Origin of the sequence: Pseudomonas sp. LLC-1, assembly GCF_002992185.1 — a bacterium.
Lineage (GTDB): Bacteria > Pseudomonadota > Gammaproteobacteria > Pseudomonadales > Pseudomonadaceae > Aquipseudomonas > Aquipseudomonas monteilii.
On record NZ_LUVY01000022.1, the window covers coordinates 106,324 to 163,994 of the forward strand.

Below are 57,671 nucleotides of genomic sequence, written 5' to 3' on the forward strand. Positions count from 1 at the left end.
TGTACTGGCCCTATCGCCGGCAAGCCAGCTCTCACAGGACACCACAAGGCTCGAAAACTGTGGGGAGCTTGTGGGAGCTGGCTTGCCGGCGATAGGGCCGGTACAGGCTACCGGTTAATGATCAGGCCGGCACCATCGCAAACCCGACACCAAACCGGTTCCAGGCATTGATGGTGGCAATCGCCAAGGTCAGGTTGGCCACCTCGGCCGGCTCGAAATGTGCCTGCAAGGCTTCATATTCCCCCTGCGGTGCCCCACGCTCAGGCAAGCGGGTCAGGCTCTCGACCCAGGCCAGTGCCGCACGTTCACGCGGGGTGAAGTAGGCGGTCTCACGCCATACGCTCAACGTCTGCAAGCGCGCCTCGGTCTCGCCGGCCTTGCGCGCATCGTTGGCATGCAGGTTCACGCAGTAGGCGCAGCCGTTGATCTGCGATGCCCGCAGGCGCACCAGCTCCAGCAGGGAACTCTCCAGGCCGCTCTTGGCCAGGGCCTGTTCCAGGCCGACCATGGCTTTGTAGGCTTCGGGGGCGTGCTTGGCCCATTCGATACGGTTGTGCATGGCTGTCTCCAAAGGGTGTGGGGTGGGAATGGCACTACTGTAGCGCCGCCCTTTGGCCACCCCGATAGCCAATCCCGCGCATATGCAGGAGGCCAATCGACCATTCAGGTGGTCACTGACAGGCATCCAATCTCTTCATTTCTGCCAGGCTGGCCGAGCCGGGATAATGGCCGGGTCTTGCTACAAGAGAACTGATTCACAATGAGAGCTGCGTTGAACCTGTTGCTGGTGATTCTGCTGGCGCTGAACTTGCGGCCGATCCTGACCAGTATCGGCCCGTTACTCGAACCTATGCGTGCCAGCACTGGCCTGGGCTACCAGCAGGCCGCCTTGCTGACGGCGTTGCCGGTGCTGTGCATGGGGCTGGTACCGTTGCTGCAACCCTGGCTGCGGCGCTGGATCAGCGAGCATGGCGGCATGCTCGGTGGCCTGGCTGCGATTGCCCTGGCCTGCCTGTGGCGCCTGCAACTGGACAGCGTCTGGGCGTTGATTGCCAGTGCAGTGGTCGCGGGCCTGGGCGTGGCGGTGGTGCAAGGCATGATGCCAGGGTTGGTCAATCGATGGTTCCCCGGGCGGCTGGCCGGGGCGATGGGCCTGTATTCGGCGGCACTGATGACGGGCGGTGGCCTGGCGGCCGTGCTTGGGCCACATATCAGTGGCCACTTCGGCCACTGGCAGGCCGGCCTGGGCCTGTGGGCAGCCCCGGCAGTGCTGGCGGTGCTGGCTTGGGCCGTGCTGCGGCCACGTCAGGAAGCACCGAAGCTGGCGGGCGCTGCGGGTGGACACTGGTTCGGCACCCGCCGGGCGTGGTTGCTGGCCTTGTACTTCGGCCTGATCAATGGTGGTTACACCAGCATGGTGGCCTGGTTGCCGGCCTACCATATCGAGCACGGTGGCAGTGCCCAGGGCGGCGCCGACCTGGTGGGCCTGATGACCATTTTCCAGGTGGCCGGCGCGCTCGGCCTGCCACTGCTGCTGCGGCGCTGGGCAGACCGGCGCCCAGGCCTTTGGCTGGCGCTGGCGATTCAGCTGGCGGGCTTCCTCGGCCTGCTGCTGGCCCCCACGGTGGCTGCAGGACTGTGGGTCGCCATGATCGGCTTTGGTCTGGGCGCCTGTTTCAGCCAGAGCCTGACGCTGACCCTGGAACACCTCAAGACGCCTGCCGAGGCCGGCAGCCTGGCGGCATTCGTACAGGGGATCGGCTTTATCATCACCGGTATCGTGCCGTACATCACCGGCTGGTTGCGTGACGTGAGTGGCGACTTCCAGGCATCGTGGATGCTGCTGACCGTGACCGTGATGGCGATGCTGCTGGTAACCGCCTGTTTCAACCCGCGTGGCTATGCTGCGGCCATCGCGCGCGCGCCCGCGACGGGCAGGGCCGCGCCGGTCAGCTGAGGCGTTGCAGGGTATCGCGCACCCGGTCCAGTGCCGGGTCGACGTCCAGCAGCTCGATAGCGCCAAAGCCCAGCAACAGCCCCGGGCGTACCGGTGCTTCGCTGAAGAACGGCGCCAGCGAATACAGGCCCACCTCCACCTTGCGTGCGAGGTTGGCCAGCAACTCGACATCGACCCCGGGCTTTGCCAGCGCGCTGAGGTGGAAGCCCGCGCTGGCGGGGATGGCGCTGAACCACGGTGACAGGTCGCCGCCCAGGCGCGCCAGGATACGTTCGCGGCGGGCGCTGTAAACCTCGTGGCAGCGGCGGATGTGCTTGTTCAGGTGGCCTTCGCCCAAGAAGCGCGCCAGCGCCCACTGCAGCAAGGTCGGGCTGTGCCAGTCACTGAGGTGCTTGGCCACGCAGGCCGCCTGCAGCACGGCAGGCGGCAACACGGCATAGCCCAGCCGCAGCTCGGGCAGCAATGTCTTGGAAAAGGTCCCCACATAGGCCACCAGGCCATGGCGGTCGAGGCGCTGCAGTGCGTCCGCTGCCGGCCCGTGGTAACGGAACTCGCAATCGTAGTCGTCTTCGATGATCAACGCGCCCAGCTCAGCCGCCCGGGCCAGCAGGGCGTGCCGACGTGGCTCGCTCATGGGCATGCCCAGCGGGAACTGGTGCGACGGCGTTACATAGATCAACCGGGTGCCATCGGCGATGTGCTCGACGCGCAGGCCTTCATCATCCACCGGAACGGACTGCACGCGCGCGCCAAGGGCCAGGAACAGTTGCCGGGCAGGTGGGTAGCCGGGGTCTTCCATGGCCACTTGGCAACCGGGTTCCACCAATACCCGGGCGATCAGGTCCAGCGCTTGCTGGGCGCCGTTGCACACCAGCAGGTCAGCTGCGCTGCAGTGCACGCCGCGGGCGTAGGCGATGTGGTGGGCAATGGCCTCGCGCAGCTCCGGCAGGCCCTGGGCCGTAAACTGCCGCTCGGGGTGGCGCTGGCTGCGGCGCAGGGCGTAGTTCAGGCAGCTGCGCCACTGGTCGAAGGGGAACTGCGCCTTGCTTGAGGCACCACCGATAAAGTCATAACGGGAGGGCGCTTGAAGCTGGCGTTGGCCGAGCACGGTGGCGCGCTGCTGCCAGCGCTCGAGGGACGCGGCGCCGGCCAGGGGGATGGTGGTGGATTCATGGCTACGCAGCGGTTGGCGCGGCGTGATGAAGGTGCCACGGCCGACCACACCGCTGAGCAGGTTGTCGTACGTGAGCCGCGAATAGGCCTCGGCCACCGTCTTGCGCGACACGCCCAGTTGCTCGGCCAGCAGGCGGGTGGGTGGCAACTGGGTGCCGGCGGCCAGGTGGCCACTGTCGATACCGGCGCGCAGTTGCTGATAGAGCTGGTCGGCCAGGCCTTTGCGGCCCTCCAGGCGAATGTGCAGTTCCATGGGGCGGTCCGGAGCGGGGGAGTGCTCAGGATAGCGGATTGGCCAGACAAGGGCATGGGGCTGCGAAGCAGCCCCAAAAAGCTCAGAGCCGGGCCGTACTCACAGTGATATAGCCCTTGTCGGCTACTGCGATGCGTATCACAGTTTCATCCGCTGGCGCCTTGCGGTTGCGCTTGATGCGCACGCCATCGACTGCGGCCGCTTTCAGGTGTTCCGCAATGGCCCGCCCGTTTGGGTCGAAGAACACTTCGCTGGCCAGCAACTCGATACGCTCGATCAGTTGCCGGGAGTGTTCGTCGGTGGCGCAGAAGAACATCACCCCCGACAGGTGCGGATCCTCTTCGGGGTTGCGGATGTCATGGGCCAGCATTTCGCACAAGCTGCTGCGCAGTTCGGCAATGGAGCGGGCGTAAAGGTGCATACGGAGCCTCCTCTGGATCGCGACCTTGCGTTTTCCAGTGCCGATCTTGTTTTTTGCGTGCAGAGGCAGCAAGCAGGACGCTTCCGAAAACGTTGTGGGAAATTTCTGAAGACGCCGGAATGCCACCCCTGACTGGCCGGTGGCAGATGTTTGCTGCCGGCGCGACACAAGGCCGCGCCAGCAACACCGCGCAGCTTGGGCTAGCGTTGAACCTGCTGCTTGAACCGCAACCGCCAGCCATGCAGTAACGGCTCGGTATAGCCACTGGGCTGCTCGCGCCCCTTGAACACCAGCTCTCGGGCGGCGCGAAACGCATGCGATGCCTCGAAGTTGGCCGCCATTGGCCGGTACGCCGGGTCCCCGGCATTCTGTTGGTCTACCACCTTGGCCATGCGTTGCAGCGTCGCCTCGACCTGCTCGGCACCCACCACGCCATGGTGCAGCCAGTTGGCGATGTGCTGCGCTGAAATGCGCAGGGTGGCGCGGTCCTCCATCAGGCCCACATCGTGGATGTCCGGTACCTTGGAGCAGCCGACTCCTTGTTCGACCCAGCGCACCACGTAACCGAGGATGCCTTGGCAGTTGTTGTCCAGTTCAGCCTGGATATCGTCGGCACTCCAGGGCCGCTCGGGGCTGACCGGTACGCTGAGCAGGTCGTTCAGCAATGCGTCGCGCTGGGCGTTCAGGTCGACTGCTTCCAGCGCCTGCTGTACCCCTGCCACGTCTACCTGGTGGTAATGCAGCGCGTGCAGCGTTGCGGCCGTCGGCGAGGGCACCCAGGCGGTGTTGGCACCGGCCTTGGGCTGGGCAATCTTCTGTTCGAGCATGGCCGCCATCAGGTCGGGCATGGCCCACATGCCCTTACCGATCTGCGCCTTGCCGCGTAAGCCGCAGGCCAGCCCCACCAGCACGTTGCTGCGTTCGTAGGCCTGGATCCAGGCGCTGCCTTTCATGTCGCCCTTGCGCAGCATGGCACCGGCTTCCATGGCGCTGTGCATCTCGTCCCCGGTGCGGTCGAGGAAGCCGGTGTTGATGAACACCACCCGTGATGCCGCACTGGCGATGCAGGCTTTGAGGTTGACGCTGGTGCGCCGCTCTTCGTCCATGATGCCCATCTTCAGGGTATCCGCGGGCAGGCCCAACAGGGCTTCGACGCGACCGAACAGCTGGTCGGCAAAGGCCACTTCGGCCGGCCCGTGCATTTTCGGTTTGACGATGTACAGGCTGCCTTCGCGCGAGTTGCCACGGCGCTTGAGGTCGTGCAGGCCAATCAGGCTGGTGACCACGGCATCGAGGATGCCTTCCGGGATTTCCCGGCCATCGCGGTCGTGGATCGCCGGGTTGGTCATCAGGTGGCCGACGTTGCGAATGAACAGCAGCGAACGGCCCGGCAAGGTCAGTGGCTGGCCGTTTGCACCGTGATACTGGCGGTCGGCGGCCAAGGTGCGGCTGAAGGTTTTGCCGCCCTTGCTGACCTGTTCGCTGAGGTCGCCTTTCATCAGGCCCAGCCAGTTGCGATAGACATTGACCTTGTCGTCGGCATCGACGGCTGCCACTGAGTCTTCGCAGTCGATGATGGTGGTCAGTGCGGCTTCCAGCAGGATGTCCTTGACCCCGGCCAGGTCCTGCTGGCCGATGACGTTGGTCGGGTCGATCCGGATTTCGAAATGCAGTTGGTGGTGCTGCAGCAGGATCGCCGTTGGCGTGTTCGGCTCGCCTTGGTAGCCACGCATTTGTGCGGGGTTTTGCAAGCCAACCTGGCGGCCATCGGCCAGGGTGACCTGCAGTGCGCCCTGGTTGACCGCGTAGGCCTTGGCGTCGCTGTGTGAGGCGCCGGCAAGCGGGGCTGAGGTATCGAGGAATTGCCGGCCATAGGCAATCACCTTGGCGCCGCGCACCGGGTTGTAGCCTTGGCCGCGCTCGGCACCCGCGGTTTCGGCGATGGCATCGGTACCGTAGAGGGCATCGTACAGTGAGCCCCAGCGGGCGTTGGCGGCGTTGAGGGCGTAGCGGGCATTGCTCAGCGGCACGACCAGTTGCGGGCCGGCTTGTACGGCGATCTCGCGGTCGACGTTGTGGGTGCTGATTTGCACGTTTTCGGGGGCATCCACGAGGTAGCCGATGCCTTGCAGGAAGTGCCGGTAGGCGGCCATGTCGCGGATCGGGCCGGGGTGCTGGCGGTGCCAGCTGTCCAGTTCGGCCTGCAGGCGCTCGCGTTCGGCGAGCAGGGCACGGTTTTGCGGGGCCAGGTCGTGGACCAGGGTGCTGAAGCCTTGCCAGAAGGGGACGGCTTCGATGCCGGTGCCGGGGAGCACTTCGTTTTCGATGAAGCGCTGGAGGATGGGGGCTATCTGGAGTTCGTTTGGCATTGTCTATTCGCTCGATGTTCGATCTTCTGGAAACAGGTTGCCTGTGCCGGCTTCTTCGCGGGCATGCCCGCTCCCACAGGTACGTCGCTGGGTTCGAGACTTGCACTTTTCCTGTGGGAGCGGGCAAGCCCGCGAAGAGGCCGGTGCAGGATTTACAAGGCAGTCGCCCCTACTTTGGCCACCTGGGCATCCTGCTCGGACTTGACTCCGGACACGCCAATGGCCCCCACCACCTGGCCTTCCACCCGTAGGGGCACGCCACCCTCCAGGCTGGTCAGCAGCGGCACGGTGACAAATGCAGTACGGCCGCCATTGACCATCTCTTCGTAATCCCGTGTTTCCTTGCGCCCCAGCGCAGAGGTCCGGGCCTTTTCCACAGCAATGTAGGCACTGGCTGGCGCACAGCCGTCCATGCGCTCCAGGGCCAGCGGGTGACCACCGTCGTCAACCACGGCGATGGTGACGTTCCAGTGTTGGGCCAGGGCTTCCTGGCGGGCGGCGGCCAATACGCGGGCGACTTCGACCTGGCCGATCACGAACTTGCTATGCATGGGGGTTCTCCGGGTTCAAGGCTGCTTCGACAATTTCTATCCAGTGCCGTACCGGCGTACGCCCGGCCCCGTCGAGGTGGGCCTGGCAACCGATGTTGGCGGTGGCGATGACGTGCGGTTTGCCGCTTTCCAGTGCGTTGAGGCGGTTGTCACGCAGTTGCAGCGACAATTCGGGCTGGGTCAGCGAATAGGTACCCGCCGAGCCGCAGCATAGATGGCCGTCCGGCACCGCGGTGAGGGTAAAGCCCAGGCGCGTCAGCAGCGCTTCCACCGCGCCGCCCAGCTTCAGGGCATGTTGCAAGGTACAAGGGCAATGGAAGGCCAGGCGCTGTTCGGCGCACAGGCCCAGTCGCTCGACCGGTTCATCGCGCAGTACTTCTACCAGATCGCGGGACAGGGCGCTGACCCGCGCGGCCTTGGCGGCGTAACGGGGGTCGTTTTCCAGCAGGTGGCCGTAATCACGCACAAAAGCGCCGCAGCCGCTGGCGGTTTGCACAATGGCCTCGGCCCCCGCTTCGATGGCAGGCCACCACGCGTCGATATTGCGCCGCGCACGCTGCAGGCCTTGCTCTTGGGCATTGAGGTGGTAGTCCACCGCGCCACAGCAGCCGGCCTGGTGGATCGGCTGCACGCTAATGCCCAGGCGGTCCAGCAGGCGCGCGGCGGCGGCGTTGGTATTGGGCGACAAGGCCGGCTGCACGCAGCCTTCGAGCATCAACACCCGCCGTGCATGGCGTGGTGCCGGGCGCTGGCCGGGGGCGATCACCCGTGCCGGCAGTTTGCGTTTGAGTGTGGCCGGCAGCAGCGGGCGCAGGGCCTGGCCGCCACGGGTCAGGGCCTTGAACAGCGCCGGGCGTGGCACAACGGCTCGCAGGCCCTGGCGCAGCAGGCGCTGACCGAGCGGGCGCGGCACCTGTTGTTCGACCACGGCGCGGCCGATGTCGAGCAGGTCGTGGTACTTCACCCCTGAGGGGCAAGTGGTTTCGCAGTTGCGGCAGGTCAGGCAACGGTCCAGGTGCAGTTGCGTGCTGGCCGTGACCGGCTCGCCTTCGAGCAGTTGCTTGATCAGGTAGATGCGCCCGCGCGGGCCATCCAGTTCATCGCCAAGCAACTGGTAGGTCGGGCAGGTGGCGGTGCAGAAACCGCAGTGCACGCAGGACCGCAGGATGCTTTCTGCCTCGTCGGCGCGGGCCAGGCGTCGGGATGCTTCACTCAGGTTGGTTTGCATGGTCTGGCCTCACAGGTTCGGGTACAGGCGGCCAGGGTTGAACACGCCCTGGGGGTCGAGCTGTTGCTTCAGCGTCTGGTGGTAGCGCATCAGTGCCGCGGGCAGCGGCGGGCTACTGTCTGCGCCGGCGGCGTAGCAGGTGGCGTGGCCGCCCACGTCGGCGACCCGGTCGCGAATGGCCTGGGCCGGTGCGCTGGACGTGAGCCAGCGCTGCGCTCCACCCCAGTCGATCAGTTGCTGGCCGGGCAGGTCCAGCTCGCCGGTGGCGTTGGGCAGTGACAGGCGCCACAGCGGCGCAGAGTTGTTGAAGAATGCCAGGCGCTGCTCGCGCAGGTCGCTCCAGAACCGGCTGTCGAGGGTTGCGCCGCCCAGTCGCTGGCGTGCCGACTGAACCGAACCTTCACCGCCTTCCAGGCGCAGGTACAGTGCTTCGCCGTCATGGCAAGCCGCGCTGATCGGCAGCGGCTGCTGGCCCCATTCGGCCAACTCGGCCAGCGCTTCATGCCGGCCCATTGGCAGGCGCAGGCTCAGGCATTGGCGCGGCCGGGGCAGTACTTTCAACGAAACCTCGGTCAGCAACCCCAGGCAACCGAAGCTGCCCGCCATCAGCCGTGATACATCGTAACCGGCCACGTTCTTCATCACTTCGCCACCAAAGCGCAGCAACTTGCCGTGGCCGGTGATCACCCGCGTGCCGAGCACGTAGTCACGTACCGACCCGGCCCATGGCCGCCGGGGGCCAGACAAGCCGGCGGCGACCATGCCGCCCAAGGTGGCGTCCGGGCCCAGGTGTGGCGGTTCACAGGGAAGCATCTGGCCGGCTTCGTGCAGCGCCGCTTCGATCTCGCGCAGCGGTGTGCCGGCGCGGGCGGTGAGCACCAGTTCAGTCGGGTCGTAGCTGACGATGCCACGGTGGCTGCGGGTGTCGAGTACTTCGCCAGCGACAAGGTTGCCCAGCATGGCTTTGCTGTTACTGCCCTGGATACGCAGCGGTGTGCCTTGGTTCAGCGCCTGGCCGACCTGCTCCAGCAGGGCCTGGCTGTTGTCGCGGTCCATGCTCATCAGAAGCGCTCCAGCTCGGGGAAGGGCAGTTGCCCATGGTGCACATGCATGGCGCCGAACTCGGCGCAGCGGTGCAGGGTGGGAATGTTCTTGCCGGGGTTGAGCAGGCCCTGCGGGTCGAAGGCGGCCTTCACCGCGTGGAACAGGGTGATTTCGTCGCTGTTGAACTGCGCGCACATCTGGTTGATTTTTTCGCGGCCTACGCCGTGCTCGCCCGTGATGCTGCCGCCTACCGCCACGCACAGTTCGAGGATCTTGCCGCCGATGGCTTCGGCGCGCTCCAGCTCACCTGGCAGGTTGGCATCGAACAGGATCAGCGGGTGCATGTTGCCGTCGCCGGCATGGAACACGTTGGCCACGCGCAGGCCGTATTCCGCAGACAGGTCACTGATGCCCTTGAGTACCCGTGGCAGTTCGCGGCGCGGGATGGTGCCGTCCATGCAGTAGTAATCCGGCGAGATGCGCCCCACCGCCGGGAACGCGTTCTTGCGCCCGGCCCAGAAACGCACGCGCTCGGCTTCGTCGCGGGCCAGCCGTACCTCGCGGGCCCCGGCTTGCGCCAGCACGGCGGCCACCCGTTCACAATCGTCATGCACATCGGCCTCGACGCCATCCAGCTCGCACAACAGGATGGCCGCCGCGTCCACCGGGTAGCCGGCATGAATGAAGTCTTCGGCGGCGCGGATGGCCAGGTTGTCCATCATCTCCAGGCCGCCGGGAATGATACCGGCAGCGATGATTTCGGCGACTGCCCGGCCGGCGTCCTCGACACGGTCGAAACTGGCCAGCAGCACCCGCGCCACCTGGGGCTTGGGGAGCAGCTTGACGGTAACTTCCGTGACGATGCCGAGCATGCCTTCGGAGCCCGTGAACAGTGCCAGCAGGTCGAAGCCCGGGCTGTCCAGGGCATCGCTGCCGAGGGTCAGGCGTTCTCCTTCCACCGTGAGGATTTCCACCTTGAGCAGGTTGTGCACGGTCAGGCCGTATTTCAGGCAGTGCACGCCACCGGCGTTTTCGGCGACGTTGCCACCGATGGAACAGGCAATTTGCGAGGACGGGTCTGGTGCGTAGTACATACCGTGCGGTGCGGCCGCCTGGGAGATGGCCAGGTTGCGCACGCCGGGTTGCACACGGGCGTAACGGCCCTGTGGATTGACCTCCAGAATGCGGTTGAAGCGGGCCATTACCAGCAGTATCCCCTTAGCCAGCGGCAGGGCGCCGCCCGACAGGCCGGTGCCGGCACCACGGGCTACCACGGGTACGCCGCGCTGGTGGCAGAGCCTGAGCAAGGCCTGCACCTGCTCCAGGCGCTCGGGCAGCACCACCAGCAGCGGTACCGTGCGATAGGCCGAGAGGCCGTCGCATTCGTAGGGTTTGAGGTCTTCTTCGCGGTACAGGATATCGAGGTCTGGCAGGGCCTTGCGCAGCGCCTGCAACAGGTCCGCCTGGTCTACGGAGGGCAGCGCGCCATCGACGCGTTCGTCGTACAGGATATTCATCGGCTCACTCGGCAACGTTTTTGTTGTTGTTGGCAAAGCGGTCACCGGTGCAGCCTGCGCTTGCCAGCGGCCCGGGTCGAGTACGTCGTTCACTGGTCCTACCAGTTTTTCTGCAAAGGGCTGGTTATTGACGGCTTTGCCTGGCTAGATTGGAGCCATCGGCCGAAGTGGTCCTACCAGCGGGAGAGGGCGTGATGGGTGCTGAAGGCAAAGCCAAGGTCGCTGACCAGGTGGCCGAGCGGGTGGAGCGGCTGATCGTTGACGGCGTACTCAAGGTGGGCCAGGCCTTGCCGTCGGAGCGGCGGTTGGTGGAGAAGCTGGGGTGTTCACGCTCGGCACTGCGCGAAGGGCTACGCATTCTGCGGGGGCGCGGCATCATCGATACCGAACAGGGGCGGGGTTCGTTCGTCGCCGACCTGACAGGGCAGTCGGGTGCCACACCGTTGATGCATTTGTTTGGCTCGCAGCCGCGTACGCTGTTCGACTTGCTGGAAGTGCGGGCGTTGCTGGAGGCCGAGTCGGCGCGGCTGGCGGCGTTACGGGCCACCGAGGTTGACCGCTTGCTGATTCGGCGGCGCTACGAAGAAATGCTGGCCGCGCACGAGGCACCAGACGCGATCGATGCCCGTGAACATGCCCGTCGCGACCACGCGTTCCACCGGGCGATCAGTGAGGCGTCACACAACCCGGTGCTGGTGCATACCTTGCAATCGCTCAGCGACCTGACCTTGAGCACGGTGTTTGCCTCGGTCAACAACCTGTATTGCAGGCCGGCGCAAAAGCGCCAGATCGACCGCCAGCATGCACGGTTGTATCAGGCGGTGATGGAGCAGTTGCCGGAGCAGGCGCAGCGGGCGGCGCGCGAGCATATCAACGGAATACGCGACAGTTTGCGGGAGATCGAGCAGGAAGAGCAGCGGTTGGTCAGGGCGACCATGCGCATGGATGGCTGGGGATGATCTAGTCCTGTGCCGGCCTCTTCGCGGGCAAGCCCGCTCCCACAGGGAACGCGCCAAGCCTGATGGCTGCGCAGATCCTGTGGGAGCGGGCTTGCCCGCGAAAGGGCCGGTGCAGGTTGACCTCAATGGTCAGCTATCCGATCATCCTGCGACAGAATGGCCCGGGCCAGTTCTTCATCATTGGCTTGCAGCCCGGGATGGTCCTTGCGGGCCTGTTCCAGCGCCGACTCCACATAGGCGCCACGGATAGCCCCACCGCTGGCGACGAAGGCAGAAAGTTCATCGCGTGCCGGGATGATCCGTTTATCGTCCTTGAAGGTCGAGTAAAGCGAGGCGGAGATACCGGCCGAGGTGGCGACGTCGCCCGCATCGACGCGGGCCAGGGCAGCACCGGCAGGCAGCAGGAGCAGCAGCGCAGGAGCGAGGAGTAGGTGGCGCATGTCGTGTTCTCCAGTAGCGTGAAGCCCAAGGGAATAAACCACTCAGTGTTTAAGAAAGCACGCAGGTGGTGGTAGTTCCCTTGGGGGTTCCACGAAATGGACCGATCAAGCCAACTGGTAGGTGGTCTTTACACGGGTAAAGAACTGCCGCGCATGGGTGCCTTGTTCCCGCGAACCCAGGCTCGATGCCCCATTGCCCCCAAATGGCACGTGGTAATCCACCCCGGCCGTCGGCAGGTTGACCATCACCATCCCCGCCGAACTGTTGCGCTTGAAATGCTCGGCCTGGCGCAGCGAGGTGGTGACGATGCCAGCGGACAGGCCGAACGCCGTGTCCTCGGCTGCCGCGAAGGCTTCGGCGTAGTCGCGCACCTTGAGCACGCTCAGCACCGGCCCGAATATTTCCTCTCGATAGATGCGCATGTCCGGCGTTACCTCGGTAAACAGGGCCGGGGTAAAGAAATACGCCCCCGCCTGGTTATCGATACGCTCGCCACCGCATACCCGCTTCGCACCCTGTTCAACACCTGCTGCCACATAGGCGAGGTTCTGCTCCAGCTGCCGGCTGTCAACCACCGGGCCGATGTCGGTGCAGGCCTGCAGCGCATCCCCCACCTTCAAGGTGCGGGTACGCTCAGCCAGGCGTGCGACGAAAGCGTCGTGAATGCCCTCGGTCACGATCACCCGCGAACTGGCGGTACAGCGCTGGCCGGTGCTGTAGAACGAGCCGTTCAAGGCCACTTCCACCGCCTGTTCCAGGTCGGCATCGTCCAGCACGATCAGCGGGTTTTTGCCGCCCATCTCCAACTGCACTTTCTTCATGCCTTCGGCGGCCAGCCGGGCAATTTGCCGACCGGTGTGCTCGGAGCCGGTGAAGCTGATGCCATCGACCAGCGGCGAGCGGATGATCGTGTCACCAACGCTGCGCCCCGGGCCGATCAGCATGTTGAACACGCCCGCAGGCAAACCGGCGCGGGAGATGATTTCGGCCAGGGCCCAGGCCGAGGAGGGCACCAGCTCGGCCGGTTTGAACACCACGCAGTTGCCAAAGCACAGCGCCGGGGCGATCTTCCATGCAGGGATGGCGATAGGGAAGTTCCACGGGGCGATGATGCCGACCACACCCAGTGGCTGGGTGAACACATCGATGCCCACGTCCTGGCGTACTGACGTGTACTTCTCGCCTTCGGCACGCAGGGCTTCCTGAGCGTAGAACTTGAACGAGCGCCCGGCGCGGTCCACCTCGCCCAGCGCTTCGCGCACTACCTTGCCTTCTTCGCGGGCCAGCAGCGTGGCCAGTTCCTCGCGGCGGGCGAGGATTTCGCTGCCGATGAAGTCCAGCGCGTCCGCACGCAGCTGTGGGTTGCTGCGTGCCCAGGCCGGCTGCGCGCGGTGGGCAGCGGCAATGGCCTGTTCGGTCAGCGTCTGCTCAGCGCGTTCGAAGCGTTCGACCACTTCGCCCGGGTTGGACGGGTTGCGGTTTTCCAGGATGTCGGCATTGCCGGTCAGTGGGATAAAGGTGCCATCGACGTAGCTGCTTTTGGTGACAGGGGTCATGCGCTGCGAATCCTTTTTTCAGAAACCTGGCGGGCGACGAAATGGCTGATGTTGTCCACGGCGCTGTCCATCAACTGCTGCATGGCGTCTTCGCTGCTCCAGGCGATGTGCGGGTTAAGCAGAAAGTCATCGCGGTCGATCAGCTGGAACAGTGGGTTGCTGGGGTGCAATGGCTCCACTTCCACCACGTCCAGCGCCACGCCGCCCAGGCGGCCTTTTTGCAGTGCCTGGATCAACGCGGCTTCGTTGACCACGCCGCCACGGCCGGTGTTGACCACCACGGCGTCAGGCTTCATCAACGCCAGTTGCGCGGCATCGATCAGGTTGTGGGTTTCTGGCGTGAGCGGGCAGTTGATCGACAGCACGTCACAGCTTTTCAGCAGGTCGGCCAAGGGGCGGCAGTCCGGGCCTTGGCGTTTGCCGCCTCGGTCTTCAAACCACACGCGCATGCCGAACGCCCGCGCCAGGTGCGCCAGGCGCAGGGCGATCGGGCCGCTGCCGATGATCGCCAGCTGCTTGTCGCGCACGTCGCGGATACGGTGGTTGAAGTAGATGTTCTGGAACGGCTTTTCGCCGGCATGCACCTGGCGCATCAGGCGGGTGAAGGCGGCCGGGCGGCGGAACAGCTCCAGGATCATGGCCAGGCTGTGCTCGGCCACGGTGTTGGCGGCATAGCCCGGTACGCTGGTTACTTCGATGCCATGGGCTTCGCAGTAGTCGACATCGACAATGTCGCGGCCGGTCAGTGCCAGCGAAATCATCTTCAGCTTGGGCAGCTGGCGCAGGTGTTCTTCGCGCAGCGGCACGCTACAGGTCAGCGCTATCGTTGCGTCCTTAAGGTGCTCAAGCATCTGCTCAGGGTGGGTGTAGGCGAACTGCTGCCAGCTGTGCTCGCAGTCAGGGCGCTTCAGGCGGGTGGAAGGCGCCAGGCCTTCGTCGTCAAGGAGGACGATATGTTCGCTCACGTTATTGTCCTTATTTTTTCTGCGCGGGCACGTAGCCGGCGGGCGCCATGCCCACCAGCTGGCGGGTGATGAAACCTGCGTCCTGGTCGTGGTCTTCCAGCGATTCCTTGCGCACCAGTGCATCGCGTACCAGGTGCGCGCCAAAGAAGCGAAAAGGCTCTGGCGGCAGCAGCTTCATCTTCTGGTCGACCAGGCCACAGTTGGCCCACTCGTCGTTGGCATGGGTGGCCAGCGACGTGATGATGCGGCTGGCGAACACTGTGGTGGCCACGCCGTTGCCGGAAAAACCAATGCCGTAGCTGACGGTCTGGTGCTGGTCGAGGTAGCCGAAGTTGGGCAGGCCCTTCATGGCCCGGTCGATCGGCCCGGTCCAGCTGCTGACCACCGGTACATCCTGCAGCTGCGGGTACAGGCGACGCAGTTCGGCGGCGACCTTGTCGGCGGCCGGCGAGGGTTTTTCATAGAGGTTGCCGATACGCCCGGCATAGGCGAACTGGCCCAGCGGCTTGCCGAACACCACGCGCCCGTCCGGGGTGTTGCGCCAGTAGTTGAGCACGGTGCGCGAGTCGGTCATGCACTCGCCGCCACTGAAGCCGATAGCGTCGAGCCTGGCCTTGACCGGTGCGGTGGCGACCATGTCGCTGGACATGATCGCGATCATCCGACGCAGCTCGGGGAACTGCGCGCCCCAGGCATTGAGCGCCAGCACCACGTGGTTGGCTTTTACATGACCCTTGGCGGTGTGCACCACCGGGCGCTTGCCGCGCACCAGGTGGGTGAAGGGCGATTTCTCGAAAATTTGCACGCCCAGCTTCAGCGCCACGCGGCGCAGGCCGCGGGCCAGCATGGCGGGCTGCACGGTGGCGGCGTTGGGGTCGAAGATGCCGCCCAGTACCAAGGGCGAGCCAACACGGCCACGGATGGTCTGGCGGTCCAGCGCCTGGAACGGGTTGACGTCGAGCTTCTGCAGGCCGTCGGTGAGCACGCGCCAGGAGTTCATCTGGCGCTGGTTGGTGGCCGTCCACAGCCAACCGTCCTTGCGGTACTGGGCGTCGATGCCGTGTTGCTGGCAGAAGCTGCCGATCTCGTCGATGGCCGACTCGGCCGCCTCGCAGATGCGCCGTGCCTCGACATCGCCGCAGATGGTGCGTACCGACAGGTATTTGCCCCACCAGTTGGTGGCCACGCCACCGTTGCGCCCGCTGGCGCCCGAGCCGCAGCGGTCGCGCTCGACGATGACGATGGTTTTTTCCGGGTGCGCCTGCTTCAGGCGGATGGCCGACCACAGGCCAAGGAAGCCACCGCCGACGATGCACACGTCAGCATCAATCGAGTCCTGCAGGGCAGGGGCCAGGTCGCTGTCCAGGTCAAGTGCCTGGGCATACCAGAATCCACGGTACATGAGGGGTGCCTCTGAGCATGTTTGTCTTGTGCTTACATGATGCTCAGCCGGGCAGGGGGGCTGATATTACAGCCATGACAATTGATAGAACGGCGCCGCCTTTTGTCATGGACTTCCTATTTGTGGGGATGCATATGATATGACGGACGCAGGGCGCGCTTTAGAATGGCGCCATTGCAGATGTCATGAGGCCCGTGTCGATGTTTGCCGAACAACAAGAACAACCGTTGCAAGCCTCCGTTGACAGCGTGAAGGTCAAGCCCGAATTGCGGGTGGGCTTCGTGCTGATGAATCACTTCACCCTGGTGCCGGTGGCGGGGCTGGTGGACTCGCTGCGTTTCGCGGCGGACAAGTCGTTCCGTAGCCAGCAGGTGTATTGCCAGTGGGACTGGATGACCCTGGACGACCAGCCGATCACCGCCAGTTGCGGCATGCCCATTTCGCCGACCAAGCCCCTGAACCTGTTCGCCCAGTACGACTACATCGTGCTTGCAGGCGGCTTGCTGGATGAAACCCGCAATCCGCCGGCCTGGCTGTTGGACGCATTGCGTGAGGTGCATGCGGCGAATATCCCGATCATCGCGCTGTGCTCTGGGTCGTTTGTGCTGGGCAAGGCCGGGCTGCTCGATGGCCGGCGCTGCGCGCTGCATTTCACCTTGCGCGATGAGTTTAAGGAACGTTTTCCGCTTACCACGGCGGTGATCGACAAGAGCTATGTGGACGACCGCGGCATCATCACCTGCCCGGGCGGTACTGCCATTGATTTGGCGGCTAACCTGATTCGCCGGCATTGCGGTGCGGTGCGGGCACAGAAGGGCCTGGAGTACCTGTTGGTGGATGAGCGCGCTGATGAGCCGCAAGACAAGGCGGCCAGCGAATGTGTGTACCAGAACGACCGGGTGCAGCGGGCGATCAGCTTCATGCGTGCCAACCTGGATGCGTCGATGACCCTCAAGGCCGTGGCCGAGGCGGTGGGTACCCACCCCCGGCAGTTGCACCGCGAGTTCGTCGCCAATACCCAGGAACCGCCGGCCAACTACTGGCGCAAGTTGCGCCTGGACCATGCCCGGCGGCTTCTGGTGAACACCAGCCAGAACATCACCACGATCGCCCTGGCGTGCGGGTTTTCCGACGCTTCGCACTTTATCCTGTGGTTCCGCAAGCAGTATGGCGAAACGCCTTACAGTTTCCGCAAGCGCCGGCATGAGGTGGAGCGGTTTGACTGGCATGGCGACAAGGTGGGGCTGGATCCGGAGCTCTAACAAGCCATCGCGACACAAGGCCGCTCCCTCAGCGGCCGTGTGGCATTCAGAGCTGGCCGAAGGCCTGGATCTCGATGCGGTATTCAGGGGCTGCCAGCGCAGCCCCTACACAGGCCCGCACCGGTGGCTGTTCACCCACCCAGGCGTCATACACTTCATTCATCGCCGCAAACTCGCCCATGTCAGCCAGCCAGATCTGCATGCGGGTGAGGTTGCCCTTGCCCGCGCCGACCTGCGCCAGCCACTGCTCCAGTTGCGCCAGCACGCAGCGGGTTTGCGCAGCGATGTCGCCCGGTTGCAGGGCAACGATGCCAGAGGTTTCGATACGGCCTTCTACCAGCACCAGCTGGCTGGCGCGTTTGCCTGGGTTGATACGTTCGATCATCGACTGGGTCCTTAGAACAGCACGTAGGTCTTGCGCAGGGTTTCGCGGATGTCCCACACCCCCTCGCAGTTCTCCGGGAACAGCACCGCATCGCCAGCGCGCAACTCCACCGGCTCGCCACCGTCGGGAGTGAAGGTGCACCAGCCGCTGACAATGTGGCTGAATTCGCGGTTTTTCAGGTAGCGGCGGAAAACGCCCGGGCTGCTTTCCCATACCCCGATGCTGGCGCCGACGGCCTCGTCGGTCTGGTCCTGGGCGCTGGCGGCCTGGGCGATGGGCTCACCGATCGGCAGGCGGGCCGGGGCGGGGGCGCCCAGCGGCGAGACGGGGGCATTGCGCACGACAGTCAGTACTTGGCTCACGAACAGGCTCCTTCAGGCTTTACGAACAATGGGTTTGGCGGTGGGGGTAGTGCTGGTGTGGTTACCCAGCGCGGCTGCCTGCTGCAGGTCGAGCTTGCTGGTTTCAGGGGCCAGCCACCAGGAAATCAGGGCGCCGAACAGCGAGATCAAGGCGGCAGCGAACATGGTGTTGGCAATGCCGTAGCTGGCCAGGGAAATCGGCACCAGGTACGTGCCCACGGCGGCGCCAATGCGCGACAGCGAAGTGGCAAGGCCTACGGCTGACGCACGGATTTCGGTTGGGAAAAGCTCGTTGGGGTAGACGTATTCAAGCACCTGGGCGCCGCCAATCAGCACGGCATAGGCACCGAACAGCACCAGAATGGTCGTGGGCGAGGCATCCGGGAACACGCCCAGCATGACCAGCGACATGCCCGACCAGAGGAAGCTGTGGATCAGCATGTTGCGCCGGCCCAGGCGGTTGATCAGCTTGGTGGCCAGCAGGCAGCCCAGGGTGAACAGCAAGGTGATGGCGATGGAGCCGAAGGCCGCCCAGTCACCGGTCAATTGCAGTGCCTGCAGTACTTTGGGGGCAAACGAGTAGATGGCAAACAGCGGCACGATGGCACAGGTCCAGAACAGGGTGACGAAGGCCATGCGCTTGCCGTAGCCGGAGTGGAACAGCGACCACACGGAAACGGGCTTGTCGGTGGCCTGCTCCGGCAGGTCGGCAATGGAGTAGTCGGGGCCGTATACCTTCTTGATTACGGCGTCGGCTTCGGCGGTGCGGCCTTTGCTCAGCAGCCAGCGGGGCGACTCCGGCGTACCACTGCGGGCGACCAGGAACAGCGCACCCGGTATCAGGGCACTGGCCAGTACATAGCGCCAGCCGTCTTCACCGCCTACACGCAGCAGCAGTTCGCCAACCATGTAGGCCACGGCGGCACCGGCAAACCACATCAGTACCATGGCGGCCAGCAGTGGCCCACGTTGTTTGCGTGGCAGGAACTCGGCCAGCAGCGAGGTGGCGATCGGGTAGTCGGCGCCCACCGCGATACCGATCAGCAGCCGCCAGACAAACAGTGCCCAGGCCGACTCCACCCAGAACTGCGCCACCGAGAAACCGACGATGGCGATCAGGTCGACCAGGTACAGCACCTTGCGCCCGTACTTGTCGGTGAACCAGCCACCGAGAAAACCACCCAGGAAAACCCCGATCAGGGCCGATGCGGCGATCAGCCCTTCCCAGAAGGCCGACAGCTGCAGGGCGTTGGTGATTTGCAGCATGGCGACGCCGATGATGCTCAGGACGTAGCCATCGAGAAAAGGCCCGCCAGCGGAGTAGACCGTCAGCTTGCGGTGGAACGCGTTGAGCGGCGCATCTTCGACGGAGCGTTTGGAAACGGACATGCGACTTACCTCTTGTTGTTATTCGCTGCACTAGCGTCCCGGCACTATCGCACCGGCTTGTGAGGGCGCCCTATAACGGCTCGGACGAGTCATGGAATGTGCTGACCGGGTGTGCCGAGGCCTTATGCAAGTTGTCATGGATGTTCTAGGGGTGGTGCCGGGGCCTTTTCTAATGTGTGGGGGCCGGCTTGCCGGTACTGAGGTTTTCAGCACAATTACAACTACCTGGAATCAGAACCATGACCCGCCCCTCACTCGACTCCCTTGATGGCGACCATTACGACGTGGTGGTCATCGGCGCCGGTGCGGTCGGCTGTGCCGCTGCCCGGCAACTGGCCGCCCGTAACTTCCGCACCTTGCTGGTGGACCGTGGCGATATCGGCGCCGGTACCTCCTCACGCTCCAGCCGCATGCTCTATTCGGGGCTGGGTTACCTGGCAGCACGCTACCCGCTGTGGCAGATCCCGTTCCGGCCATTGGACATGTGGCAGCGGCTGCGCTACACCCGCCAGGTGATGCGCTGCCGTGCCGAGCTGGTCAAGGACATGCCAGGCCACCTGACCCGGCACCGCTTCCATTACCCGTTCCGCCGGGGTGACCGTTACCCGGAATGGCTGGTGGACATGGGGTTTCGCCTGGTCGAGGCGCTGGGTGGCTGGAAGGTGCCGCTGGCCTACCGGCGCCAGTCGCAGCAGCAGGCGGCGGGGGACAGCGCCATGGCAGCCGGGCTGGGTGGGCCGCTGCGCGGGGTGGGCGTGTTCGAGGAGTACATGTATGCCTGGCCCGAGCGCATTTGCGTCGACACAGCGTTGGACGCGCAATGGCGTGGCGCTACGGTGCGCACCTACACCCGCGTCAGCCAGTTGCAACGCCAGGATGCCCAGTGGCGATTGACCCTGGACGAGCAGGCCCCTGAGACCCAGGGCCAGGCCAGGTTGACCGCCAACGTGGTGATCAACGCCGCAGGCCCCTGGGTGGACCGCGTGCCGGGTGCGGCCGACGCTGGCCCAAGGGTGCTGGGGATCAAGGGTGTGAACGTGATGGTACGCCTGCCCGAGGCGTATCGCGGTCAGGGCCTGGAGGCGTTCTCCAGCAAGGGTGAGCCTTACTACGTGTTCCCTTGGCGCGAGTTCCACTTCATTGGGCCAACTGAGTCGGAATTCCATGACGACCCGGACACCGTACGGGTAGAGGACAGCGAAATCGACTACATCCTCAGCGAAGCCAACCACCTGTTCCCCGACCTGCAACTGACCCGCGACGATGTGCAGCACTGCTGGTGTGGTGTGCGCCCGACCTCGACGCTGGATGGGCGCAGCACACACTTGCCGGTACGTCTGAGCGAAGCGGCGGGCAAGCCGGGCCTGCTGACGCTGACCGGTTCCACCATCATGCTGCACCGCCACGCTGCACGGGTGATTGCCCGTGGCGTGGAGGCGCGGCTGGGCAAGCGTGGCAAGGCGCCTGAAGGCATGCTGGAACGCGGTCGGGTCGACAGTGACGACATCGCGGCAGTGGTGCGGCGCGAGCATGTGGTGCGGCTGGTGGATGTGGTGCGCAGGCGCCTGCCCTGTGGGTTGGACCCGGACCTGGGGCGGGCGCGGGTAGAGCAGCTGTCGCAGCAGGTGGCGGCGGTACTGGGCTGGTCGGAGGCACGGCGGCAGGCGGAGCTGAAGCATTTCGAGGAGGACACGGTGCGGGTGTATCGGCAGCTGTAGCGGCAGGCGGGGCCGACGATGCACTCGTCGGCCCTGTGGCGCTTATCGCCCGGTCAGCCCGGCGCGCGTCAACAACCCGTCCAGTACCACTTCGCACGCTGCACCCCAGGTGGCACTGACCGGCTGATGCATCAGTACCGCCAGCCCGTCTGCGGTAAAGGTGCCCGGCGTGGCAATGGCCTGGCCCAGGGCCTTGAGCGTGTATTCCGGCTGCTGCCCGGCGCTGGCCACGCAGTCTTGCAGGTTGCCTAGCACCAGCGCACGTGCCTCGGTTGCGGGCAGGCCTTTGTCCATCAGCCACTGCTGCAAGTCGTGCAGCAGGAAGTAGAACCAGCCATTCATGCAGGCTGCAACGGTGGCCAGTTCGAATTCAGGCTCGCCGTGCAGGACCACCAGTTTGCCCAGCGGCCCCAGGTACTGCGTGGTGAGCGCATCGGGCGGGCAGACGACTACCGTCGACTGGTTGTACTGCGCCGCATACGACAGCATCGCACGTACACAAAGGGCGCCGGGGAAGGCGCTGGCCAGTTGCGCAAGGCCGATCCCGGCAGCCAGCGAAACCAGGCGCTGGCCGGGGCGCAGTTGTACCTCATCGGCCAGTTCGGCAAGCGAATGCGGGCGTACGCCAAGTATCAGCAGTTCTGCCTGGTCGACTACCGCCTGGTTGCTGGCCAGCACCTGGCAACCATGGTCGCGGGCAAGCACGGCGGCCCGTTGAGCATTGCGCGGTGAAAGCAGGATGGGGCCGTCAAAACCGCTGCGGCGCAGGCCGATGACCACTTTTTCGGTGAGTTCGCCCACCCCGAGAATGCCCAGGCTATGCATGGTGCCTCCTTTTCAGCTTTCCAGGCCGGCGCGGCGCTGGCCCCAGTGCAGGTTCAGGTTGACGCCCGCGCTCAACAGCGGTTCAGGCGGGTTGCGGTTGGGGCCTGCGCTGCCGAGCAGAAAGTCGATCAGCTCGTCGCGCTCACCGCTCAGCCAGTCAGCCAGCAAGGTGCCCGTCGCCGTGCCACGGGTGATGCCCAGGCCGTTGCAACACAACGCCGCGTGTACGTTGGGCGCCAGGGTGCCGAAGTGCGACAGGTGGTTGCGCGACAGGCACATCGAACCGCCCCAGGTGTATTCGAACGGTATGCCCGACAACATCGGGAAGCGTCGCTCGAACGACTCACGATGCTGACGCCCGGCGCGGGCGATATGGCGGGGGTTGGCACGGCCGTCGGCATTGAAGCTGAAGCTGTTGCGCACCAGCAGGCGCTGGTCCGGGGTGCGCCGCAGGGTGCTGCCGAACGGGTCGGCCGGGATGATGCCCCAACTGGCTTTGCCGCCCAGGCGGGCCTGTTCGTCTTCGGTCAGCGGGCGGGTCATGCTGGCGTAGGTGAAAATCGGCAGCAGGCGGCCGGGCAGGAAGCCGAAGTATGAGGCGAAGGCGTTGTTGGTGAGCAACAGCTGGTCGGCGACGATTTCACCGTTGGCGTGCTTGAGGGTGATGCGCCGGCCCTGCTCGATGTGGGTGATGGTGGTGCGCTCGTGCAGGGTCACATTGGCCGGCAGGCTTTCGGCCAGGCCCTTGGCCAGGGCGGCCGGTTGCAGCAGTTGGGTGCCAGGCGTGTACAGCGCCTTGCGGTAGAAGCCGGTGCCGAAGTGCTCGGGCAGGTCGCGGGTGTCGATCATCTGGTAGGGCTGGCCGAGCTTTTCCAGGCCGCTGCGGTAGGCTTCGAGCACGGCCAGGCCTTTGTCTTCGACGGCGGCCTGGTACTTGCCGTCCGGGCGGATCTGGCAGTCGATGCCGTGCTGGGTGATCAGCCCGCGAAGGATCGCCTGCGCACGCAGGTTGAGCTTGAGGTTCATCCGCGCGGTGGGCAGGTCGCCGATGTAGTCGGCGGCACCGATGTCGTGGGGCAGGTCGATGGCAAAGCCGGAGTTGCGCCCGGAGGCGCCGAAACCGACTTCCTGGGCCTCGACCAGGATCACCTCGTCGTCCGGGTGGTGCAGGGCCAGTTGCCGTGCGGCGGCAAGGCCGGTAAAGCCCGCGCCAAGCACCACCCAGCGCGCCTCGCTCCGCCCCCGGTGCGCGACGCGTGGCTGGCGTGGGGGGCTGAGGTGGAACCAGCCGCAACCGTTGTCGTCCGCGGGGGTAGAGGTGTTTCTGTACATGGTTTTTATCCGTGTTGTTTTCTCCACTATGGCATTGGCGGTTGTGCGGGGACTATGACGGGAGGGACGGGGAATGGGATGTTCTGGCTGCAGGAGAACAACCGCCGTCCAGATTGCCTGAAGATAGATTGACCGTGGCGGGCCGGGCGTGATTTGCTCGGCGCTACGGCTTCTTCGCGGGCGAACCCGTGAATCGCCCGACACGATCATTCAAAGGAAAATGAAGGTTCGCCCATGTCCGACTACACGCTGCATTGCTTCGCCGAATCCGGCAACGCCTTCAAGGTCGCGCTCATGCTTGAACTTACTGGCCAAGCCTGGCAGCCGGTGTTCGTCGACTTTTTCCATGGCCAGACCCGTGAGCAAACGTGGCGTGACGAGGTGAACGAGCAGGGCGAGGTGCCGGTGCTGGAGCACGCGGGCAAAACCTTCACCCAGTCTGCGTTGATCCTGGACTACCTTGCCGAACAGACCGGCCAGTTCGGCCCGCGTGATGAAGACGAAAAACGCGAGATCTGGCGCTGGATGCTGTTCGACAACCACAAGTTCACCAGCTACTACGCCGCGCTGCGCTTTCTGTTTTGCCTGAAGAAAACTGGGGAAACGGACGTGACGCGGTTCCTGCGTGAGCGTGCCACGGCGGCTTACCGTATTGTCGATGCGCACCTGGCGAAGACGCCGTTCATGGTTGGCGGCCGGCTGACCATCGCCGATCTGTCGTTGGCGGGGTATGTGTTCATGCCTGAAGATACCGGGATCCCGCTGGCAGAGTTCACCCATATCGAGGCTTGGAAGGCGCGGATCCAGGCGCTGCCGGGGTGGAAGCATCCGTATGAGCTGATGCCGCGTACGGCATCCTGACGCCTTCGCGGCTAAAGCCGCTCCCACAGGGGCTTCACAATGCTTGGGTCTTGAGCAGTACCTGTGGGAGCGGCTTTAGCCGCGAAGAGGCCAGCGCAGGCAATACAAGGTTCAGATGGACAACCGCACCACCCGGTTGTCCAGCACTTGCTGCTCTTGCCCCCGGCGCTTGTTCACCACCAACTCGCCAATCGCGATCAGCCGCGTGCGGGTGATGTTGCGCGACAACCCCAGCAACTGCGCGGTATGCACCTGGTTGTAATGGCAGAACCGGTAGGCCGAGCGCAGCAGGGCATTTTCCACTTTCTCGTACAGGTCGCCCGACTGCTCCTCGTACAACCGGCTGAACGCCCGCTGCAGCAAGTCCTCCACACCATTTCCCGCTGGCTCTTCCTCCTGCCGCTCGATGCGCAGGTTGGACAAACGCAGGTCCTGAGCCTGCACCGTGCCATCGCCGCAAGTGAGCAAGCTATGGTGAATCACGTTTTCCAGTTCGCGGATATTGCCCGGCCAGCTGTACTCCACCAGTTTGGCCTGGGCCTTGGCGCTCAGCTCTACCGGTCCGTACCCCAGCCGGTCGCTGTAGCTGCGAATGAAGTGCCGGGCCAGCGGCAGGATGTCACCCGGGCGGTCGCGCAGCGGGTGCAACTGCAAGGTCACCACGTTCAGGCGGTAGTACAGGTCTTCACGAAAATGCCCGGCGTTGATGGCCTTTTCCAGCTGCACGTTGGTCGCCGCCAGTACCCGCACGTTGATCGGAATGCTCTTGCGCGACCCTAGCCGCACCACCTCGCGCTCTTGCAGCACGCGCAGCAGCTTGACCTGGATCGGCAGGGGCAGGTCGCCGATTTCGTCGAGAAACAACGTGCCGCCATTGGCTTCCTCGAACCAGCCGGCCTTGGCCGCCAGCGCGCCGGTGAAGGCGCCTTTTTCATGGCCGAACAGTTCGGCCTCCACCAGCGACTCGGAGAACGCCCCGCAGTTGACTGCGACGAACGGGCCGTTGCGCCGGCCGCTGAGGTTGTGGATGTGGCGTGCGACCAGCTCCTTGCCCGTACCGGTTTCGCCGATGATCAGGACGCTGGCCTCGCTGGGGGCGACCTGTTGCAAGTGGGCGAGCAGCGCCTGCGACCTGGGGTCTTCGAAGACCTGTGCGGTCGCCCTGATCGAGGTAGCCAGTGTCGGTGACGGGGGGAGGGTCAGCAGTTGCATGGGCAATCCTCAGGAATAGAAGGATGGGGCAGGGCGCTTGTCGTTGAGGGCCCACTCGCCGAGTTCGTGGATGCGGTAGTCCACCGGATCGTGCAGGGTTTGTGTGCGAAGGTTGCGCCAATGGCGGTCGAAGCGTAGCGAGGCATGGGTGGCGCGTGCGCCGGTGACTTCGAACAGGCGGTTGCAGATGTCCAGGCCGTGGCGGCTGGCGGCGACCTTGGCGGTGCCGATGGCCAGGGCCAGGTCGCCGCGCTCTTCTGCCGTGAGGGCATGTTCCTTGGCCCAGGCGGCATCCAGCTGGCGTGCGGCCTGTTCGATCAGCAGACGCACGCTTTCAAGGCCAACCCAGAACTCGCCGTAATGGCGCAGCACGTAAGGGTCTTCGGCACTGCTGGCGGCGCTGGAGCGGAACCATGGCCGGCTTTCCTTGAGGGTGTACTGGCGGGCTTCTTCGAAGGCGCCTTCGGCAATGCCGAGGAACAGGTTGGCGAAGTGCAGCTGGGCAATCAGCGGGCGCAGGGCGGCGAACGGAGTGCTCAGCGGGCCTGGGTCGAGTAGCAGTTCGTTGTGCTCTACCCGTACCCGCTCGAACGTGGCGCTGCCGCTGTCGGTCTGGCGTTGACCGATGTTGTTCCAGTCGCTGTGCAGGCTGATGCCGGTGCGGCCACTGGGGATGGCAGCAATCAGCAGCTTGCCGCCGGCACGTTCGTCCACCGCCGAGGCGATGAGCATTTCCGAGTCGCTGGCACCGGAGCAGAAGCTTTTCTTGCCCGAAAACTCGCACCAGCCATCGAAGTGCTTGACCACCGTGCGGGTGTCCAGCGGGTTCAGGGCATTGCCCCAGAACCACTGTTTTCGGGCGGTTTGTTCGAACCAGGGCTGCCATTGGTCGGGGCGTGAGAACAGGCGCACGGTGGCCAGCATCAGGTGGTGAAAGCCGAACACGTGGGCAATGGAGCTGTCGACCCGGGCGAACTCGCGCACCACCGCGAACGTGTCGTGCCAGTTGGCGCCCTGGCCACCGAAGGCCTGCGGGATCACCAGCGACAGCAGGCCGCTGTCTCGCAGGGCATCGCGCTCGGCTTTCGGCGTGCCGCCGCGCTCGTCGCGTTCGACGGCGGTCTGGGCAAACTGCCCGGCCAGTTCGCGGGCAATCGCCAAGGCCGGGCGCAGCGGGGTATTCACAGGTGCATTCATGGCCGCTCCTCAGGCGCTTTTACGCAGTGCGTGGTGGGCGCCGAACAGCGGCACGGCACGCTCTGCAGCCAGGCGGATACGGGCGGCGAGGGCATCGCTGGATACGCGGTAGTCGGCCAGTTCTGCCTGGCTGGCGAACACGCCGATGGGCAGGGTCAGGGCTTGCAGGAAGCTGAACAGCGGGCGCAGCTGGTGGTCGAGCACCAGCGCATGGCGTTCGCTGCCGCCAGTGGCGGCGAGCAGAACCGGGGTGTCGACAAGGGCGTCCTGGCCGATCAGGTCGAACAGGTGCTTGAAGTGGCCGGTAAAGCTGCCGCGGTACACGGGGGTGGTCACCACCAGCAGGTCGGCCTTTTCCACCAGGCGCAGTTGCTGCTCGACGGTGTCGGGCAGTTCGCTGCGCCACAGGGCGCTGCCCAGTGGGCGGGCGATGTCGCCCAGTTCGATCAGGTGCGGCTTGATGTGCAGGTGCTCGGCCAGTTCGGCAAGGATCGCCTCGGTCAGGGCCAGGGTGCGTGAGGGGCGGGAAGTGCCGCCGGACAGGGCTACGACGTTCAGTGGGGTGCTCATGGGCAGGTCTCCGGTTCGGGTTGAGCGGGGGACTTTGCTTGAGCAATCGTCGTGCCGGGTTCTAATGTTCTTCTAAATCAACACGTTATCGCGTTAGCAGGTTTGCGTCGCTGTTGCCGGGCGGGCGTTTCGTGTTGATTGGGTGTTGCGCTGCGAACAGTTGGCCAGGTGTTGGCGGCTGTGCAGTGGGGAGAGTTATAGAGGATTATCGTTTATTAAAAAAAGAATAAGAATTCATATTGTTATGCATTTTTATCGATAAGCCGGGGTCTTGCCGGTACCGACAATGCCCTGTACGAATGTTACCAGTTGATCCCTCGCGGTGATCACGCTTCCCCATTGCGCCTGCCCGCACAGCAAACCCAGCACGGCATGGGCAATCGACCGCGCTCGGAGTGCCGGCAGCCCGCATTCTGCGGCGACAATGTCACTGAGCAGCCCGCTGTATTGCATTTTCAACTGTTCGATCTGCAACAGTTGCTCTGTGTTCAGGTTCATGGCTTCCCGCGTCAGCAACACCAGTTTGTCGGGGTTGGCCTGGCTATACGTCACGAAGGCCTGCACGAAGCACGGCAAGCGTTCACTGGTGGTACGGGCACCTTTGAGGCATTGTCGGGTTTCGTACAGCAGGTCGGTCAGGCTCGACTCGATCAGTTCGAACAGCAGCCCCTGTTTGCTCTCGATGTGGTGGTACAGCGAGCCGGCGCGCAGGCCCAGGTGGCTGGCCAGGTCACGCAGGCCGATGGCTTGGTAGCCATGGCTGGCAAACAAGGCGCTGGCCGCATCCAGCAAGCGGTCCCGAGCGTGCGGAGTGGGTACGGGCGAGAGGCTGGAAGCGGGCATGGAAGCACCTGTCGGCGAATTGATGTTTGACCAAATGTAAGACAACAGGCATCTTACGTAAAGACTCAATCGCGGAGGTGTTTTGTGGAAAATCAAACGGTGGTGATTGTAGGTGGTGCCTCGGGTCTGGGCCTGGAAACAGCCCGGCTGATGGTAAAACGTGGTGCCGGTAAAATCGGCCTGATCGACCGCAACGAGCAATTGCTGGTACAAGCTGCGGAAGAACTGCGCGGGCGGGGTGTAGAAGTGGCAATCGCAGTAGGCGACATTGCCCGCAAGGACACCGCCCATGCGGCCTTCGCCCAGATCGTCGAAGGCTTGGGGCGGGTGCATTGCCTGGTCAACAGTGCGGCCATCTACCCGCGCAAGGACATCTTCGAGATCACTGACGACGAGTGGGACCTGGAGAACGCCGTCAACATCAAGGGCACCTACCACATGATGGTCGCTGCGGTGCGCCACATGCAGCAGTACGTGGCGGCCCCGGCGGTGACCGGGCGTATTGTCAACGTGACGTCGGTGGACGCCTTCAAGGCCCACCCGCAAAACGCCCACTATGCCGCCACCAAGGCAGCGGTGGTAAGCCTGACCAAGTCGTTTGCCCAGGCCTGTGCCAAGGACCAGATCCTGGTCAACTCGGTAGCCCCGGCCGGTTTTGCCACCGAGCGCGCCAAACAGCTGGGCTTCCTCGGCGAGCTGGCGGCAGCCAACCCGCTGGGCCGTGCTGCGGAACCGGCAGAAATCGCCGAGTGGATCGTGATGATGGGCAGCAGCCGCAACAGCTACGCCACCGGTGAAAACGTGATTGTCAGCGGGGGTTACATCTATGCCTGAAGTCGCATTCCCCGAGGGCTACCAGCGCGCGCTGGTGACCGGGGCTACCAGCGGTATCGGCAAGGCCATCGTACTGGCGCTGCGTGATGCCGGCCTGCAAGTGATTGCCGTGGGGCGTAGCCCTGAGGCGTTGGCCGAGCTGGCTGGCGAGCCGGGTGTGACCACCTTGCAGGCGGATGTGCGTGATTACCGTTCGCTGGCTGCCGCGCTGGAAGGGCGGGCGGTGGATGTGCTGGTCAACAACGCGGGCATTCTGTCCACCCGGGCGGCATTCCAGGACATCGACGAAGCCGAAATCGACAACATGCTCGACATCAACCTCAAGGCGCCGTTGCACCTGGCGCGCCAGGTGCTGCCAGGCATGGTCGAACGGGGCAGGGGGCACCTGTTCTTCATTGGCTCCAGTGCTGGCCGAGCGCCGCACCCGGGCGCAGCGGTGTACGGCGCGTCCAAGGCCGGGGTTAGCCTGTTCTGCGATGCCTTGCGTTGTGACCTGTTGGGCAGTGGCGTGCGGGTGACCGAGATAGCCCCGGGCCGGGTGCAGACCCAGCTGTACAAGACTGCCATGGGCATGCAGGCGGCGGGCAGTGAGCTGTATGACGGTTATGAGTCGATCCAGCCGGAAGATATCGCCCAGCTGTTGCTGGCGGCGCTGAAGATGCCGCGGCAGGTGGATGTCTCGCGTTTGGAAGTGTTCCCCACGGCGCAGGCGGTGGGTGGCGGGCGGATGGTCAAGACGGCGGGTTGATCTGGCAGTACGGTTGCCTGTACCGGCCTCTTCGCGGCGGTTCGCCGCCGCGATGAACCCGTTCCCACAGGTGCGGTGCAGGCAATGCAGATTTGAGCAAATAGGTGCTTGACCACCTGTAAGACAACATATAACTTACATGAAGACCGCTTCAACCGGTCGAGACAACTACAAAGCATTGCAGGGGATATGACGATGACTGCGACATCATGCCGGGTCGGCGTGGACATAGGCGGCACCTTCACCGATATCGCGCTGGACGTGAACGGCGTGCTGCATTCGACCAAGATCCTGACCGACTACGAGCTGCCTGAACGGGCCATCCTCACCGGCGTGCGCCAGGTGGTGGAGCAGGCGGGCCTGGCCTTGTCGGACATCGACCAGTTGATCCACGGCACCACCCTGGCCACCAACGCGCTGATCGAGCGCCGTGGCGCGCGCACCGCCTTCATCACCACCGAAGGCTTCCGGGACACCCTGGAAATGCGCACCGAAAACCGTTTCGAGCAATACGACATCAACATCGCCCTGCCGCCGCCACTGATCGATCGTGAACACCGCTACACCCTGCGTGAGCGCCTGAATGTCAAAGGTCAGGTGCTGATCGCCCCTGCGCAGGCCGAGATCGATGCCCTGGTCGAGCGCATCGCCGAAGGCAACTACGAAAGCGTGGCCATCGGCTTCATTCACAGCTACGTCAACGGTGCCCACGAACGCCAGTTGCGCGATGCCCTGCAGGCGCGACTGCCGCAGTTGTCGATCTCGATTTCGAACGAAGTCTCGCCGCAGATGCGTGAGTTCGAGCGTTTCAATACTGTATGCGCCAACGCCTACGTCAAGCCGCTGATCAAGTCCTATCTGGACCGTCTGGTGGTGACCCTCATACAAGAAGGTGCTGATTGCCCGGTGTTCATGATCCACTCCGGTGGCGGCATCATCTCGGTGCAAAGCGCCGCTGAGTTCCCGGTCCGTCTGGTGGAGTCCGGCCCGGCCGGTGGCGCCATCTTTGCGGCCGACATCGCCCGCCGCTACCAGCTGGAGAACGTGCTGTCGTTCGACATGGGTGGCACCACGGCGAAAATCTGCCTGATCGAAGACCAGGTACCGAAAACCGCGAAAACCTTCGAGGTTGCCCGTACCTACCGCTTCAAGAAGGGCAGCGGCATGCCGATTTCCATCCCGGTGGTGGAAATGGTCGAAATCGGTGCTGGCGGCGGCTCCATCGCCAGCATCGACAGCATGCGCCAGATTCGCGTGGGCCCGCACAGTGCGGCCTCCGAGCCTGGCCCGGCCTGTTACGGCCGTGGTGGCCTGGAGCCGACCATCACCGACGCCAACCTGCTGCTCGGCCGCCTGGATGCAGACAACTTCGCCGGTGGCGCGCTGCGTTTGTCCACCGACAACGCGGCCAATGCCATGGCCCGGGTCATCGGCCAGCCGTTGGGCATGCAGGCCGACACCGCAGCGTTTGGCGTGTGCGAAGTGGTTGACGAGAACATGGCCAACGCCGGCCGTGTGCATGCGGTGGAAAGCGGCAAGGACATTGCCGACTACACCATGATCACCTTCGGCGGTGGCGGCCCGCTGCACGCTGCACGGCTGTGCGAGAAAATGGGGGTGGCACGCTTCATCGTCCCGGCGGGTGCCGGTGTGGGTTCGGCGATCGGCTTCCTGCGTGCGCCATTCGGCTACGAGGCCGTACGCAGTGCGTTCGTCCGCTTGTCCGAGTTCGAGGCCGCGCAGGTCAATGACCTGATCGACGAGATGAAAGCCGAATCGCTGGGCTTCCTGCGCCAGGGCATGCCAGAAGGCGAGCCGGAGATGGACTGCACTGCGTTCATGCGGTATGTGGGCCAGGGCTGGGAAATCCCGGTTGCCTTGCCATTCAAAGCCTTCAGCGCTGCCGACACGGTAGAGTTCAAGGCCCGCTTCGAAGAGGCCTACACCCGCTTCTTTGGCCGCCCCATCGAAGGGCCGGACATCGAGATCGTCAGTTGGTCGGTCAAGGCCAGTTCGCCCCTGCCACCTGTCACGCAGGTTGAAGAAGTGGGCGCCGCCTACCGCGCCCATGAGATTTCCCGCCGCCAGGTGTTCGACGTGGCCGCCGGTGGTTTTGTCGAAGCCGGCATCCACCCACGCGAAGAGCTGCAAGTCGGTGCCCGTGTCGACGGCCCGGCGATCATCGTCGAGCGCGAAACCTCGACCTTCGTCACCTCCAACTTCACCGCCACGGTCCAGCCAGACGGCTGCCTGCTGGTCGTGCGCCGCTAACGCCTGAATTCGGAAGCCAGAACCATGAGCGATACGTTGATCGACATTCAAATGCAGGTGATGTGGAACCGCCTGGTCTCGGTGGTCGAAGAGCAGGCCCTGACCCTGATCCGCACTGCCTTCTCCACCAGTGTGCGCGAAGCCGGCGACCTGTCCGCCGGGGTGTTCGACCGTGCCGGCAACATGCTGGCCCAGGCCGTCACCGGCACCCCTGGCCATGTGAACACCATGGCCGAGGCGGTGGTGCACTTCATCAATGACATCGGCGAGGACAACATTTTCGAAGGCGATGTCTACGTGACCAACGATCCGTGGAAGGGCACTGGCCACCTGCACGACATCACCATCGTTTCGCCGTCCTTCTACAAGGGCAAGTTGATCGGCTATTTCGCCAGTACTGCCCACGTGGTCGATATCGGTGGCCGGGGCTTCGGCCCCGATGCCCGCGAAGTGTATGAAGAAGGCCTGTTCATCCCGATCATGAAGTTGTTCGAGCGCGGCAAGGTCAACCGCGACCTGATCAACATCCTGCGCAACAACGTGCGTGAGAACGACCGGGTAGTGGGCGACTTCTATGCGCTGTCGGCGTGCAACGAAACCGGCCACAAGCGCCTGCTGGACATGCTCGAAGAGTTCAAGCTGGACGACCTGGAGCACATCGGCGGGTTCATTCTCGAACACAGCCGTCGCGCTACCCTGGAATGCTTCAAGTCGCTGCCCCACGGCACCTACAGCAACAGCATGACCCTCGACGGCTACGATGTGCCGGTAACCCTGGCGGTGACCATCACGGTTGGCCCCGACGGTATCAAGAGCGACTTTACCGGCACCTCGGGCATGAGCCAGTTCGGCATTAACGTGCCGTTGGGCTACGCCAAGGCTTATGCCTGCTATGGCCTCAAGTGCATCGTCGCACCAGAAATCCCGAACAACACCGCTTCGCTGGCGCCGTTCGAAGTCACCGCGCCCGAAGGCTGCATCCTCAATGCCAAGCACCCGGCGCCGGTATCGGTGCGCCATGTGCTGGGCCATTTTGTGCCCGACCTGGTGCTCGGCGCGCTGCACAAGTGCCTGCCAGGCAAGGTGCCGGCCGAGGGTGCCAGCGCCCTGTGGAACCTGCACCTGAGCGTGCGCCCGCTGGAGAGCAACCCCAACGGCCGCAACGCCGAGATGCTGATGTTCAACAGCGGCGGCATGGGTGCCCGCTCGGCGATGGATGGCCTGAGCGCCACGGCGTTCCCTAGCGGCGTGCACACCATGCCGGTGGAAGCCACCGAGCATGCCGGCCCGGTAGTGGTCTGGCGCAAGGAGCTGCGCGAAGGCTCTGGCGGTGCCGGCCAGTTGCGCGGTGGCCTGGGCCAGGAAATCGAAGTCTCGGCGGCCGAAGGCTACAGCTTCCGCTTCAGTGCCATGTTCGACCGTATCCAGTACCCGGCACGCGGCCTGGAGGGCGGCAAGGAGGGCGCCCAAGGTTTCGTTGGCCTGGATGACGGCAGCTTGCTGCGCGGCAAAGGCCAGCAATTTGTACCCGCTGAGCGCCGCCTGGTGCTGCGCCTCCCCGGTGGCGGTGGTTATGGCGACCCGCGCCAGCGCGACCGCAAGCAGGTTGAGCGCGATGTGCGTGCGGGTTACATCAGCGCCGAACAGGCACGTAACGACTACGGCTTTGACGCCGCTCAGGAGCGCTAGACGATGGACGTGCAAAGCAGCCGCGTGCGCGCGGTAAAAAGCTCGCCAAGCATGGCCGTGTCGGTACTGGCCAAGCAGATGCTGGCCAAGGGCGAACCGGTCATCAACCTGGCACTCGGCGAGCCGGATTACAACGTACCGGCCCACGTGATCGAGGCGGCCTACCAGGCCATGCTGGCGGGCAACAACCATTACACCGGGCCCAATGGCCTGGAGGTGTTGCGCCAGGCCATCGTCGACAAGTTTGCCCGGGAAAATGACCTGGTCTATGGCCTGGCCGAAATCTGCGTAGGCAACGGTGCCAAGCAGCTGTTGTTCAATGCCTTTCTGGCCACGCTCGAACCGGGCGACGAGGTGATCACCCCGGCGCCGTACTGGGTGTCGTACACCGACATGGCCATACTCAACGGTGGTGTGCCCAAGGTCATCCCTTGCGGCGCCGAGCAAGGGTTCAAGCTCAAGCCCGAGCAGCTGGACGCGGCCATTACCCCGCGCACGCGCTGGGTGATGCTCAACTCGCCGAACAACCCGAGCGGGGCGATCTTCACCCGTGAAGAGTTCGCGGCGTTGGGCCAGGTGCTGGAGCGCCACCCGAACGTGCTGATCATCTCCGACGAAATCTACGAGCACATCGTGCTGGGCGATCAGCCGTTCGTGTCGTTCGTCACTGCTTGCCCGCAACTGCGCGAGCGCACCTTGCTGATCAACGGCGTGTCCAAGGCCTATGCCATGACTGGCTACCGCCTGGGTTACGCCGCCGGGCCGAAAGACCTGGTCGTGGCCATGAACAAGACCCAGTCACAAACCACCACCTGCCCGTCGAGCATTTCGCAGCTGGCCGCCGTGGCGGCGTTGAACGGGCCGCAGGACTTCGTGCGGGAGGCCAACCGTGAATACCAGGCGCGTGGCGCGCTGGTGGTGCAAGGGTTGGCGCAGATCCCGGGCTTGCAGCTGCAGATGCCGCAGGGCGCGTTCTATGCGTTCCCCGAGGTCAGTGCCTTCATCGGCAAGCGCACCCCGGATGGCCAGGTCATTGGCAACGATGCCGACCTGTCGGCCTACCTGTTGCGGGTCGGCAAAGTCGCGACCGTGCCGGGTTCGGCGTTTGGCCTGGAGCCCTACATTCGTCTGTCGTTCGCCACGTCGCGGCAGGAACTGGAACAAGCCCTGGGGCAGTTGCGCGACGCGTTCGCGGCGCTGTCCTGAGCCCATCAAGCAATCGAGGTAACACATGAGCAAGCCTTTCAAACGCCTGCTGATCACCGGCGCCGCCGGGCGCCTGGGCAGCGTGCTGCGCAAGCACCTGGCCGCCTTCGCCGACGAGTTGCGCCTGACCGACATCGCCGACATGGGCCAGGCTGCGCCCCATGAGCAGTTGGTGCGCTGCGACCTGGCCAACTTCAACGATGTGCTGCCGCTGACCGAAGGCGTCGATGCCATCGTGCATGCTGGTGGTGTACCGGTGGAGGACACCTTCGAGAAGATCCTCAACGGCAACATCGTCGGCACCTACAACATTTACGAAGCGGCGCGGCGCAACGGTGTGACGCGTGTGGTGTACACCAGCTCCAACCACGCCATCGGCTTCTATGACCGCACCGAGACCATCGATGCCACCGCCGCGCATCGCCCCGACAGCCTGTATGGCGTCAGCAAGTGCTTTGCCGAAGACCTGGGCCGCTACTACTGGGACAAGTTCGCCATCGAGTCGGTCAACCTGCGCATCGGGTCGTCGTTCCCCGAGCCGCTGGACCGGCGCATGCTCGCCACCTGGCTGTCGTTCGACGACTTCGCCCAACTCACCGAGCGCTCGCTGTTGGCGCCACGGGTGGGGCACATGATTGTCTATGGCATGTCGGCCAACCGCGAAAGCCTGTGGGACAACCGCCTGGCCTCATCGATCGGCTATGTGCCCAAGGACAGCGCCGACGACTACCGCGACAAGGTCCTGGCCGAGCACCCGCCACTGCACCCGAATGAACCGGCTGCACGCTACCACGGCGGCAACTTCGCCGGCGCCGGCCATTTCGAAGACCCGAAATAACGCCCACATCAGAAGAGAGCTAATTCCATGGCTTCCACCGCTAAACAACAGAATTACGATGTGGTGATCGTCGGCGGCGCAGTGAACGGCAGCGCCACCGCCTACTTCCTGGCCAACAACCCGGACTTCAAGGGCTCGGTGCTGGTCATCGAGCGCGACTGGACCTACAACAAGTCGGCCACCGCGTTGTCCAGCAGCTCGATCCGTCAGCAGTTTTCCAACCCGATCAACATTGAAATCTCCAGGTTCGGCGCCGAATTCGTGCGCAACTTCCCCGACGTGATGGAAGTGGATGGCGACCGCCCGGACTTGGCCTTCCACGAGAATGGCTACCTGTTCCTTGGCGACGACAAGGGCTATGAAGTGCTGCGCCGCCTGCACGATACCCAGGTGTCCCACGGCGCGGATGTGCACCTGCTCGACCCCGAGCAGCTCCAGCGCAAGTTTCCCTGGGTGAACATCGACAGCCTCGCTGGCGCCAGTTATGGCCAGAGTGGAGAAGGCTGGTTCGACAGCCTTGGCATGCTCAACGGCTTCCGCCGCAAGGCGCGCTCGATGGGTATCGAGTACATCGAGAACGAGGTGGCGGGTATCCAGCGTGAAGGTGACCGCATTACCGGCGTTCAGCTGGCCAGCGGCGAGCGCATCGGCTGCGGCCTGTTGGTGAACTGTGCCGGTACTCGGGGCACCAAGGTCGCGCGCATGGCGGGCCTGGATATTCCGGTCGAGCCACGGCGCCGCTCGCTGTTCGTGTTCGACTGCCGCACCCCGCTGGAAGGCAGCGTGCCGCTGACCATCGACCCGACCGGGGTGTTCTTCCGCCCCGAAGGCAAGTTCTACCTGGGCGGCACCTACCCCAAAAACGACCCGGAAGTGGACTTTGAAGACTTCGACGTGCTGCACGAGGAGTTTGACGAAGAGGTGTGGCCGATTCTTGCCGAGCGTGTGCCCGCGTTCGAGGGCATCAAAGTGGTCAACTACTGGGCCGGGCACTACGACTTCTGCGTGCTCGACCACAACGCCATCGTTGGCCCGCATAACGAAGTGAGCAACTTCCTGTTCTGCAACGGCTTCAGTGGCCATGGCCTGCAACAGGCGCCGGCCATTGGCCGCGGGCTGTCCGAGCTGATCACCTATGGCGGCTACCGCTCACTCGACCTGGGCGCGCTGAGCTACCAGCGGGTGATCGACAACAAGCCGTTCCTGGAAGATTCGGTCATCTGACCGTAGCGCCTGAGGGAGAACAACAATGAGCAACTCCGAAGTGAAGCGCAGTGGTGGCCAGGTACTGGTCGATGCTCTGCGGGTGAATGGTGTCGCGCGTGCGTTCTGTGTACCGGGTGAAAGCTACCTGGCGGTGCTCGATGCACTGCATGACGTGCAAGATGAAATCGACCTCATCGTCTGCCGCCAGGAGGGTGGTGCCGCCTACATGGCCGAGGCCTACGGCAAGTTGACCGGCAAGCCGGGCATCTGCTTCGTCACCCGTGGCCCGGGCGCCACCAACGCCTCGGTGGGCGTGCACACCGCCTTCCAGGACTCCACGCCGATGCTGCTGTTCATCGGCCAGGTGGCCCGCGACCAGATCGAACGCGAAGCCTTCCAGGAAGTGGATTACCGGCGCATGTTCGGCCAGATGGCCAAGTGGGTGGTGCAGATCGACGATGCCGCACGCATTCCCGAGCTGGTCAACCAGGCCTTCCAGCGCGCCATCAGCGGCCGCCCCGGGCCGGTGGTAATCGCCTTGCCGGAAGACATGCTGACAGACTTGGTACAAGTGGCCGATGCCCGCCCGGCCCAGCGTGTCGAAGCTGCCCCGGCGCCGCAGGCGCTTGGCGAACTTCAGGCGCTGCTGGCCAAGGCCGAGCGGCCACTGGTGATTGCCGGTGGCGGTGGCTGGAACGACCAGGCGGTGGCCGACCTGAAGCGCTTCGTGCAGGCGCAGCATTTGCCGCTGGCGGCGTCATTCCGCTGCCAGGACCTGTTCGACAACACCGACCCGCACTATGCCGGCGACCTTGGCCTGGCTGCCGGCCCGGTATTGGTCGATGCGGTGAAGCAATCTGACCTGTTGATCGTGGTAGGCGCACGTCTGGGCGAAATGACCACGGGCGGTTACGCGCTGGTCGACATCCCGACACCGAAACAGGCGCTGGTGCATGTGCATGCCAGCGCCGAAGAAATTGGCCGCGTCTACCAGCCGACCCTGGGCATCAATGCCGGCCCGGCCAGCTTCCTGAACCAGGCCGCCACCTTGCCCGCCGTGCGCCCGGCGGCGTTCACAGACTGGGTCGCCAGCCTGAACAGCGGCTACCGGGGCAACTTCGAAACCCCGCGTTCGCCGGGTGATGTGCAGATGAGCGAAGTGATCGCCTGGCTGAACAAGACCTTGCCGGCCGATAGCATCCTTACCTGCGGTGCCGGTAACTACACCGGCTGGGTACACCGTGGCTACCAGCACCGTGTATTCCGTACGCTGCTCGGGCCTACCAATGGCTCCATGGGGTACGGCGTGCCGGCAGCAGTAGCAGCCAAGTTGACCTACCCGCAGCGCACGGTAGTGGCGTTTGCCGGCGACGGTTGCTTCCTGATGAATGGCCAGGAGCTGGCCACGGCGGCGCACTACGACGCCCGGGTGATCACGGTGGTGGTCAACAACGGCATGTACGGCACCATCCGCATGCACCAGGAGCGTACTTACCCGGGCCGGGTGTCTGGCACCGAACTGCATAACCCGGACTTTGCCGCCCTGGCGCGCGCCTATGGGCTGCACGGTGAAACGGTCACTCGCACTGAGGACTTCGCCGCCGCCTTCGAGCGTTGCCAGGCGTCCGGCAAGCCGGCGCTGATCGAAGTGCAGGTCGACCCTGAAGCCCTGACCCCGCGCATGACCCTCAGCCAGATCCGCGACAAGGCCCTGCAGGCCAAACGCTGATTCACCTCAGGTGGGGCGCGGTCCGGCCCCACCTTTTTCATCCTTCGAACGAGCCAATCGACATGAACCTTGCCGATCGTGATCTGCTGCGTGAAGTTTGCTTTATCGATGGACAATGGCTGGCCGCCGACAGCGGCCAGCGCATTGCCGTGACCAACCCGGCCACAGGCGAAGTGCTCGGCCATGTGCCGCGCATGGGGGCAGATGAGACCCGCCGCGCCATCGCCGCCGCCGAGCGCGCCTTGCCGGCGTGGCGGGCACTGACCGCCAAGGAGCGCGCAGCCCGGCTGCACGCCTGGTTCCGCGAAATCCTTGCCCACCAGGAAGACCTGGCGCGCATCATGACTGCTGAACAAGGCAAGCCATTGGCCGAATCCCGTGGCGAAATTGCCTTTGCCGCGGCTTATGTGGAGTTTTACGCCGAGGAAGGCAAGCGCATCTATGGCGATGTGATCCCTTCACCGAACGGTGACCGGCGCTTGATCGTGACCAAAGAGCCGATCGGCGTCTGCGCGGCCATCACGCCGTGGAACTTCCCGGCAGCGATGATCACGCGCAAGGCGGCGCCGGCCCTGGCGGCGGGCTGCACGCTGGTGCTCAAGCCCGCTTCGCAAACGCCATTCAGTGCGCTGGCGCTGTGCGTGCTGGCCGAGCGTGCCGGCATTCCGGCGGGTGTCCTCAGCGTGGTCACCGGTGACTCGGCGGCCATCGGCGGCGAGCTGACGGCCAGTCCGATGGTGCGCAAGCTGTCGTTCACCGGCTCGACGCCCATCGGCATCCAGTTGTTGCAGCAGTCGGCGGCGACGGTGAAGAAGGTGACCATGGAGTTGGGTGGCAACGCCCCGTTCATCGTGTTCGACGATGCCGACCTGGAAAAGGCGGTGGAAGGTGCGCTGATCGCCAAGTTCCGTAACAGCGGGCAGACCTGCGTGTGCGCCAACCGTTTCTACATCCAGGACGGCATCTACGAGCGTTTCGTGGCGCGGTTTGCCGAACGGGTGGGGGAATTGGTAGTCGGGCAGGGTGATGCGCCTGGCACACAGGTCGGGCCGATGATCGATGGGCGTGCGGCCATTGGTGTTGAGCGGCTGGTGGGCGAGGCTGTGGAGGCCGGAGCGAGGGTGGTGGCGGGTGGGCGCCGGCATGCCTTGGGCGAGGCCTTCTTCGAGCCGACCTTGCTGGCGGATGTCACACCGGACATGCGTGTAGCGCGTGAGGAAATCTTCGGGCCGGTAGCGCCGATCTTCCGCTTCAGCAGCGAGGAGGAGGTGATTGCCCAGGCCAATGACACCGAGTTCGGGCTGGCCTGCTACCTGTATGCCCGGGACGTCGGGCGCATCTGGCGCGTGTCCGAAGCGCTGGAGTACGGCATGGTCGGGGTTAACGTCGGTGTGGTGGCGACCGAGGTGGCGCCGTTTGGTGGGGTGAAGGCGTCGGGCTTGGGCCGGGAAGGCTCGCGTTACGGGATCGAGGACTACCTGGAGCTCAAGTATGTGTGCCTTGGGCTTTGAATCGTGCCTGAGAGGCTGAAGGCGCCTGCGCCGGCCCTTTTGCGGTTTTACCCGCGAAGAGGCCGGCGCAGGCGCTGCAAGCGGGTCGATCAGAAGTCCACGGTGGCCGACAGCTGATACGTCCGTGGTGCCCCCAGTCCCAGGGCCTGGGTCAGTGGTACGCCCCAGTAATCCTTGTCACCCAGGTTGCTGATGTTCGCACGCAAGGTCACCGGCTTGCTGGCGACCTGGGTAGCATAGCGAGCGCCAACGTCAAAGATCGTGTACCCCGGGATCGACAGGCTGTTCTCGGCATTGATGTACTGCTTGGACTGCGATGTAACATTGCCAGTCAGGGTCAGCCCTTCAAGGCCTGGAATGTCCCATTCCATCCCCAGCTTGCCCTGCAGCTTTGGGTACGCAGTGGCGGTCTTGCCGTCATTGGCGCCGCGTTCAGTCTTGGTCAGCTCAGGGTCGACGTAAGCCACCCCGCCCATCAGGCGCACATCGTGCCGCGGCGCCCCGAAGAAGCTCCATTCCACGCCACGGTTACGTTGCTCGCCACCAAATGAAAAGATATCGGTCACCGGGTCCGTGTAGCTGCTTGGGCGTTTGATTTCGTACAGCGCCAGCGTGTGGCTGAAGGTGCCCAGGTCGAGCTTCAGGCCGATTTCCTTCTGTTTGGACTTGTAGGGTGCAAACACGTCGCCGCGGTTTTTTGCGGTAATCGGCGCAATGGCACCTTTGCTCAGGCCCTCGATGTAGTTGGCGTACAGCGATAGCTCGTCAGTCAGCTTGAACAGGATCGCCCCTGCGGGCGTGGTGGCATGGGTGTCGTAGCCGGGCTTGTTGCGGGTGCCCGCTCGGGTGTTATAGCTGTCGGTGACCACCTCCTGACGGCGCACGCCCAGCGTCAGTTGCACCCTGTCCTCCAGCACCGAGAGCGTGTCGGCGATGCCGTAGCTTTTCAGGTCGTTCTCAACGTGCGAGAACAATGGCCAGGCCTCGGGTGCTTTCGGGCCCCAGACCGGGTTGTAGATGTTGGTCGTCCAGCTGGCACCTGCGCCACGGCGGCCAAAGTCCTTTTGCTTGTCACTGTACTGGGTGGCATTGACCGACCACTGGTGGTTGATGCCGAAGGTGTCGAAATGGCCACGCAGGCCCACTTCGGCCGACGTCTTGTGGATTTCCATCTTCAACTGGCCCATATCGGTGGTGAAGTCGCCGGCACTGTTGGTCACCGTGGCTGTCAGTGCACCACTGTAGTGGTAGTCGGTCTTGCTGGTGCCGACCGCACCGTAGGCCAGCAACTGGTCATTCAACTGGTACTCACCGCGCAGGATGGCGCCTTTGTCCTTGGTTTCCACATAGGCCCAGTCGGGGTTGAGCAGCGTGTCGTTGCTGGGCGGCCTGGGTACCGGTACACCCGCGCCCAGGCCCATGCCACGGTTCTGGCCGTTGATGTGGTCATCGGCATCGAACAGGTCAAGCGACAGCTTGGCGCGTTCACCGCGCCAGTCCAGCGCCAGCGACGACAACACGTTGCGCTGGTTCTGATCGTCGATGGCGGTATCACCGTCGCGGTACATACCGTTGAAGCGCACGCCGAACTGGTTGCCCTCGCCGAAACGCCGGCCCACGTCGATATGGCCGCCAAGCTGGGCGTCGGAAGCATAGGTGGCGGTCAGCCGGGTCAGCGGGGTGTCGGCGGCGCGCTTGGGGATGAGGTTGACGATGCCGCCCACCGAGCCGCCTGGCGGCATGCCGTTAAGCAGCGCCGACGGGCCTTTGAGCACTTCGATACGCTCGTACATTTCGGGGGAGGCGCGGTAGTAAGGGGCCATGCCGAACAGCCCATCCACTGTCATGTCGCTGACGCTGGTCTGGAAGCCGCGGATCGAGTAGTTCTCGCTGAACGTGCCCGTCAGGCCGTTGCTGAACACCGACGGGTCGGTGGCGGCGATCACGTCGGTAATGTCCCTGGCCTGCAGGTCCTGGATGTAGGTGTCGGTATAGCTGATGGTGCTGAACGGCGTTTCCATGAAGTCTTTGTTGCCCAGCAGGCCCACGCGACCGCCGGTTGCCACCTGGCCGCCGGCATACACAGGGGGGAGGGCGTCGGCAGCGGTAGCCTGGGCGTCGATCAGTGTGGCTGGCAGCTCCGGTACGGCAGGTGTTTCTTCAGCCGCTTCATGGGTGACAGGCGTTTGGGCGTGTGCGGCTATCGGCGCCAGCGCGCAGCTACCAATAGCCATGCCAATGAGCACCGCTTGTGGCAAAGGGGCGCGCTGAAGTGCAAGGGACGGACCGGTGAACAGGGGACGATTGGACACGCGAGGGCTCCAGAAGGTACAGAGGGCAGGGGGTTTTTTGGTTTTAAAAAGCGAAGACGTAAGGCAAATGAGAATCACGCGCTAACGCAGCGACAGGCGATTGCAAAAGGCATGGCTCAGTCCTGATAGCCCTTGATCACGTCATCGGCGATCAATGCCAGCGAGGTCGGGCTGGCGGCGGTGACGTACCAGGCCTCGGGGTCAACGAACACCACGCGGCCATGCTTCCAGGCGTTGGTCTGGCGCAGCAGCGGGTTGTCCAGCGTGTCAGCCGTCATCAGGGGGCGGTGCTCCATCACGGCAGTGCGGTCCACCACATAGAGAATGTCGGGGTTGGCTTGCTGGATGAACTCGCTGGAAATGGGCTGGCCATGCAGGCCGGTGTCCAGGGTGGTGGTGGCCGGCTTGACGCCCAGGTCGTTGTAGATGAAGCCGTAGCGCGACTGCACGCCGAAGGCACTGAACGCACCGTTGTTATGCAGCACCACCAAGGCCCGCTCCGGGCGGTCGCGGGTGACGTTGCGTGCCAGGGTCAGCCTGGCGTCCAGTTCGTCCGCCTTGCGCCGGGCCAGTTCCTGCTTGCCGAACACCTCGCCAAGGCTTGCCAGGTGCTGCTTGACCACCGCCACATGGCCGGCTTCGCTATCGCGGTAATCCACATCGAAGTGCAGGGTCGGTGCCATCTCGCTCAATTCACCGTAGTGGTTGGCCTGCAGCGAGGTGATCAGGATCAGGTCGGGGTTTGCGGCGTGCACCCGCTCCAGGTTGGGCTGCACGATCGAACCGACATCTGCGGTTTGTGCGGCATCCTTGTAGCGGGCCAGAAAGTGCGGCACGAAATCCTTGGGCATGCCGGCCACAGCCACACCCAGCTGGTCGAGGAAGTCCACTTCGTTCATGTCCAGGGCCACTGCACGTTGAGGTAGCTGGCTGATCACCGTGGCGCCCAGTTTGTGTTGCACGGTCACTGGCGCGTAGTTGCCATGGGCTGCGGTTTTAACCGTTGCCGCCGTGTTTGCCGAAGGCCCGTTGCAGCCTGGCAGGGCGAGGGTGGCGCCGAGCAGCAGCGCCAGTGGCCAGCTGCGGGTGGGGTGATTGCGGTTCATCGCTGTTCTCCGGGTGGGTTGAAGTAGTTGCACAGTCGGCCGCGCGCGCTGTGGCTGATTTCGAAATCCAGCCCGTAAAGCGCGTGCAGCTGTTGCTCGGTCACCACCTGGTCGACGCTGCCGCTGCAATGCACCCGCCCGCCCCGCATGGCGACGATGTGGTCGGAGTAGGCGGCAGCGAAGTTGATGTCGTGCACCACCAGGATCACGGTGCGGCCAAATTCGTCGCACAGCCGGCGCAAGGCGCGCATGATCTGCACGGCGTGGCGCATGTCGAGGTTGTTCAACGGCTCGTCCAGCAGCAGGTAGTCGGTCTGCTGGGCAATGGTCATGGCCAGGAACGCCATCTGCCGCTGGCCGCCGCTGAGCTCATCGAGGTAGGCCTGGCGCAGCGGTTGAAGGGCAAGAAAGGCGATAGCCTGGTCGATCGCTTGTTGGTCTTCCTCGGTGAGCGCGCCGCGGCTGTAAGGAAAGCGGCCGAACGCGACCAGCTCTTCGACGGTCAGGCGCAGGTTGAAATCGACCGCCTGGCGCAGGGTAGCGACGCGCCGGGCGTAGGCGCCGATGGGGATGCTGCCGATGCTTTGCCCGTCCAGCTGGATGTCGCCGCTGCTCGGCTCCAGCAACCGGGCCAGCATCATCAGCAAGGTGGTTTTGCCCGCGCCGTTGGGGCCGATCAGCGAGGTCAGTTGCTGGCGAGGGAAGCATGTGCTCACTCCGCTCAACACGGCTTTGCTGCCGTAGCGCTTGTGCAACTCATGGACAGTAATCATGCGGCTCCCCGGTTACGCACCATCAGGGCGAGGAAGTAGGTGCCACACACCAGGTTCACGAGGATGCCGACGGTGGTCCTGTAGTTGAAGGCATGCTCGACCAGTAACTGGGCGGCAATGAACACGGCAATAGCCACAGCGCTGCCGAGGGCCAGGGTGACCCGGTGGCGGAAGGTGCCGGCCATGGCGTAGGTGATGTTGGCGACGAACACGCCCATGAACGCCGTCGGCCCCAGCAGGCTGGTCGACACCGCGACCAGCGCCGCAATCAGCGCCAGCAACAGGCGCACGTTGCGCCGGTAATCCACGCCCAGCGAAATCGCCTGGTCGCGCCCCAGCGCCAGCACGTCCAGCACCGGCACGGCCTTGGCCAGCAGCACGCACAACCCTGTCACCAGCACACCCGAATACAGCAGCAACTGTGGCGATGCCCGGTTGAACGACGCCTGGGTATAGCCCAGCAGCATCGAGAACTCGCCCGGGCTGACTTTCAGCTGGACGAACTGGGTGAAGGTGGCCATGACCATGGTCAGCACCAGCCCGACCAGCAGCAGGAAGTACACGTTGCTTTTGCCGTCGCGAAACAGCCAGCGGTGCAGGGCCCAGGAGTAGCCGAGCATCAGCAGCACCGAGAGCAGGAAATTGCCACCGCTGCCGAGCATCACCAACCCCTGCACCCCCATGGCCAGCACCAGCAGCGCCTGCAGCAGCAGGTACACCGCTTCGTACCCCATGATCGCCGGGGTCAGGATGCGGTTGCCCGACAGGGTCTGAAAGGCGATGGCGGAACAGGCCACGCACACGCCGCCGATGACCATGGCAGCCAGGCGCACGAGGCGCTTGGGGATGACGTAGTCAAAGTCCAGCCCCGCATTGGCGAACACGAACACCAGGGCCAGGGCGACGACCGCCAGCCACACCAGGTGACGGCCCCTCATCGCTGCCTCCCGAGAATCAGCCCAAGGAAGATAAGCCCGCCCAGGCCGCCCGCTGTCAGGCCTATGGGCACTTCGAACGGGTAGATCAACAGCCGCCCGAGCAAGTCGCACACCAGCAGCAAGGCGGCGCCACCCAGTGCCACCAGGGGCAGGGTGCGGCGCAGGTTGTCGCCATGGCGCAGCGCCACCAGGTTGGGCACCACCAGGCCGACGAAGGGGATGGCGCCGACGGCGATCACGCTGGTCGACACGGTCACCGCCACCAGCAGCAGGCCCAGTGTAACGTTGGCCGAGTAGTTCAGGCCCAGGCTGGTGGCCATGCCTTCGCCCATGCCCAGCACGGTGAAGCGCTGCGCGTACAGGTACGTGAGCAGTACGACCGGCAGGATCAGGTAGAGGATCTCGTAGCGGCCTTGCACCACCTTTGAGAAGTCACCCAGTAACCAGCCCTGCATGCTTTGCAGCAGGTTGAAGCGGTAGGCGTAAAACTCGGCCAGCGCACTCAGCACACCGCCGTACATCAAGCCGATGACCGGCACCAGCACCGCATTGCGGGCACGTATGCGGCGGATGATGGCAACGAACAGCAAGCTGGCGGCAAAGCACACGGCCAGGGCAAACAGCATACGCGACATAGCCCCGGCCGCTGGTGCCAGGCTCAGCGACAGCAGGATGCCCAGGCGAGCGGCGTCCAGCCCGCCGGTGGTGCCGGGTTCGACGAAGCGGTTGCGCACGATCTGCTGCAGGATCACCCCGCACACCGCCAGCCCGACACCCACCAGTATCAATGCTGCCAGGCGCGGCAGACGGCTGGCGGTCAGGGTCAGCCACGTGTCGCCATGCAGGGTGAACAGCTGGGCCCAGGCCAGCTCACGGGCACCAACCGCCAGTGAGGCCACGCACAACAGCAGAAACAGGACCAGCCATGACGCGCGCATCAGTCGTGATCCACCTGCGGCGCGGCGATGCGCCAGCCGCCAGCGGCGTGACGTTGTTCGAGAAAGCGAGCATAGCGCCCGCCACTGGCGCGCAATGCTGCCGGCGTGCCCTGTTCGACAACCTGACCTGCTTCCAGCACCACGATTTGGTCGGCCATGGCCACGGTGCTGAGCTGGTGTGCGATGACCACCAGCGTGCAGCGCCCACGCAGGCTGTGCAGGGTTTGTGCAATCACGGCCTGGTTCTCGGCATCGAGGGCGGCGGTGGCTTCATCCACCAACAGCACCGGCGCTTGCTTGATCAATGCGCGGGCAATGGTCACACGCTGGCGCTCGCCGCCCGACAACCGCACGCCAGCTTCACCCACCGGCGTATCGAGGCCTTCCGGCAGCCGGTCGATAACGTTTGTCAGCCCGGCCACGTGCGCCGCCTGCAACACTTCGGCATTGCTGGCATCGGGTTTGCCGATGCGGATGTTGTCGGCGATGCTGCCCTGGAACAGCCAGGTGTCCTGCAGTACCTGGCTGACAGTGTCGGTCAGGCAGGCGCGAGCCATTTTCCTGACATCCACACCGCCAATCCGTACGCTGCCTTGGGTTGTGTCGAAGAACCGTGCTATCAGCCGCATCAGCGACGTCTTGCCCGAGCCCGAGGCGCCGACAACGGCTGTCATGCTGCCCGCCGGGAGGCTCAGGTTCACGTTCTGCAGCGCAGCCGGCCCGCCGGGGTTGTAGCGCAGGCTTACCCCTTGCAGGTCGATACCACCGTCCACCGGCTGCAGGGGCGAGTCGGGTTCCGGCAAAGGCGTGGCTGCCAGTATCCGCTCGATTTCCTGCAACTGGCCGTGCGCGCCACGCAGGATTTCGACATGGTTGGCCACGTCCTGCAGCGGGTCGATGAAGCGGCACACCATGGCCAGCGCCACAACCACTGCCACGGCATCCTGCAGTTGAGCACCTGCCCGATTGCCGAGCCACAGCCCTGCGGCTACCAGCAGTGCCGCGAACGTTGCCTGCACCGCCCAACTGTTAAGCAGTGCTGACAGCGAAGCACGCATGATCAGGCCCATGCCGCTGCTGCGCTGGCGCTCCAGGCTTTGCGCCAGCAAACGCGTGCCGCCACCACTGCCGTTGAAGGCGCGCAGCACCGACTGGGCCTGGGCGAATTCGACCATGCGCTGGCTGGCTGCGGCGAAGTGCTGGTGAAAGCGCTGGTCCGCGCCACGCCCCAGGCGAGCGCTTAACAGCAACTCCGCCACCAGGGCCGGCAGCGCCAGCAATGCGATCAGCCCCAGCGGCGGGTGCAGGGCGAACAGCGCAAGCACCACCACCAGCGGTGTGACGCAGCCGCTGATCAAGGGGGTGAGGACATGGGCCGGCAACTGTGCAACGGCCATCGTCCCCTGGGTGATCACATGCCCGAGCCGGGCAGTGTTGTCGGGGGTGAACCAGCCCAGTGGCAGTTGTGCCACCTGCGCGCCGATGTGCTGGCGGCCGCCTTGCAGCACCGCCACCGCCAGGCTGATGCCGGCCTGTTCCACCTGGCGCCGCCAGGCCCAGCACAGCGCCATGCCCGCCGCCAGCACGGCCAGCCAGGCATAGGCCGCCTGTAGCTCGTTGTTCAGCAGGTGCACCATGATCGGCGCCAGGGTACAGATGGTCAGGCCACTGAAAACCCCATACACCACGGTCATCAGCAGGTAACGGCGCCAGGCCGGCGCGCTGTCGCCCAGCAGTCGAATGAACGTTTTCAGCATGCTGGCAGCGCCTCTTTCACGGTGTCCTGATAACCGCCCTGCGCCCAGAGCCGGGCGTACAGCCCCTGGCGGGCGAGCAGCTCGCTGTGGCGCCCCTGTTCACGCACGGTGCCTTGGTCGATCACCAGAATCTGGTCGGCGTGCATCACCGTGTCTAGCCGGTGGGCGATGACCAGCAGGGTGCGGCCCCGGGCAAAGCGCGACAGGGCGTCCTGGATTGCCGCCTCGCTTTCGGCGTCGGCGGCGGCAGTGGCTTCGTCCAGCACCAGCACCGGCGGGTCGAGCAGCACGGCGCGGGCAATGCTCAGCCGTTGCTGTTCGCCACCGGACAATTGCGCGTCTTCGCCGACCACCGAGTCATAGCCGCGTGGCAACTGCAGGATGCGTGCGTGAATGTTGGCCAGCCGCGCCGCCGCTTCGATCTGCTCACGGGTAGCATCCGGCCGGCCCAGGGCGATGTTGTCGGCCACGCTGGCGTGGATCAGCCGCACCTCCTGCAGTACGAAGCCGATGCGCCGGTACAGTTCGCGGCTTTCGATCTGCCGCAGGTCCACGCCGCCCAGGGTGATGCGCCCGGTGTCGGGGTCGAAGAAACGCAGCAGCAGGCGTGCAAGCGTTGACTTGCCTGCACCGGAAGGGCCGACGATGGCGGTGGTGGTGCCAGGGGCCAGGGTGAAGTTGACGTCGTTGAGCACAGGGTTGCCCGGCACATAGGCATGGTTCAGTTGCTCCACGCGTACTTCGCAGCCGTTGGGCAGGCTGCCAGCGGCAGGGGCCGGCAGCACGGGCGTATCCAGCAGGGCCTGCACCCGTTGGGCTGCGGCCACTGCACCGTTCAGGTCGTGGGTGATGAAGTGCAACAGCTGCAAAGGTGCGCACAGCCCCGGCGTGACCAGGGCGAAGGGCAGTATCTGTATCGGCTCGATCCATCCCAGCGCCACGAACCCCATCCCGGCCAACAGCACTACGCCCAGCACGGTCACCGGTGCGATCAGCGCATTGGCCCTGGCCATCGCTGCGACCAATGGGCGGGTGAAGCCGGTAAAGGTGTGTGCAAAGTCATCGACCGCGGCACGGTAGCGGTCCTGGGCGTTGCCACGGTCGCCGAACGCCTTCACCAGCGGCATGCCGTTGACGAACTCGACCACTGCAGTGTCGATGCGCGTCATGCCGGTGACCACGTCGCCCATATGCGCTGCACTGGCCTTGATGGCGCGGTGCAAAAACAGGAAGAACGCCGGGAACGGCAGCAGCGCGATCAGGGCAAGGCGCCAGTCCATGGCGAACAGGTAAACCACCGAAATCACCACGGCGCCGACAGCGCGACCCAAGGTGGTGAAGAAGTGCGCGGTCAGGCTGTGCAAGGTACCGATGTCGTCCTGCATCGCCCGTTTCACTTCGCTGGATGCCCGCTCGCTGAACCAGCCCAGTGGCACCTGCATCAGCCGCTGGCCGATCGCTACACGCAGTTGGTGGGTGATGTGGTTGTCGGCCTGGTGCGCCAGCAGTTCGGCTGCGGTGATCAGGGCCATGCCTGTGAACAGGCTGGCAATGCTGGCGGCAATGGCCCAACCAATGGCGCCCGATGTGTTGCCTTCGCTCAAGGCCAGGTGGGCGATGTGCGCAATGCCTGCCAGCGGTACCAGGGCCAGCATCGAACCCGCGGCAGCCAGCACGGTCGCCAGGGCCAGCTGCCCGCGAATGGGGGAGAGCACGCGGCTCAGGGGGCTGCGCGCCTTGCTGTCGACAGAGGCGGTAGCGTCAAGAGGGGGGGATGAGTCAGACATGAAGCGGGCCTGGAAAGCTGAAAATGAATTAGTTGCATGACTATAAACTAATTTGCGAAAACCCGACAAGCCAGCTACAAGACTGTCTGCACAACACCTGGAGGACCTGATGCAACCACCTGAACGCGCACCCGGCCGCGGCCGCCCACGCACCATTACCCGTGAACGCATTGCGGACGTCAGCGTCACCATAGGGCTGCCCAACCTCACCTTCGTTGGCGTGGCGGCCGCGCTGGGGGTGAGCCACATGGCGTTGTACAAGCATGTGGCGAACATCGAAGCGCTCAAGTGCCTGGTGGCCGAGGAAATTTTCCAGCGCTGGCAGATCCCGAAGGCGAGTGGTGATGCGGCTGAAGGCCTGCAGGCCTACCTGACGCGCTTTGCCACGTCTGTACAGGCGTTCGTCAAGGCGCATCCGGGGCTCACGCCGTATGTGATCCGCAGGCTGGCGGCTACGGAAGCGATGATCGACAAGATCAACGACCACCAGGCGCACATCGCCCAGGCCTATGACCTGAGCCTGGAGCAGGCGCGCTGGTTGCTGTCCACCGTGGCATTCCATGGCTTTGCGGTGGCCGATACCGTGTACACGGTGTCGGGGCGCGAGCCGCTTCTGGAGGCCGACCGGGAGGGGGAGGAGTCGGAGATGGAGGTGGAGTTGCTCGAAGGCATGCAGGCGTTGATTGTCGGCGCACTGGTGATGCTGGAGCAGCGGGCGTCTACCTGACGGGATTGTGACCTGCCACGTTAATTTTTTCTGCCAACCCGGCAGAACCCCCAGCCGCACTCTACACTCCTGCCAAGATGGGCCAGGGCTATTGGCCACCATTCGGCCCATCTCGCTGCCTGCGAATGGCTTCGGCCCGCATGATCGTCCTGGCTGCTCCCTCAATTTGCCTCACATGGAGTACCTGGGATGGGCTGCGTGTCGACGGGTCGTGATACCGGTAGGACCGGGCGTGGCATTTCACTGCAATGGCTGGTGGCGCTGGCCATCGTGCTGGGCATGCTGTTGCTGGGTGCCGCCCTGGCCTGGCAGGGCTATCGCGGTATCCGCCAGACCTTGGTAGCCGCCGCCGGCGATACAGCCCAGCAGGTGGGCAAGACCATCGACGAGCGCGCCCGGCGCCTGATCGACCCGGTGCAAAGCAGCATCCGCCTGCTGGCCCACAACCCTGCTGCGCATACCCAGGCGCAGCGCCTGGAAAGGCTGCCGCAACTGGTCGAAACCCTGAATGCCAACCGCATGCTCAGTGCCGCCTACATGGGCTACCCCAGCGGCGATTTCCTGTTGGTGCGCCGGCTGCGTGACCCGCAGTTGCTGCAGCGCTTCGCCGCGCCGCCGGGCACGGCGTTTCTGGTGCAGCGTGTCAGCCGTGGCGAGGGCGGGGTGGTGCAGGGCGAGTGGCGCTACTACGACCAGGCGTTGAACCTGTTGCAGGCCAAAGCCAAACCCGAATACCGCTACGATCCGCGCACACGCCCGTGGTTCGCCGAAGCCAGTGCGCAGCCCGCCACTGTGCTGACGCCGCCGTACGTGTTCTTCACTACCCGCGAAATCGGCCTGACCCTGGCGCAGCGCAGCGTTGACGGAGAAACGGTGATCGGCATGGATGTTTCGGTCAACGACCTGGCCAGCGAAACCCAGGGCTTGCGCATCACCCCCGGCACCGAAATTGCCGTGCTCGACGACCAGGGCAATGTTGTGGCCTACCCGGACTTGCAGCGGGTGATCGTGCATGAAGGGCAGGGCGTGCGCCTGTCGCGCATCAGCGAGCTGAACATTGCAAGCCTGCAGCACCTGTACGCTGACCTGCCGTCAGGCACGCAGGCACAGCCTTATCAGGTGGACGGCCAGACCTGGTATGGCATGCGCATTCCGCTGACCAGCCTGGCCGGGCAGGATCTGCAGGTGTTGATTGCCGTGCCAGGCCATGAACTGCTGGCCGGTGCGCGCCAGGTGTTGTTCGAGCAGTTGCTCTGGACCTTGGCGTTGATGGCCGTGCTGCTGGTGCTTGGCGGTGTGCTCGGCCGGCGTATCGTCCGCCCGCTGAAGGTGCTGGCTGAACAGGTGCAGGGCTTGGCCAGCTTTGATTTCAGCCGCGAAGTGGGGGTGAAATCGCAGGTGTCCGAAGTACGAGAGCTGAGCCATGTATTGAGCCGCATGGCCGGCACCATTCGCGGTTTCCAGGCCATTACCCTCACGCTCAGCCGCGAGCGCGACCTGGCGCGTATGCTCGACGGCGTCCTGGCTCACCTGGTGCACGCTGCCGGGGTCGAGGCCGGTGTGGTGTATTTGTTCGACGCCGAGCACGCGCTGCTGCGCCTGGCCGCCGCCTGCCGGGGTGAGCAGTACCCCGGCGAGCTTGCCGTGGATGAGGGCGCCCGGTGCACGCTGGCCGCAGCGGTGACGCAGGCCCTCGGCCTGGACGAGCGCAGCCAGGCCGTGGTGCTGAAAGACCGTAGCCAGGCGCTGCTGGGCATTCTGGTGCTGCAACTGGATGAAGCGCAGGCGCGCGACCAGCTGGGCCAACCGTTCCGGCAATTTGTCGAAGAGCTATCTGGTGTGGCGGCAGTGGCCATCGAGACACGCCAGCTGGCCGAAGCCCAGCAACGCCTGATGGATGCCATGATCAAGCTGCTGGCCGACGCCATCGATGCCAAAAGCCCCTACACCGGCGGCCACTGCGAGCGTGTGCCGCAACTGGCGCAGATGCTGCTGGACCAGGTGGTGGCCGCCGACAGCGGCCCCTATGCCAGCTTCAGCATGACTGAAGCCGAACGCTACGAATTTCGCGTAGCGGCCTGGCTGCACGACTGCGGCAAGGTCACCAGCCCGGAGTACGTGGTGGACAAGGCGACCAAGCTGGAGACCCTGTACAACCGTATCCATGAAGTACGCATGCGGTTTGAAGTGCTGTGGCGTGATGCCGAACTGGCCTACTGGCAAGGTTTGGCCAGCGGCGCCGACCCGCAGGTGCTGCAAGCCACGCTAGCCCGCAGCCAGGCCCGGCTGCAGGATGACTTCGCCTTTGTCGCCCAGGCCAACATCGGCGGCGAGTTCATGCAGGATGCCGATATCGAACGCCTGCAACAGATCAGCCAGCAGCGCTGGCGGCGCCACTTCGACAACCGCCTGGGCATCTCCCGCGATGAGGCTCAGCGCTATTCCGGCGTGCCGCAACCCGTGCTGCCGGTAGACGAACCGCTGCTGGCCGACCGCCCCGAGCATCGTGTGCCCTGGGGCGAGCGCACGCCCCCGGTGACCAAGGGCGACCCGTGCAACCGATGGGGCTTCGACATGCGCCTGCCAGCCCACGCCAGCAACCACGGCGAGCTGTATAACCTGTCGATCCGGCGCGGCACGCTGAATGACGAGGAGCGCTTCAAGATCAACGAGCACATCGTGCAAACCATCATCATGCTCAGCTCGCTGCCGTTTCCGCGTCAGATGAGACGCGTACCGGCCATCGCCGGCAACCACCACGAGAAACTGGATGGCAGCGGCTACCCACGCCGGCTGGGTGAGCATGACCTGGGCATTGCCGAGCGGGTAATGGCCATTGCCGACATATTTGAAGCACTGACGGCGGCCGACCGGCCTTACAAACCGCCGAAGACGTTGTCCGAATCGGTGAAGATCCTGGTGTTCATGGCCCGTGACCGGCACATCGACGGGCAACTGCTGGAGTTGTTCCTCAGCAGCGGGGTGTACCGCCAGTATGCCGAGCAGTTCCTGCGTGCCGAGCAGATCGACGAGGTGGATGTGCCGTACTGGCTGGCGCAGATGCGCTGCCCGGCCTGAGTACTAGCGCGAACCCAGGCGCTTGTACAAGGTGGTACGGGAGATACCCAGCGCCTTGGCGGCGGCACTGACATTGCCCTCATGGGCCAGCAAAGCGCGCTCGATCACATCGTGGGTGGCGTCTGAAAGCGAGCGCGGCGGCGCGACCGGCTGGCCTTGCAGGTCTTCTGGCAGGTGCTGCACGCCTATGCTGGGCTCACCCGCGGCCAGCACACCGACCAGCCGCGCCACGTTCTCCAGTTGCCGCAGGTTGCCCGGCCAGTGGTACGCCAGCAGCCGGCGCCTGGCCTCGGCCTGCAGCGGCGCAAAGCCCGGACGCTGGAAGAAGGCTTCGATCAGTTGCTGTTTATCCAGGCGCTGCTCCAGACCGGGCAGGCTGACACGCAGGCCGTCCAGGCGGTAGAACAGGTCTTCGCGAAAACCACCGTTGGCTACCAGCGCGCCAAGGTCTTTGTGTGTGGCTGCGACAATGTGTGCGTTGAAGGGCGCTGCCGTGGTGCTGCCAATGCGGGTGACCTGCCGTTCCTGCAGTGCCCGCAGCAACCGGCTTTGCAGGGCCAGCGGCATGTCGCCAATTTCGTCGAGCAGCAGGATCCCGTCCCCGGCCGACTCCAGCAGGCCCATGGCACCACCTTTGCGGGCGCCAGTGAAGCTGCCTTCGGTATAGCCGAACAGCTCGGCTTCGATCAGGCTTTCGGGCAGGGCCGCGCAGTTGATCGCAACGAACGGGGCCTGAGGACAGCAGTGGGCATGCAGGGCTTTGGCGAACACTTCCTTGCCGCAACCGGTTGGCCCGGTGATCAGCACCGGCAAGTGACCGGTCACGGCCTTGCAGGCATCTTCGAAGCGGGCATTTACCCGCCGATCGCTGCCCAGCGGCGTGTGGCTGGGCCGAAGTGGCCGAGTCTTGGCCGCAGGTTGTGCCAACAGCCGACCATACAGGCGCGAGCCATCGGCCAGGGCCAGCAACTGCGGCGAACCGTCGAGGCCGTTGTGGCCGGGGCGGTCAAACAGGTGCTCCAGGGTCAGCCCCTCAGGGCGGTAGTCGGGCACCCCCAGCAATTGTTGCGCGGCGCGGTTGGCCGCGTACACCGTGCCATCGTCTTGCACGGCCAGCAGCGCCTGCAGCGGCGAGCCAAGCAGCCTGGGGTCGTGTTGCAGTTCCAGGATGCGGCAGCCCGGCAACGCGTGGAAAAAGTTGTTCTCGGTGGCCAGCGCCGCATGCTTGAGGCGTTCGAGCATGGTCCCGGCATTACGGGTGCCGATACCGGTCAGGTCCAGCGCCCCCAGCAGCTCGCCATTCACCCCGCGCAGCGGCACGCTGACGCAGAAAAACCGGGCAAACTCCTGCAGGTAATGCTGGTTGCCGGCCACGATGGCCGGCAGGCCGTCCATCAGCGTACAGGCCGGGGCAGTGGTGCCGACGTCCACCTCGCTGACCCTGCGCCCGGCGTGCAGGGCCGACAGCGGGCTGTCGATGCCGCCCGGCTTGCGCGTTTGCACAATACGGTTTTCCGGGTTGACGCAAAACAGCATCCAGTGGGAGTCGCCAATCAGCTCCCACAAGCGCTCCAGCTCGGGCTGCACGCAGGCGGCCAGCTGGGTGTCTGCGTCGGTCAGTGCCTGCACATCCAGCTGCCCGCGCGCCAGGCGTGGCTGCCAGGGGCTGAGCCCGGCAGCCCTGGAGCGCTCCCACGAGCGCTCGATAGGCTCGGGCAGTAGCCCGGTGGGCAGTGGCAAACCGTCGGCAAACTGCTGGCGGGCGCTGTGCAGCTGGAGTTGTAGGCGATCCATGGGTACACCTTGTGAGGGTTGACGGCACGCTACTGACTGCGCACGTTGCGCCGCTGCCAGCAGCGCGTCAAGGCTGGCGGGCCAATCAGAACAGCAACAGCGCTCGCAGGTTGACCCCGGTGTCTTCCTGGAAACCGCCGATCACGCGGGTGTCGTGGGTCAGCTGGCCGCCCAGTTGTACGGTCTTGCCGACCATCTGCTGGAACTCCAGGCGCACTTGCTGCACTTCGGTCTTCTGCCCGGTGTAGTCGCCTGACAGGTGCTGCTTGCCACCCTCGCTGGCTGAGAAGCCCAGGGCCAGGCGCTGGGCCGGGTTGAAGTCATAGCGCAGGTTGGTCTGCAGCTGGTAGGTCGGGTCCTGGCGCAAGGTCTGGCTGCCGCTGCCGGCCTTGTCATTGCTGCCGTAGAACACGGCATCGGCATACCACTCCATCGACCAGCGGCCCCACAGCGGCTCCACCCAGCCCAGTTGCAAGTCGCCTTTCCAGCGGTTTTCGCCTAGGTTCACACCCGCGTCGCGGTCATACTGCCCCCATGGCAGGTACAGCAGCGGGGTGATGCCGAAGTAGCGGCCACTGGCACCCACGCCCGGCTGGTTCACCAGCCAGAACGTGGCGCCGATGATCGGGTCGGCCATGCCGCTGTTGCTGCCCAGCGGCTGCCCGCCCACCTTCACGTCGTAGACATGGCCGAAGGGCAGGAGTATTTGCGGGTCTACCGTGATGCCGCCGATTTCGGTGAAGTGAATCAGGCGCAGGATGCTGATGTTGGAGCGCAGGCGGGTGTTGTGTGTGGCGTCGGGCGCGCCGTCGCCGTTGAAGCGGTCGGCGCGGCTGAACTGCTGGTACCAGGCGGCGACGTTGGTGCCCGGCGGCAGCGCGGTGTAGTCACCGGCATTCACATCAACGGCCAAGGCTTTGGCCGAAACCAGCGCGCAGGCCAGCGCGCCCCAGGCAAGGCTGGAGAGTCGTGTCATGTCAGGGTTTCCCTTGTTCTTGTTATGGGGTGAGGGCAGCGCGTGGCTGCCCCCTGAGTGCTTATTTCTGGATGCGGATGATCGGCTTGAGGGTCAGGCCTTTTTCGCTGTCCTCGGCGGCCTGGTTGATCTGCTCGAAGTCGTAGAAGCGCACCAGCTTGTCGAAGGCGAAGCGGCCTTGCAGCTACAGGTTGACCAGCTCGGGGATGAACTTCTTCGGCACGCTGTCACCCTCGACGATGCCGCGGATGACCTTGCCGCCCAGCAACAGGTCGTTGACGTCGAATTGCGCGGTGGTGCCCAGCGGCGGCGCGCCCACCACCCCCAGCGCGCCCCGGCTGCCAAGGGCATCCACGGCCTGGCGCAGCACTTCCGGGCGCCCGGTGGACTCCAGGGCAAATTGCACGCCGCCGCCGGTGATTTCACGAATGGCGGCGACCGGGTCGGCCTCGCGGCTGTTGACCACATGGGTGGCGCCCAACTCCAGCGCCAGGGCCAGGCGCGAAGGCACCACGTCGACCGCGATGATGGTGGCGGCGCCTGCCACTTGTGCGGCCAGCACGGCCGAAAGGCCTACCGCACCGCCGCCGAATGCGGCAAAGGCGCTGCCGGGGGTGACTTTCAGCGAATTGATCACCGCACCTGCACCGGTCTGGATGCCGCAGCCCAGTGGGCCGAGCAGCTCGATGGGGGCTTCCTTGGGCACGCGTACGGTGTTGTTCTCACGCCCCAGTGCGTAGGTGGCGAACGACGACTGGGCGAAGAAGTGGTCATTCAGGGCGTGGCCCTGTTCGTCCTGCAGGGCATGCTCGCCTTCGGGGCTGGCGCCACTGAAGTTGCGCCCGAAAAAGTCATGGCAGTAGGCCGCCTGGCCGGCGTCGCAGGCCAGGCAGTGGCCGCAGTAGCCATAGGTCATCACCACATGGTCGCCCACGGCCAGGTTCTGCACCAGCGGGCCAACCGCCTCGACGATGCCCGAGCCCTCGTGGCCGAGTACCGCTGGCAGCGGCACGGGGTAATACTGATCGCGCACGATCATGTCGGTGTGGCACATGCCTGTGGCCACGATGCGTACCAGCACCTCGTCACCTTGCGGTGTACGAATGCGTGCCTGCTCCAGCACGAAGGGGGCGCCTTTGCCACGGGTAACGGCAGCCTGAATGGGGCGCAAAAGAGAGGTTGTCATTGTTATTGTTCTCCGGGGTTACAGGGGGTAGACAGGTGCTTCGCCCTTGAGGGTCAGCCATTGCCATTGGGTGAACTCTTCCCAGTTGGCGGCGCCACCGATGCTGGTGCCATTGCCGGATGCACCGACGCCGCCGAAGGGGTTGATGACCTCGTCGTTGACGGTCTGGTCGTTGATGTGCAGCAGCCCGGTACGCAGTTGCTCGCCCAGGCGCAGGGCACGGCCAGTGTCGCGCGACAAAATGGCAGCGCTCAGGCCGTAGTCGGTGTCGTTGGCCAGGTCCACCGCCTGCGCGTCAGTGTCGAACGGCACCACCACGGCCACGGGGCCGAAGATCTCTTCATGAAACGCCGGGTTGTCACGTTGAACGTTGCTGAGCACGGTCGGCTGGAAGAACAGCCCGTCTGCCGAACCACCGGTTGCCAGCGTCGCACCGGCAGCGTGTGCGGCCTCGACGATACGCAAGGCGTTGTCG

47 protein-coding genes and 2 pseudogenes (1 of these 49 running past the window's edge) are annotated in these 57,671 nt (G+C 64.7%); 16 read left to right on the forward strand and 33 right to left on the reverse strand.

Annotation, left to right across the window (positions count from 1 at the left end; all coding sequences use genetic code 11):
• Positions 1–121: 121 nt before the first annotated feature.
• Entirely contained in the window at positions 122–559 is a 438-nt protein-coding gene (locus tag A0O30_RS24800) for a carboxymuconolactone decarboxylase family protein (protein ID WP_105948411.1), read from the reverse strand.
• A gap of 201 nt (positions 560–760) precedes the next feature.
• On the opposite strand from A0O30_RS24800, the gene A0O30_RS24805 reads away from it, so the two are divergent.
• Entirely contained in the window at positions 761–1,957 is a 1,197-nt protein-coding gene (locus tag A0O30_RS24805) for a cyanate transporter (RefSeq protein WP_105948412.1), read from the forward strand.
• Here the strand turns inward: A0O30_RS24805 and A0O30_RS24810 are convergent.
• The 7 genes from A0O30_RS24810 to glcD all read right to left on the reverse strand — a co-directional run bounded on the left by A0O30_RS24810 (position 1,950) and on the right by glcD (position 10,513).
• Complete coding sequence (locus A0O30_RS24810) at positions 1,950–3,383, reverse strand: PLP-dependent aminotransferase family protein (protein ID WP_105948413.1); 1,434 nt, start codon at positions 3,381–3,383, stop codon at positions 1,950–1,952. The genes A0O30_RS24805 and A0O30_RS24810 overlap by 8 nt on opposite strands.
• An 82-nt stretch (positions 3,384–3,465) precedes the next feature.
• Positions 3,466–3,804, reverse strand: a complete 339-nt coding sequence (locus A0O30_RS24815; RefSeq protein ID WP_060499274.1) for a hypothetical protein — start codon at positions 3,802–3,804, stop codon at positions 3,466–3,468.
• Positions 3,805–4,004: 200 nt separating this feature from the next.
• Positions 4,005–6,173: a malate synthase G gene (locus A0O30_RS24820; RefSeq protein ID WP_105948414.1), complete on the reverse strand. Its 2,169-nt coding sequence runs from the start codon at positions 6,171–6,173 to the stop codon at positions 4,005–4,007.
• Between the two features lie 152 nt (positions 6,174–6,325).
• Entirely contained in the window at positions 6,326–6,724 is a 399-nt protein-coding gene (locus tag A0O30_RS24830) for a heme-binding protein (RefSeq protein WP_105948416.1), read from the reverse strand.
• Positions 6,717–7,952, reverse strand: coding sequence for a glycolate oxidase subunit GlcF (gene glcF, locus A0O30_RS24835; RefSeq protein ID WP_105948417.1), 1,236 nt, complete (start codon positions 7,950–7,952; stop codon positions 6,717–6,719). Before glcF ends, A0O30_RS24830 begins: the two co-directional genes overlap by 8 nt.
• 9 nt (positions 7,953–7,961) lie before the next feature.
• On the reverse strand, positions 7,962–9,014 hold the full coding sequence (gene glcE / locus A0O30_RS24840) for a glycolate oxidase subunit GlcE (protein WP_105948418.1): 1,053 nt from the start codon (positions 9,012–9,014) through the stop codon (positions 7,962–7,964).
• Positions 9,014–10,513, reverse strand: coding sequence for a glycolate oxidase subunit GlcD (gene glcD, locus A0O30_RS24845; protein ID WP_105948419.1), 1,500 nt, complete (start codon positions 10,511–10,513; stop codon positions 9,014–9,016). Before glcD ends, glcE begins: the two co-directional genes overlap by 1 nt.
• Before the next feature lie 194 nt (positions 10,514–10,707).
• On the opposite strand from glcD, the gene glcC reads away from it, so the two are divergent.
• A complete protein-coding gene (glcC, locus tag A0O30_RS24850) occupies positions 10,708–11,472 on the forward strand; it encodes a transcriptional regulator GlcC (RefSeq protein ID WP_028699838.1) in 765 nt (254 codons plus the stop codon).
• A gap of 122 nt (positions 11,473–11,594) precedes the next feature.
• Here glcC and A0O30_RS24860 read toward each other — a convergent pair whose 3' ends face one another.
• The 4 genes from A0O30_RS24860 to A0O30_RS24875 form a co-directional block, all read right to left on the reverse strand.
• Positions 11,595–11,912: a DUF2388 domain-containing protein gene (locus A0O30_RS24860; protein ID WP_016711111.1), complete on the reverse strand. Its 318-nt coding sequence runs from the start codon at positions 11,910–11,912 to the stop codon at positions 11,595–11,597.
• Between the two features lie 105 nt (positions 11,913–12,017).
• Entirely contained in the window at positions 12,018–13,469 is a 1,452-nt protein-coding gene (locus tag A0O30_RS24865) for an aldehyde dehydrogenase family protein (protein WP_105948420.1), read from the reverse strand.
• Entirely contained in the window at positions 13,466–14,434 is a 969-nt protein-coding gene (locus tag A0O30_RS24870) for an NAD(P)-dependent oxidoreductase (RefSeq protein WP_105948421.1), read from the reverse strand. Before A0O30_RS24870 ends, A0O30_RS24865 begins: the two co-directional genes overlap by 4 nt.
• 10 nt (positions 14,435–14,444) lie before the next feature.
• A complete protein-coding gene (locus tag A0O30_RS24875; protein ID WP_105948422.1) occupies positions 14,445–15,836 on the reverse strand; it encodes an FAD-binding oxidoreductase in 1,392 nt (463 codons plus the stop codon).
• Positions 15,837–16,063: 227 nt separating this feature from the next.
• Between A0O30_RS24875 and A0O30_RS24880 the strand changes: the two genes are divergently transcribed.
• Positions 16,064–17,098: a GlxA family transcriptional regulator gene (locus tag A0O30_RS24880; RefSeq protein ID WP_256589802.1), complete on the forward strand. Its 1,035-nt coding sequence runs from the start codon at positions 16,064–16,066 to the stop codon at positions 17,096–17,098.
• Positions 17,099–17,144: 46 nt separating this feature from the next.
• On the opposite strand, the gene A0O30_RS24885 is transcribed toward A0O30_RS24880, so the two are convergent.
• The 3 genes from A0O30_RS24885 to A0O30_RS24895 are packed head-to-tail and all read right to left on the reverse strand — an operon-like array spanning position 17,145 to position 19,234.
• Positions 17,145–17,483: a RidA family protein gene (locus A0O30_RS24885; protein WP_105948424.1), complete on the reverse strand. Its 339-nt coding sequence runs from the start codon at positions 17,481–17,483 to the stop codon at positions 17,145–17,147.
• 11 nt (positions 17,484–17,494) lie between these two features.
• Positions 17,495–17,845, reverse strand: a complete 351-nt coding sequence (locus A0O30_RS24890; RefSeq protein ID WP_105948425.1) for a cupin domain-containing protein — start codon at positions 17,843–17,845, stop codon at positions 17,495–17,497.
• Positions 17,846–17,857: 12 nt separating this feature from the next.
• On the reverse strand, positions 17,858–19,234 hold the full coding sequence (locus tag A0O30_RS24895) for an MFS transporter (RefSeq protein ID WP_105948426.1): 1,377 nt from the start codon (positions 19,232–19,234) through the stop codon (positions 17,858–17,860).
• 239 nt (positions 19,235–19,473) lie between these two features.
• Here A0O30_RS24895 and A0O30_RS24900 point away from each other — a divergent pair, with 239 nt between their 5' ends.
• The gene (locus A0O30_RS24900) at positions 19,474–20,952 is read left to right on the forward strand and encodes an FAD-dependent oxidoreductase (RefSeq protein ID WP_105948427.1); all 1,479 of its coding nucleotides are present in this window, start codon (positions 19,474–19,476) and stop codon (positions 20,950–20,952) included.
• A gap of 42 nt (positions 20,953–20,994) precedes the next feature.
• Here the strand turns inward: A0O30_RS24900 and A0O30_RS24905 are convergent, their stop codons facing one another.
• Together A0O30_RS24905 and A0O30_RS24910 are read right to left on the reverse strand one after the other, a co-directional pair.
• Positions 20,995–21,777, reverse strand: a complete 783-nt coding sequence (locus tag A0O30_RS24905; RefSeq protein ID WP_105948428.1) for an NAD(P)-binding domain-containing protein — start codon at positions 21,775–21,777, stop codon at positions 20,995–20,997.
• A gap of 12 nt (positions 21,778–21,789) precedes the next feature.
• The gene (locus A0O30_RS24910) at positions 21,790–23,109 is read right to left on the reverse strand and encodes an FAD-binding oxidoreductase (protein WP_105948429.1); all 1,320 of its coding nucleotides are present in this window, start codon (positions 23,107–23,109) and stop codon (positions 21,790–21,792) included.
• A gap of 234 nt (positions 23,110–23,343) precedes the next feature.
• On the opposite strand from A0O30_RS24910, the gene A0O30_RS24915 reads away from it, so the two are divergent.
• The gene (locus A0O30_RS24915) at positions 23,344–23,970 is read left to right on the forward strand and encodes a glutathione S-transferase family protein (protein WP_105948430.1); all 627 of its coding nucleotides are present in this window, start codon (positions 23,344–23,346) and stop codon (positions 23,968–23,970) included.
• A gap of 111 nt (positions 23,971–24,081) precedes the next feature.
• On the opposite strand, the gene sfnR is transcribed toward A0O30_RS24915, so the two are convergent.
• The 4 genes from sfnR to A0O30_RS24935 all read right to left on the reverse strand — a co-directional run bounded on the left by sfnR (position 24,082) and on the right by A0O30_RS24935 (position 27,792).
• A complete protein-coding gene (gene sfnR, locus A0O30_RS24920; RefSeq protein WP_085593485.1) occupies positions 24,082–25,182 on the reverse strand; it encodes a sigma54-dependent transcriptional activator SfnR in 1,101 nt (366 codons plus the stop codon).
• Positions 25,183–25,191: 9 nt separating this feature from the next.
• The gene (locus A0O30_RS24925) at positions 25,192–26,379 is read right to left on the reverse strand and encodes an acyl-CoA dehydrogenase family protein (protein ID WP_105948431.1); all 1,188 of its coding nucleotides are present in this window, start codon (positions 26,377–26,379) and stop codon (positions 25,192–25,194) included.
• Positions 26,380–26,388: 9 nt separating this feature from the next.
• Positions 26,389–26,949 (reverse strand): FMN reductase, encoded by a 561-nt coding sequence (gene msuE, locus A0O30_RS24930; protein WP_016711107.1) that lies wholly within the window; start codon positions 26,947–26,949, stop codon positions 26,389–26,391.
• A gap of 252 nt (positions 26,950–27,201) precedes the next feature.
• Positions 27,202–27,792 carry a TetR/AcrR family transcriptional regulator gene (locus A0O30_RS24935; protein ID WP_105948432.1) on the reverse strand — a complete coding sequence of 197 codons (591 nt, stop codon included), beginning with the start codon at positions 27,790–27,792 and terminating at the stop codon, positions 27,202–27,204.
• A gap of 84 nt (positions 27,793–27,876) precedes the next feature.
• Here A0O30_RS24935 and A0O30_RS24940 point away from each other — a divergent pair, with 84 nt between their 5' ends.
• From A0O30_RS24940 to A0O30_RS24980, 9 genes are all read left to right on the forward strand, one after another.
• A complete protein-coding gene (locus tag A0O30_RS24940; RefSeq protein WP_105948433.1) occupies positions 27,877–28,626 on the forward strand; it encodes an SDR family NAD(P)-dependent oxidoreductase in 750 nt (249 codons plus the stop codon).
• Positions 28,619–29,374, forward strand: coding sequence for an SDR family oxidoreductase (locus A0O30_RS24945; RefSeq protein WP_105948434.1), 756 nt, complete (start codon positions 28,619–28,621; stop codon positions 29,372–29,374). Before A0O30_RS24940 ends, A0O30_RS24945 begins: the two co-directional genes overlap by 8 nt.
• A 195-nt stretch (positions 29,375–29,569) precedes the next feature.
• Positions 29,570–31,645 (forward strand): hydantoinase/oxoprolinase family protein, encoded by a 2,076-nt coding sequence (locus tag A0O30_RS24950; RefSeq protein ID WP_105948435.1) that lies wholly within the window; start codon positions 29,570–29,572, stop codon positions 31,643–31,645.
• Positions 31,646–31,669: 24 nt separating this feature from the next.
• Positions 31,670–33,334: a hydantoinase B/oxoprolinase family protein gene (locus A0O30_RS24955; RefSeq protein WP_105948436.1), complete on the forward strand. Its 1,665-nt coding sequence runs from the start codon at positions 31,670–31,672 to the stop codon at positions 33,332–33,334.
• A gap of 3 nt (positions 33,335–33,337) precedes the next feature.
• Entirely contained in the window at positions 33,338–34,540 is a 1,203-nt protein-coding gene (locus A0O30_RS24960) for a pyridoxal phosphate-dependent aminotransferase (RefSeq protein WP_105948437.1), read from the forward strand.
• A 25-nt stretch (positions 34,541–34,565) separates the two neighbouring features.
• Positions 34,566–35,378, forward strand: a complete 813-nt coding sequence (locus A0O30_RS24965) for an NAD(P)-dependent oxidoreductase (RefSeq protein WP_105948438.1) — start codon at positions 34,566–34,568, stop codon at positions 35,376–35,378.
• 27 nt (positions 35,379–35,405) lie between these two features.
• On the forward strand, positions 35,406–36,602 hold the full coding sequence (locus tag A0O30_RS24970; protein WP_105948439.1) for an FAD-binding oxidoreductase: 1,197 nt from the start codon (positions 35,406–35,408) through the stop codon (positions 36,600–36,602).
• Between the two features lie 25 nt (positions 36,603–36,627).
• Positions 36,628–38,313, forward strand: a complete 1,686-nt coding sequence (locus A0O30_RS24975; RefSeq protein WP_105948440.1) for a thiamine pyrophosphate-binding protein — start codon at positions 36,628–36,630, stop codon at positions 38,311–38,313.
• A gap of 62 nt (positions 38,314–38,375) precedes the next feature.
• Positions 38,376–39,824: an NAD-dependent succinate-semialdehyde dehydrogenase gene (locus tag A0O30_RS24980; protein WP_177410308.1), complete on the forward strand. Its 1,449-nt coding sequence runs from the start codon at positions 38,376–38,378 to the stop codon at positions 39,822–39,824.
• Between the two features lie 89 nt (positions 39,825–39,913).
• On the opposite strand, the gene A0O30_RS24985 is transcribed toward A0O30_RS24980, so the two are convergent.
• The 7 genes from A0O30_RS24985 to A0O30_RS25015 all read right to left on the reverse strand — a co-directional run bounded on the left by A0O30_RS24985 (position 39,914) and on the right by A0O30_RS25015 (position 49,435).
• On the reverse strand, positions 39,914–42,136 hold the full coding sequence (locus A0O30_RS24985) for a TonB-dependent siderophore receptor (protein ID WP_105948442.1): 2,223 nt from the start codon (positions 42,134–42,136) through the stop codon (positions 39,914–39,916).
• A gap of 116 nt (positions 42,137–42,252) precedes the next feature.
• Positions 42,253–43,242: a siderophore ABC transporter substrate-binding protein gene (locus A0O30_RS24990; protein WP_105948443.1), complete on the reverse strand. Its 990-nt coding sequence runs from the start codon at positions 43,240–43,242 to the stop codon at positions 42,253–42,255.
• Positions 43,239–44,015, reverse strand: coding sequence for an ABC transporter ATP-binding protein (locus A0O30_RS24995; protein ID WP_105948444.1), 777 nt, complete (start codon positions 44,013–44,015; stop codon positions 43,239–43,241). The genes A0O30_RS24990 and A0O30_RS24995 overlap by 4 nt, the downstream gene beginning before the upstream one ends.
• Positions 44,012–44,953: an iron chelate uptake ABC transporter family permease subunit gene (locus A0O30_RS25000; RefSeq protein WP_105948445.1), complete on the reverse strand. Its 942-nt coding sequence runs from the start codon at positions 44,951–44,953 to the stop codon at positions 44,012–44,014. The genes A0O30_RS24995 and A0O30_RS25000 overlap by 4 nt, the downstream gene beginning before the upstream one ends.
• The gene (locus tag A0O30_RS25005; RefSeq protein ID WP_105948446.1) at positions 44,950–45,891 is read right to left on the reverse strand and encodes an ABC transporter permease; all 942 of its coding nucleotides are present in this window, start codon (positions 45,889–45,891) and stop codon (positions 44,950–44,952) included. Before A0O30_RS25005 ends, A0O30_RS25000 begins: the two co-directional genes overlap by 4 nt.
• Complete coding sequence (locus tag A0O30_RS25010; RefSeq protein WP_105948447.1) at positions 45,891–47,648, reverse strand: ABC transporter ATP-binding protein; 1,758 nt, start codon at positions 47,646–47,648, stop codon at positions 45,891–45,893. Before A0O30_RS25010 ends, A0O30_RS25005 begins: the two co-directional genes overlap by 1 nt.
• Positions 47,642–49,435: an ABC transporter ATP-binding protein gene (locus tag A0O30_RS25015; protein WP_105948448.1), complete on the reverse strand. Its 1,794-nt coding sequence runs from the start codon at positions 49,433–49,435 to the stop codon at positions 47,642–47,644. The genes A0O30_RS25010 and A0O30_RS25015 overlap by 7 nt, the downstream gene beginning before the upstream one ends.
• Positions 49,436–49,544: 109 nt before the next feature.
• Between A0O30_RS25015 and A0O30_RS25020 the strand changes: the two genes are divergently transcribed.
• A complete protein-coding gene (locus tag A0O30_RS25020) occupies positions 49,545–50,162 on the forward strand; it encodes a TetR/AcrR family transcriptional regulator (protein ID WP_105948449.1) in 618 nt (205 codons plus the stop codon).
• A 189-nt stretch (positions 50,163–50,351) separates the two neighbouring features.
• Positions 50,352–53,240: an HD domain-containing phosphohydrolase gene (locus tag A0O30_RS25025; protein WP_105948450.1), complete on the forward strand. Its 2,889-nt coding sequence runs from the start codon at positions 50,352–50,354 to the stop codon at positions 53,238–53,240.
• Positions 53,241–53,243: 3 nt separating this feature from the next.
• On the opposite strand, the gene A0O30_RS28300 is transcribed toward A0O30_RS25025, so the two are convergent.
• From A0O30_RS28300 to A0O30_RS25045, 5 genes and pseudogenes are all read right to left on the reverse strand, one after another.
• On the reverse strand, positions 53,244–53,330 hold the full coding sequence (locus tag A0O30_RS28300) for a helix-turn-helix domain-containing protein (protein ID WP_371920925.1): 87 nt from the start codon (positions 53,328–53,330) through the stop codon (positions 53,244–53,246).
• A gap of 285 nt (positions 53,331–53,615) precedes the next feature.
• Positions 53,616–55,034, reverse strand: a pseudogene (locus A0O30_RS27915) (sigma-54-dependent Fis family transcriptional regulator); the annotation flags it as partial.
• Between the two features lie 85 nt (positions 55,035–55,119).
• Entirely contained in the window at positions 55,120–56,010 is an 891-nt protein-coding gene (locus A0O30_RS25035) for a transporter (protein ID WP_105948451.1), read from the reverse strand.
• A gap of 61 nt (positions 56,011–56,071) precedes the next feature.
• Positions 56,072–57,196, reverse strand: a pseudogene (locus A0O30_RS25040) (NAD(P)-dependent alcohol dehydrogenase).
• Between the two features lie 18 nt (positions 57,197–57,214).
• Positions 57,215–57,671 carry the 3' portion of a benzaldehyde dehydrogenase gene (locus A0O30_RS25045; RefSeq protein WP_177410310.1) on the reverse strand. The gene runs 1,013 nt beyond the window's last position, so 457 of the gene's 1,470 nt are visible here — the last part of the coding sequence; its start codon lies beyond the right edge, outside the window — the gene reads right to left on this strand; the stop codon is at positions 57,215–57,217.

Bases quoted from the DNA above. Each gene is read 5' to 3' on its own strand.
- A0O30_RS24995 (WP_105948444.1), bottom strand. From the start codon at position 44,015: ATGATTACTGTCCATGAGTTGCACAAGCGCTACGGCAGCAAAGCCGTG.
- A0O30_RS24980 (WP_177410308.1), top strand. From the start codon at position 38,376: ATGAACCTTGCCGATCGTGATCTGCTGCGTGAAGTTTGCTTTATCGAT.
- A0O30_RS24885 (WP_105948424.1), bottom strand. From the start codon at position 17,483: ATGATCGAACGTATCAACCCAGGCAAACGCGCCAGCCAGCTGGTGCTG.
- A0O30_RS24900 (WP_105948427.1), top strand. From the start codon at position 19,474: ATGACCCGCCCCTCACTCGACTCCCTTGATGGCGACCATTACGACGTG.
- A0O30_RS24990 (WP_105948443.1), bottom strand. From the start codon at position 43,242: ATGAACCGCAATCACCCCACCCGCAGCTGGCCACTGGCGCTGCTGCTC.
- A0O30_RS25010 (WP_105948447.1), bottom strand. From the start codon at position 47,648: ATGCTGAAAACGTTCATTCGACTGCTGGGCGACAGCGCGCCGGCCTGG.
- A0O30_RS24960 (WP_105948437.1), top strand. From the start codon at position 33,338: ATGGACGTGCAAAGCAGCCGCGTGCGCGCGGTAAAAAGCTCGCCAAGC.
- A0O30_RS24860 (WP_016711111.1), bottom strand. From the start codon at position 11,912: ATGCGCCACCTACTCCTCGCTCCTGCGCTGCTGCTCCTGCTGCCTGCC.
- A0O30_RS24805 (WP_105948412.1), top strand. From the start codon at position 761: ATGAGAGCTGCGTTGAACCTGTTGCTGGTGATTCTGCTGGCGCTGAAC.
- A0O30_RS24950 (WP_105948435.1), top strand. From the start codon at position 29,570: ATGACTGCGACATCATGCCGGGTCGGCGTGGACATAGGCGGCACCTTC.
- A0O30_RS25015 (WP_105948448.1), bottom strand. From the start codon at position 49,435: ATGTCTGACTCATCCCCCCCTCTTGACGCTACCGCCTCTGTCGACAGC.
- glcF (WP_105948417.1), bottom strand. From the start codon at position 7,952: ATGCAAACCAACCTGAGTGAAGCATCCCGACGCCTGGCCCGCGCCGAC.
- A0O30_RS24970 (WP_105948439.1), top strand. From the start codon at position 35,406: ATGGCTTCCACCGCTAAACAACAGAATTACGATGTGGTGATCGTCGGC.
- A0O30_RS24810 (WP_105948413.1), bottom strand. From the start codon at position 3,383: ATGGAACTGCACATTCGCCTGGAGGGCCGCAAAGGCCTGGCCGACCAG.
- A0O30_RS25005 (WP_105948446.1), bottom strand. From the start codon at position 45,891: ATGCGCGCGTCATGGCTGGTCCTGTTTCTGCTGTTGTGCGTGGCCTCA.
- A0O30_RS25020 (WP_105948449.1), top strand. From the start codon at position 49,545: ATGCAACCACCTGAACGCGCACCCGGCCGCGGCCGCCCACGCACCATT.
- A0O30_RS24895 (WP_105948426.1), bottom strand. From the start codon at position 19,234: ATGTCCGTTTCCAAACGCTCCGTCGAAGATGCGCCGCTCAACGCGTTC.
- A0O30_RS24925 (WP_105948431.1), bottom strand. From the start codon at position 26,379: ATGAATGCACCTGTGAATACCCCGCTGCGCCCGGCCTTGGCGATTGCC.
- glcD (WP_105948419.1), bottom strand. From the start codon at position 10,513: ATGAATATCCTGTACGACGAACGCGTCGATGGCGCGCTGCCCTCCGTA.
- A0O30_RS24875 (WP_105948422.1), bottom strand. From the start codon at position 15,836: ATGTACCGTGGATTCTGGTATGCCCAGGCACTTGACCTGGACAGCGAC.
- A0O30_RS24815 (WP_060499274.1), bottom strand. From the start codon at position 3,804: ATGCACCTTTACGCCCGCTCCATTGCCGAACTGCGCAGCAGCTTGTGC.
- A0O30_RS24935 (WP_105948432.1), bottom strand. From the start codon at position 27,792: ATGCCCGCTTCCAGCCTCTCGCCCGTACCCACTCCGCACGCTCGGGAC.
- A0O30_RS24830 (WP_105948416.1), bottom strand. From the start codon at position 6,724: ATGCATAGCAAGTTCGTGATCGGCCAGGTCGAAGTCGCCCGCGTATTG.
- A0O30_RS24915 (WP_105948430.1), top strand. From the start codon at position 23,344: ATGTCCGACTACACGCTGCATTGCTTCGCCGAATCCGGCAACGCCTTC.
- A0O30_RS24820 (WP_105948414.1), bottom strand. From the start codon at position 6,173: ATGCCAAACGAACTCCAGATAGCCCCCATCCTCCAGCGCTTCATCGAA.
- glcC (WP_028699838.1), top strand. From the start codon at position 10,708: ATGGGTGCTGAAGGCAAAGCCAAGGTCGCTGACCAGGTGGCCGAGCGG.
- glcE (WP_105948418.1), bottom strand. From the start codon at position 9,014: ATGAGCATGGACCGCGACAACAGCCAGGCCCTGCTGGAGCAGGTCGGC.
- A0O30_RS25000 (WP_105948445.1), bottom strand. From the start codon at position 44,953: ATGAGGGGCCGTCACCTGGTGTGGCTGGCGGTCGTCGCCCTGGCCCTG.
- A0O30_RS24865 (WP_105948420.1), bottom strand. From the start codon at position 13,469: ATGACCCCTGTCACCAAAAGCAGCTACGTCGATGGCACCTTTATCCCA.
- A0O30_RS25035 (WP_105948451.1), bottom strand. From the start codon at position 56,010: ATGACACGACTCTCCAGCCTTGCCTGGGGCGCGCTGGCCTGCGCGCTG.
- msuE (WP_016711107.1), bottom strand. From the start codon at position 26,949: ATGAGCACCCCACTGAACGTCGTAGCCCTGTCCGGCGGCACTTCCCGC.
- A0O30_RS24905 (WP_105948428.1), bottom strand. From the start codon at position 21,777: ATGCATAGCCTGGGCATTCTCGGGGTGGGCGAACTCACCGAAAAAGTG.
- A0O30_RS24955 (WP_105948436.1), top strand. From the start codon at position 31,670: ATGAGCGATACGTTGATCGACATTCAAATGCAGGTGATGTGGAACCGC.
- sfnR (WP_085593485.1), bottom strand. From the start codon at position 25,182: ATGCAACTGCTGACCCTCCCCCCGTCACCGACACTGGCTACCTCGATC.
- A0O30_RS24800 (WP_105948411.1), bottom strand. From the start codon at position 559: ATGCACAACCGTATCGAATGGGCCAAGCACGCCCCCGAAGCCTACAAA.
- A0O30_RS24965 (WP_105948438.1), top strand. From the start codon at position 34,566: ATGAGCAAGCCTTTCAAACGCCTGCTGATCACCGGCGCCGCCGGGCGC.
- A0O30_RS24910 (WP_105948429.1), bottom strand. From the start codon at position 23,109: ATGTACAGAAACACCTCTACCCCCGCGGACGACAACGGTTGCGGCTGG.
- A0O30_RS24975 (WP_105948440.1), top strand. From the start codon at position 36,628: ATGAGCAACTCCGAAGTGAAGCGCAGTGGTGGCCAGGTACTGGTCGAT.
- A0O30_RS24945 (WP_105948434.1), top strand. From the start codon at position 28,619: ATGCCTGAAGTCGCATTCCCCGAGGGCTACCAGCGCGCGCTGGTGACC.
- A0O30_RS25025 (WP_105948450.1), top strand. From the start codon at position 50,352: ATGGGCTGCGTGTCGACGGGTCGTGATACCGGTAGGACCGGGCGTGGC.